Origin of the sequence: Cryobacterium sp. MDB2-A-1, assembly GCF_004402675.1 — a bacterium.
Classification (GTDB): Bacteria; Actinomycetota; Actinomycetes; order Actinomycetales; family Microbacteriaceae; genus Cryobacterium; species Cryobacterium glucosi.
Genome location: NZ_SOFK01000031.1, coordinates 57,392 through 115,062, shown reverse-complemented (window position 1 = coordinate 115,062; position 57,671 = coordinate 57,392). Strand labels below are relative to the sequence as shown.

Sequence of the window (57,671 nt, the reverse complement as noted above, 5' to 3'; positions counted from 1 at the left end):
TTGCCACCGAGCTTGACCGTGTCGATGCCGACGTGGATCAACACGTCCGCTCCATCCGCGTGCTGCAGCCCGATGGCATGCCCGGTCGGGAATGCGGCTACGACGAGAGCGTCGAACGGGGCGTAGACGGCGCCGACGCGGGGAATGATCGCAACACCCTTGCCGAGGTCGCCGCCGGCGAAGACGGCGTCGGGAACCTCGCTCAGTGCAACGGCGGTGCCGTCGAGCGGGCTCAGCACCTCGAGGTCGGTGCCGTCCACGACTGCGGCGGCATCGTTGGCCGGATCCTTGAATCCGAGGATCACGGTCAGGCCGAACGGCACGATGATGGCGACGAGAAGGCCCAGAATCAGCATCACGGTGTTTCCGGTACCGAACAGGGCTGGCAGCGCCAGCAGCGAGGGCAGCACGAAGGCGTTCGCGGCGACGCCGCCGGCCGAGATCAGGGCTCCACCGAGGACACCACCGACGACTCCTTAGACGAACGGCCGCTTGAGCGGCAGGTTCACGCCGTAGATGGCCGGCTCCGTGATACCGGCGAGGAAGCCCGACAGGGTGGCCGGGGCAGCGAGCGACTTCAGGTTCGAGTTGCGGGTGCGCACCCAGACCCCGGCGACGGCCGCAGCCTGTGCCAGCACCGCGGCGAAGAGCGGCGCGGTGATGTAGATCAACCCGGTGCTCTGCAGTTCGGCGGTCATCAGCGGGACGAAGCCCCAGTGCAGGCCGAAGATGACGAAGACCTGCCAGAGGCCGCCCATGATGGCTCCACCGAGCCAGGGCACGACCGTGAAGACCCAGCCGATACCGCCGGCCAGTCCCGTGCTGATCAGGTTGGAGAGCGGGCCGATCACCAGGAAGGTGAGCGGTACCAGGATGATCACCATGATCATGGGTGTCACGAATCGGCGGATCGCGGCCGGCAGTGCGGCGTACAGGAACCGCTCTCCGTGACTCTGCAACCACACGATGACGATGATCGGGATGACGCTCGAGACGTAGCTGACCATCGTCACCGGGATACCGAAGAAGGTGATGTCCGGCACGCCGTTGAGCGCGACGATCGAGGGGTACACGAAGGAACCGGCGATGGCGAGCGACGTGAACTGGCTCGCGTTGAAGTACTTCGCCGCGGTGATCGCGAGCGCCAGCGGCAGGAAGTTGATGAAGGCATCCGAGAGTGCGTTCAGGATCGTGTACGTCGTCGTCGTGTTGTCGATCCAGGCGAACGTGACCGCTGCCGCCAGGAAGGCCTTCAGGAGGCCGGTGCCCGCGAGCGCCCACACCAGCGGGGTGAAGATCGCCGAGATCATCGCGATGAAGCGGTTGACGAGGTTGCCCTTCGGGCCGTCCTGGGCGGCCTGGCCGCCGGAGGAGGAGGCGCCGCCGAGCTTCGAGATCTTCGTGATCTCGGCGAAGACCTCGGGTACCTCATTGCCGATGACGACCTGGTACTGACCGCCGGCCTCGGCCGTCGCGATGACGCCGGAGGTGGCCTTGACCGCCGCCTTGTCGACCTTCGCGTCGTCCTTGATGACGAATCTCAGCCGCGTCGCGCAATGCACGAGCGACTGGACGTTTTCTTCGCCGCCCACACCCTTGAGGACCGCAGCTGCGGTCTTGGAGTAGTCCATCGGTCTCATTCACCTTCCGCCGCGACATCGCGACTTCCATGCTCAGGAAGCGATCAATCGGTGTTTTGGGCAAAAAAAAGACCTGAACTCATTCATCGCCGTACTGGCGATGAGAGTTCAGGTTTTGCCCGCTGATGCGGTAACAATCCGAAAATGCTTCCACAGAGCGTCGTCGCCCTGCGGTCTCAACGTAGCACACGATCAGGTGGCGGCGCCATCCACCATCTGGTTCGCCAGTCGCTCGACGTGCACGATCACGTACAGGAGCTCTTCGTCGGTGAGGTCGGAGCCGGTGGCGGCACTGACGTACGACTTGACGTCGGCGGCGATGGCGTAGGAGCGGGGGTAGCTGTGTTTGGCGAATTCGAAGAAGGACGTGTCCGAGCCGCGCAACATCGACTTCGCCACCAGCCGCTGCAGGAGGAATTGGATGTGCAGGATGAACCGCGCGTAGTCCGGGCTCGCCGTGTCCAGGTGCACGCCGAGGCCGCCCTCGACCGTCGTCACCACGTGCTGCACCCGACGGAAGAGCAGTGCCGCGGTTCCATTGGGCTCGTCCCTGGTCGCGTTGAGGAGATGCATGGTGAGGAACACCGCTTCCTCGTCCGGGAGGGCGGTGTCCAGGCTGGCGCTGACCGATCGGGCCATTGCCGTCGCGGCGTCGAACTCCTGCGGATGCAGGACGCGTAATTCGGGCATCGACGTCGTCGGGATGCGGATGCCTTTCTGCATCCGTTCGAGCACGAATTGGATGTGGTCGATGATGGCGAGCGGCAATCGGCGACCGAGGCTTCGGCCCAGGGTCCGTTCCGCCTCGTCGACCGCCCGCGTGACCGCTTCGATGACCGGGTACGGCACGGACGCGAGGAGTTGGCGGGCATGGTCGGCTTCACTGCCCTGATCGAGGACGAAGGTCTTCTCGACCTTGGCGGGATCGATCGTGTCGCTGGGAAGCAGTTGGAATCCCAGCCCGCGTCCCATCAGCACGCGTTCCTGACCGGACTCGTCGATCGAGATGACGACGTTGTTGTTGAGCACCTTGTGCACCACCTTGTCCGGTGTGCGTGCTGCCCCGTCTTGCCTCGCCATAACGCTAGTTTAGGGCGCTCGCCTTTTCGCGGCCGCCCTGCTCGACGGACACGGGCGCTAACCAACCGTGCGGGCCGAGAGCACGCAGAATTCATTGCCCTCCGGGTCCGCCAGGACCACCCATGGGACGTCTCGCTGGCCCACATCGGCACGGGTCGCCCCGAGGCCGAGCAGGCGCCCGACCTCGGCGGCCTGGTCGTCGGGGACGAAGTCGAGGTGGAGCCGGTTCTTCACGGTCTTTCCCTCGGGGACAGCGCCGAACAGCAGGGTCGGGTGCGCACCCTCGGCCGCGGCGAGTTCGAGCTCGTCGTCGCTCTCGCCGACCACGATCCAGCCGAGAGCCTCCTGCCACCATCGCCCGAGCCCCTTCGGGTCGCGACAATCGACGACGACTTCTTCCCAGAACAGCGACATGCCGGACACACTACGCCGGGCCGCGACCCCAGGTCCAGACGCAGGGCATTCCGGGTGCAGCCATAGCGGTACCGCGCTCGGCTCAGGCGGCCAGGTGAAACGTGCTCGCGAAGCGACCGAGGAGGGCACGGCGACCACGCAGCACCTCGACGACCCCGGTCTCGATCGCGCGCTCCGGGCCGAGCTCACCGGAAATGAGCCGGCGGATGCCCGGACCAGCGGCGAAGGCGAGGTCGACGGGCCCATCACCGCGCGTCACATCGAGGGTGGAGCCGTCAACCCGGATCAGAAGCTCGGCATGACCGAACCGCGCTGCGTACGCGGTCGCCGGGAGCTGCTCCGCGACCTGCGGACGAAACGCGGTCCGGAGGTCCATCGTCATGGCGTCAGGGGTGATGACCTGCTCCTCCCGCGGATCGCCCAGGGATTTGAATCCCCACGCCCCGAGTGCGAGCACCACGGGCTCGAGCTCGCGGCCGTACGGCGTCAGCTCGTAGACGATGACGCGCGAATGAGGCACCCGTCGGATGATGCCCGCCGCCTGCAGCTCCTTCAGCCGTGCGGCCAGGATGTTGCTCGGGATCCGAGCGAGTCCCCCGGCGAGTTCGCCGTAGCGCCGCGGCCCGACGAGCAGGTCGCGGACGATGAGCAGGGCCCAGCGCTCTCCCACAAGCTCCAGGCCTCGCGTGACGCCACCGTATTGACCATAGTCGCGTGCGGCCATCGACCTCAGTCCTGCTGATTCGCGAAGGCTTCGGGGCCCTGAGCGGCTGCTACCGGGTCCATCCAGCCGAACTCGAGGAAGTTGCCGTCGGGGTCGTTCAGCTGGCGCTGGTACATGAAGCCGTAGTCCGAGGCCGGTTTGGGCTCAGAGCCTCCAGCGGCGACGCCGTCGGTGACGGCCTTGTCGACCGCCTCGCGACTGTCCAGGAAGATCGCGGTCGACACGGAGGGGTTCACGGCCGGATCTCCGATCGGAAGGTCGGTGAAGGTCTGAAAGTACTCGCGGACAAGGATCATAAAGTAGCTGTGGTCTTCTTCGACGACGACGCAGGCCGCGTTGTGGTCCGAGAAGGCCGGGTTGATGGTGAATCCGAGCGCCGTGTAGAACGCCTTTGCGCGCTCCAGGTCGGTCACCGGCAGGTTGACGAACATCGCGGTCATCGTGTCTCCTTGTAGAGGTTCCCATGTGGACTGACGTCATACTTGCAAAAAACAAGTGTGCTGTCAAGGCCTCTGTCGTGCCCTTCCGGACGCGAGCGCTCAGCCCGCCCCAGCGCACCCCGGTCTACCGGGGTGGCGGCGTCGTGTCGTAACGTAGGCGATATGACGATCTCGCCCGGATTTCAGATTCCTGATTTCACCCATCCGGGCGTCGTCGGGTCGCTGCCGCCACATCATGACTGACACCACCATCCAGGCCGTCGTGCCCACGAGTCACCCGATCCGACGCCTCCTCGCCGACTGGACCGTCACCGCGCTCGACGGCCCTGTCCCCCGGGCCGTGCGCCAGCACACAATTCCGGCAAGCGTTCCCGGGTCGGTGCACACCGACCTCCTCGCCGCGGGCCTCATCCCCGACCCGTACCTCGACGGCAATGAGCAGTTGCTCGGCTGGATCGGACTCACCGACTGGCGATACACGACGACCTTCGTCTGGCAGCCGAACAGCAGCACCCAGAGCGAGATCGTCTTCGACGGTCTCGACACGATCGCGACGGTTGAACTCAACGGCCACCGGATCGGCGTGACCAGGAATATGCACCGCCGTTACCGATTCGACCTGCGCACCCATCTGCGCGCCGGCCTGAACGAGCTCGCCGTCACGTTCTCCTCTCCGATCCGGGCCGCGGATGCCGCCAGCCTCGAACTCGGCTATCGCCCGCACGTGAACCACCACCCGTACAACGCGATCCGCAAGATGGCCTGCAGCTTCGGCTGGGACTGGGGCATCGACACGAGCACATCGGGCATCTGGCGCCCGGTCGCCCTCGAATGCTGGGCGACGGCGCGGATCGAGTCCGTGCGCCCGATCGCCACCGTGGACACCCTTGTCCGGGCAGACGGGACGGCCCGGCACTCGGGCACGGTCGCCGTGCACGTCGAGGTCGCCCGGGCGAGCGACGCAGATCTCATCGTGACGGCATCCGTCGGAGGCGTGACCGGCTCGGCCACTCTGAACGCGGGCCAGACGAGCGCGGTCGTGACGCTGCAGGTTGCCGAGGTGTCGCGGTGGTGGCCGCGGGGCTACGGCGAGCAGCCGCTCTATGCCGTCGACGTGACGTTGCACGATTCGGGCGCGGACGACGCCGAAGCACTCGAACTCGATTCGGCACACCGGCGCGTGGGCTTCCGTACCGTGTCGTTCGACACCGAGCCGGATGCCACAGGGACACCGTTCACGATCGCCGTCAACGGGCACCCGGTCTTCGTTCGCGGGGCCAACTGGATCCCCGACGACTCCTTTCCGCACCGGGTCGACCGGGACCGGTACCGGGACCGCATCGAGCAGGCCGAATTCGCCAACATCAACCTGCTCCGGGTCTGGGGCGGCGGCATCTTCGAGGCCGACGACTTCTTCGAGCTCTGCGACGACCGCGGCATGCTCACGTGGCAGGACTTCCTTCTCGCCTGCGCCGCCTACTCCGAAGAGGCGCCCCTGTTCGGCGAGATCGAAGCGGAGGCCCGCGACAACGTGGCCAGGCTGGCGTCGCACCCATCGCTGATCGTGCTCAACGGCAACAACGAGAACCTCTGGGGCCACGAGGAGTGGAACTGGAAGAAGCGTCTGGATGGCAAGACCTGGGGCGCGGGCTACTACTACGAGCTCTTCCCGCGCATCGTGGCCGAACTGGCGCCGCACATCGGGTACACGCCGGGAAGCCCGTTCACCCCGGGCGGCATCGACGGTCTCGGCCGTGACGGAACACTCACGCCGAACGATGCGAACAACGGCACGATGCACATCTGGGACCTGTGGAACCAGCGCGACTACCCCGCCTACCGTGAGTACACGCCCCGCTTCGTAGCGGAATTCGGCTGGCAGGGCCCACCGACCTGGTCGACCATGCGCGCATCGATCAGCGACTCCCCGCTCACTCCCGAGTCCCCCGGCATGCTGGTGCACCAGAAGGCGATGGAGGGCAACGTGAAGCTCACCGACGGCCTGCTCGCCCACTACCCGTTGCCCGACGACATCGACGACTGGCACTGGGCGATGTCGCTCAACCAGGCCAACGCCATCGGCACCGCCATCGAACACTTCCGTTCCCTGCAACCGCACTGCATGGGCAGCGTCGTCTGGCAGCTCAACGACTGCTGGCCGGTCACGTCCTGGGCGGCCGTCGACGGCTATGGGCGGCCCAAGCCGCTGCTCTACGCGATCCGCCACGCCTACGCCGACAGACTGGTGACCATTCAACCGCGCGCGGGGGGAACGCTGGCCGCGGTCGTCGTCAACGACGAGGCTTCACCCTGGTCGGGCGAGCTCATCGTCCGACGCCTCACAGACGCGGGAATCGTGCTGGCCGAGCACGCGGAACGGGTCACCCTGCCCGCGCGGTCCACGGTGACCGTGCCTCTGCCCGTATCCGTGTCCGCGACAACGGATGCGGCAGCGGAACTCCTCCGGGCCGAGCTCACCGGGGTGCGTGGCCACTGGTTCTTCGCCGAGCCCCGCGATACCCGGCTCGGTGCGCCGTGCCTGTCCTCGTCGCTCGAACGGGTTGTGGACGGCTACCTGCTCACGGTGACGGCCACAACGCTCACCCGTGATCTTGCCGTACTGGTGGACAAGGTGGACCCGTCCGCCCGGGTCGACGACATGCTGATCACGATGCTCCCGGGTGAAAGTGCGGTGTTCAGCATCCGCTCCACTGTCGAGCTGGACCGTGCGACCCTGACGGCACCGACGGTGCTGCGCAGCGCGAACCAGCTTGTGCGGCCGTGATCCCGCCGACGAGGAGGACTGCCGCCGTGCAGGAATCCGGTCTGAGTGAGCCCGTCTGCGGGATGACCTGGGCAACACTCGCCTAAGCGCCAGTGCGCACAGGAGCCCCGAGCGGACCCTCCAGACGACGAACGTCCGCGGAATCAGGCGGACGTCCAGTGCCGGATGATGGTGCCCCCGCTGGGACTCGAACCCAGACTGTGACGATTTTAAGTCGTCTGCCTCTGCCATTGGGCTACGGGGGCGCGTCCGAGTACATCCGGGCTGAGCGAACTCAGTCCGAACAGACTCCGACGCTTCAAGCGTAGGTGCTGCCGGAGCAGCCGCTTACTTGACGGGCGTGGTCGCCTCGGTCGCGGCATCCGCTGCCACGATCGCCGGTGCGGCGGCGGGAGCCTTGACCGGCGTCTTGCGCGGCGCGCGGGGCGCCGTGACCTTGGCGGCGGGGGCTGCCGCGGCAGCCGCTGCCGGCACGGTGACCGGTGCCGGGGGCGTGACCGCAGCGGATGCGGCCTTCGCCGGCGCCGCGGCACCCGCGGCGGGCTTCGGGCGGGAGGCGAACTCGACGAACACGGCGCGCGGGGTCTCGACGGCGGCGAGGGACACGATGTCGCGACCGAGGAAGAAGTTGTTCACCCAGCCCCAGACGACGCGCAGCTTGCGCTCCCAGCTCGGCATGGCGAGGCCGTGGTAGCCGCGGTGCGCGATCCAGGCCAGCGGGCCCTTGATGGCCAGTTTGCCGGACTGGAAGACACCCTGTCCGACACCGAGACCGGCGACGGCGCCCAGGTTCTTGTGGATGTAGTCCTTGGGGCCCTCGCCGCGGAGGACGGCGACGATGTTCTTGGCCATGAGCTTGCCCTGACGCACGGCGTGCTGGGCGTTGGGAACGCAGAAGCCGCCCACTCCCCCGCCACTGAGGTCGGGGACGGCGGTGATGTCGCCGGCGCCCCAGGCGTCTTCGATGATCTCGTCTGCGGTGCCGACGCGGAGGTCGGGGCGCACCTGCAGGCGGCCGCGCTCCTCGATGGGGAGGTCGGTGTGACGCACGATGCCGGGGTTCGCCATCACGCCAGCAGTCCAGACGATCAGGTCGGTCTCGAACTTCTCGCCGGTGGAGAGCTCGACGACACCGTCGACGGCGCTCGTCAGCTGGGTGTTGAGGTGGATCTTCGCACCGCGCTTGTCGAGGTTGTCGATGACCCAGAGGCTCGTCGGCACGGACACCTCTGGCATGATCCGGCCCATCGCCTCGACGAGGTGGAACTGGATGTCGTCGAACCCGATCTGCGGGTAGGACTTGAGCAGCGAGGTCGCGAACGAGCGCAGTTCGGCGAAGACCTCGATGCCGGCGAAGCCGCCGCCGATGACGACGAAGGTGAGCAGGCGGTCGCGCTCGGGTCCGGCGGGGAGCAGGGAGGCCTTGTCGAAGTTGGTGAGCACGGTGTCGCGGATGGCGACGGCTTCCTCGATGGTCTTGAGTCCGAGCGCCTGGTCGGCGACCCCGGGGATCGGGAAGGTGCGCGAGACGGCTCCTGCGGTGACGACGACGATGTCGTAGTTGAACTCATACGGCTCGCCGACCGGCGGGGTGATCGTCGCGGTCTTCGACGCGTGGTCGATGTGGGTGACCTTCGCGGTGACGACGTTCGTCTTCGAGAGGTGGCGACGGTGCGCGACCACGGCGTGGCGGGCTTCGATCGAGCCGGCGGCAACCTCGGGGAGGAAGGGCTGGTAGGTCATGTACGGGAGGGGGTCGACCATGGTGACCTCGGCCTCGCCTTTTCGCAGCCACTTCTCAAGCTTCCAGGCGGTGTAGAAGCCCGCGTAGCCGCCACCGACAATGAGAATTTTTGGCACGATAAGGGTCCTCCTACATGATGGAATATGCGAAAACTTACCGATTCGATCGATTTCGCTTGAGCCGCCGAAGAGCACCTATGCCGAACAGCGTTACTAGGATAGCAAACCCCAACAGAACGAGAAGCGGAACGGTGATATAGGTCAGGGTCAGCTCGGTCGGCAGCCAGGGACTCGCGGCGGTGTCGGTCGGCAGCGGCGGGTCGCTGCTCGGCACGGCGCGGGCAACGGGTGCGGCCGTCGGCGCGGCTGTCGGGACGGTGTCGATGCGCCGGTGCAGGTGAATCCAGTCCTGGAGCAGGGCCGTCGGCGTCGGAGACGTCGAGGGCGCCACGGACGCGGTGACCGCGGCGGCCGCGTCGATCAGGCCGTTGCCGTAGACGGGGCTGGGGACGACGTGGCCGTTCGGGTTGGCGGTCGCGATCACCCGGTTCATCACCTCGGCGGCGTTGAGCTTCGGGTAGGCGGCGCGCACGAGGGCGACGAGGCCGGAGACGATCGGGGCGGAGGCGCTCGTGCCGCTCCACTGCACGTACCCGCCGTTCGGCACCACGCCGACGAGTTGTTCGCTCGGGGCGGCGACGGCGATCGTGATGCCCTGTGAGGAGGCGTCGAAGCTCGCGGTCTTGTTGCGATCGACGCCCCCGACGGTGAGCACGCCGGGGATCGTCGCCGGGGCGCCGACCTCCGTGGTGCCGCTCCCCCGGTTTCCGGCCGCGGCCACGACGACGACGTCATGCTGGAACGCGTACAGGAAGGCGTCGTCCCAGCTCGACGGCCAGTCCAGGGTGTTCCGGGTCAGCGACATGTTGATCACGTCGGCGCCGTGGTCGACGGCCCAGCGGATGCCTGCCGCGATCTGGTCGTCGTTGCTGAGCTTTGCGCCGCTGCTCCCGAACGCGACCGACACCGCGAGAATGGACGCCTCGGGTGCCACGCCGATGACTCCTGTCCCGTCCGCGGAACCGCGGCCAGCCATCAGGGAGGCGACCAGGGTGCCGTGCTCGCTGCCGTCCCCCACGGGGGTCTGGCCGTTACTCGAGCCCAGGCCCGAGACATCCGTGCCACCGACGACGGCGCCGGCGAGTTCGGGGACGCTCGTGCTCACCCCGGTGTCGATCACGGCGACCGTCACGCCGGCGCCCTTGGTCGTCGCCCAGGCCTGCGTGAAACCGTAGTCGTTGAGCCAGTATTCGAGGTCGCGCACCTGGTCGGCGTGCGCGGGTGCCGCGTCGCCGACGACGGAGGCGCCTCCCAGAACAATGGTCAGCGCCACCGCGAGCGCGGCGCCGAGGCGCCGCTGCAGCAGGGAACGGGTCACGCGTCCGCCGCGGAATAGTCGAGGCACTCGCAGACGGCCGGGGTCCAGGCTGCCCGCGCGAGCGCGAGGTCACCGATCGGGTTGACGCCCGGGCCTGCGGCGAGCGAGTGTGCGGCGAGGGCGTGCAGACACTTGACCCGGTCGGGCATGCCGCCGGAGGAGATGCCGGCGATCTCGGGTACGTCGCCGAGCATGGCGCGATCGGCGAGGAATCCCGCGTGGGCGCGGCGGTACTGGTCGTGGACGGCCTCATCGTCGGCGAGCAGCTGGTTGAACTCGTTCATCACCTGGGTCGCCTCGAGGAAGGAGAGCGCAGCGGTCGCGGCCGGGTGGGTCAGGTAGTAGAGAGTGGGGAACGGCGTGCCGTCGCTCAGCCGGGGTGCGGTGGCGACGACGGTGGGAGCTCCGCACACGCAGCGCGCCGCGATACCGACGGCGTCGCGGGCCGGGCGGCCGAGCTGTGCGCTGACGATCTTCAGGTCGTCGGCGGTGACGGGCGCGAACGGCGGCCGGGTCACTGGGTGGCCTGGGGGGCGAGGCCGGCGGTCATGACGGAAGCGAACATGGACGATACCCAATCGATGTCGGTGTTCTGGATGGCCGTGGTCGCGGCGGGCGCGGCTGCAGCGGCGGCCGGCAGCGGCAGGTCGTTGATCACGAGGAAGCTCACGTCGCCCGGCAGCACATAGGACAGCCGGGCGCGGGCCTGGGTCGTGACGTAGGTGCGGTCGTTCCAGCGCTCCCGCTCGGTCTTGAGCTGGTCGACGGTGGTCTGCTGGGCAGACACGTCGGCGGTGAGCCGGCTGATTTCCTGCTGCTGCTCACCGTAGGTGCGGAGGCCGGGGGCGAGCACGACGACCGCGAGGATGAGGATGCCCATCATCATGAGCGAGAACCCGGACAGGCGCAGGCCGCGAAGCCAGCCACTCATCGGGGTCTCGTCGAGGCCGAGCGCGACGGGCTGCCGTTCAGTGCGTTTCGCGGCCATGGCAACTCCTTTCGCCGGATCCTCGCCGGTTCTCACCGGATAAAAAACAGAGCTCTCGAAGCGCGGGATTCACCCCGCGCTTCGAGAGCTCCAGTCGAAACTAGGCCTTGAAACGGGGGAAGGCAGAGCGGCCCGCGTACACGGCGGCCTCGCCCAGCTCTTCTTCGATCCTCAGCAGCTGATTGTACTTGGCAACGCGCTCGGAGCGGGCAGGCGCTCCGGTCTTGATCTGGCCGGCATCCGTCGCGACCGCGAGGTCGGCGATGAAGGTGTCTTCGGTCTCACCGGAGCGGTGCGAGATGACGGTCGTGTAGCCGGCGCGCTGCGCGAGGGCAACGGCGTCGAGCGTCTCGGTGAGGGTACCGATCTGGTTGACCTTGACGAGGATCGAGTTGGCCGTGCCGAGGGCCAGGCCCTTGGCAAGACGCTCCGGGTTGGTCACGAACAGGTCGTCTCCGACGATCTGCACGAGGCCGCCGATTTCGGCGGTGAGGTGCACGTAGCCATCCCAGTCGTCTTCCTCGAGCGGGTCTTCGATCGACACGAGCGGGTAGGACTTGACGAGGTCGACGTAGTACGCGGACAGCTCCTGGGCAGAAAGTTCCTTGCCCTCGAAGTGGTAGACGCCGTCCTTGTAGAACTCGGACGCGGCGCAGTCGAGTGCCAGGCCGATGTCCTTGCCGGGCGTGTAGCCGGCGTTGGTGATGGCTTCGACGATGAGGTCGAGTGCCGCACGGTTGCTCGGGAGGTTCGGAGCGAATCCACCCTCGTCGCCGAGGCCGGTGGAGAGGCCCTTCGACTTGAGCAGGGCCTTCAGGGCGTGGTACGTCTCGGTGCCCCAGCGGAGGCCCTCGGCGAAGGACTCGGCACCGAGCGGGACAACCATGAATTCCTGGATGTCCACGTCGTTGTCGGCGTGCGAGCCACCGTTGATGATGTTCATCATCGGGACCGGAAGGGTGTGCGCGTTCGGGCCACCGAGGTAGCGGAACAGGGGCAGGCCGGCCGAGGTGGCTGCGGCCTTGGCGACGGCCAGGCTCACGCCGAGGATGGCGTTGGCGCCGACGCGGTGCTTGTTCTCGGTGCCGTCGGTTTCGATAAGTACGGCGTCGACGATGCGCTGGTCGGTGGCGTCGAGGTCCTCGACTGCCGGGCCGAGCTCGTCGATAACGGCGTCGACGGCCTTGAGGACGCCCTTGCCGAGGTAACGCGACTTGTCGCCGTCGTGAAGTTCATAAGCTTCGAACGCACCGGTGGATGCGCCCGACGGAACGGCGGCACGGCTTACGGAGCCGTCATCAAGCAATACCTCGACCTCGACGGTCGGGTTGCCTCTGGAGTCGAGAATCTCGCGCGCTACTACTGCCTCAATGAGAGCCACAGCTATCTCCTGTTTCCTGTTATTTCCTAATGGGTGGGGTGTTGGTATGGGGGGAACGTGCAGGAAGACGACACTGTGTTCCAATCATGTAACAGTCTAGCGACGGAGGCTCCGAGCGCGGGAATCAGCCCGCGAGCGGGCGGAAGTCGAGCGTCGCGGCATCCGCTGTTTCATCGGTGACGAAGGCGTACCGCCCATAGCCCGCCTCGGCGGCGCGACCGAGCAGGGCCTTGAGGTTCTTGGTGCGGTGCTCGAGCCGCACCCGCAGGCCCTCGGCGACGAGTGCGGTCTTCAGGGCGACGAGGCGGCCGGGAGCCGCGTCCTTCTCGTGAATGAGCACAACGGCGTTCTCGGCGGATGCGCCGGTGCCGCCGAGCAGGTCGACGATGCGTTCGAAGCCGATCGAGAAGCCGCACGCGGGAACGTCGACGCCGAGGAATCGGCCGATCATGCCGTCGTACCGGCCGCCGCCGCCGAGCGAGTAGCCGAGATCGGGGTGCGCGATCTCGAAGATCGTGCCGGTGTAGTAGCCCATGCCGCGCACGAGCGTCGGGTCGAAGACGAGGTCGGCGCCGGGGAGCGCGTCGCGGAGGGCGAGCAGGTCGGCGTATGCGACCGGGTCGAGCCAGGCGGGTGCTGCGGACGCATCGGGCTCGCCGGCCGAGCCGAGCAGGTCCCAGCCGGCGGAGGCGATCGAGCGGAGGGTCTCCGCGATGCCGTCGGTGGGGATGCCGAGGCCGTCGAGTTCGGTGACGACGCCGTCGACGCCGATCTTGTCGAGCTTGTCGATCGTGATCAGGGCCCGCTCGAACAGATCCGCAGGGACCTGCCAGTACGCGAGCAGGGCGGTGAGGATGCGGCGGTCGTTGATGCGCACCGAGCAGCCGGTGAGGCCGAGGGCGTCGAGGGCGGCCATCGTCGCCGTGATGAGTTCGATCTCGGCGAGCGGGCCCGCCTCGCCGATGATGTCGATGTCGCACTGCACGAACTGGCGGTACCGGCCCTTCTGCGGGCGTTCGGCCCGCCAGACCGGGGCGATCTGGATCGCCCGGAACACCGTGGGCAGGGCGGCGCGGTGCGTCGCGTAGAACCGGGCGAGCGGGACGGTGAGGTCGAAGCGGAGGCCGAGGTCGGCGAGGCCGAGCAGGTCGCCGGACTCCGCGGCGGCGAGGGCGTCGGCAGGGGCGAGGCCGCGCTTGAGCACCGCGAAGCCGAGCTTCTCGTTGTCGCCGCCGAGGCCGGAGTGCAGCCGGGCGGAGTCTTCCATGACCGGGGTCTCGATCTCGTCGAAGCCGTGCGCGGCGAAACTGCGCCGGATCACGCCGAGCGCGTGCTCGCGACCGGCCTTCTCAGCGGGGAGGAAGTCGCGCATGCCGCGCGGCGGGGTCACCTGTGTTGCCATGGAATCCATTGTCTCAGGTCGGGCCGGGCGGCCCGGCCCGGTGGCGGTCAGTCGTTGTCGGCGGGGAGGCCGATGATGCCGGCATCCGAGAAGTCGGTCGCGGCATCCGCTGCACCGTCGAGCCCCGCGCTGTCGAGCTCAGCGGAACGGATCTCGTCCTGGAGCCCACGCACGGCGGTGCGCAGGGCGCGTTCGGAGTCGAGGCCGCGAGCCTTCGCCGCGGAGACGATTGCGAGCAGCAGGGGGCCGAGCTCGTCCTCGCTCTCGAGCGGGAGCGGGAAGTCGGCGCCGTCCGCATCGAGCAGCCCGATCTTCTGGGCGCGCCCGAGCACCTTGTCAGCGAGGGCGAGAGCGGGCATGCCCTGCGGGATGCCGTCGAGCACGCTCGTGCGGCCGGGCTTCTCGGTGGCCTTGAAACCGTCCCAGGCCGCGGCGACGTCGTCCGCGGTCGCGAGGTCGAGGTCTCCGAAGACGTGCGGATGCCGGCCCTCGAGTTTCCGGGTGAGGCTCGCGGCGACATCCTGCAGGTCGAAGTCCTCGCCGGCGGTGTGCGCGGCGAGGTCGGCATGGAAGAGGACCTGGTAGAGCACGTCGCCGAGTTCCTCGAGGAGTTCCTCGCGGCCACCGGCCTCGATCGCCTCGACCAGCTCGTGGCTTTCCTCGAGCAGGTAGGGCACGAGGGAGGCGTGGGTCTGCTCCATGTCCCAGGGGCAGCCGCCGAGAGCGCGCAGCCGCGCGACCGTCCGGACGAGGACGTCGATCGGGGTATCGGTCCGCGGGTCGATCGGGGCGTCGATCGGGTTGGCGTCGGTCACGACTTCCTCCTGGGGTTGGGGTGCTGCGTGGTCGTCGGTGCGGCCTTGGGTGCGGCACCCGGCGCAGCGGGCTCCTCGACGGGACGGGGGAAGATCGCGGCGAGCAGGGAGCCGGCCCAGGCGATCAAGGCGGCGTCGCCGAGCGGTTCGTCGTTGATCCGCGGCATCGGCACCATGATGGCCCCGGTTGCGACGGTGTACCGCGAGCCGGGGTACATCCGCTTCAGGCGCACCTGCATCGAGTCGGCGAGGTCGGCAGAGGCGACCCGCAGGTTGGAGCCCATCGCGACGACCTCGCTCAGGCCGGCCTGCTGGGAGAGCCAGCGCAGCCGGGAGACCAGGATCAGGTTCTGCACCGACTGCGGGGGTTCGCCGTAGCGGTCGGTGAGTTCCTCGAGCACGAGGTCGATCTGGTCCCTGGCCGCGGTCGGCGAGCTCGCCGCGGAGAGCTTCTGGTAGGCCTCGAGGCGGAGGCGCTCGCTGTCGACGTAGTCCTCGGGGATGTGCGCGTCGACGGGCAGCTCGAGCCGGAGCTCGGTCTGGCCCTCTGCGACGTCGCCGCGGAAGGCGCTCACCGCCTCGCCGATCATCCGCAGGTAGAGGTCGAAACCGACCCCGGCGATGTGCCCGGCCTGTTCGCCGCCGAGCAGGTTGCCCGCCCCGCGGATCTCGAGGTCTTTCAGGGCGACCTGCATGCCGGCGCCGAGCTCGTTGTTCGCGGCGATCGTGGAGAGCCGGTCGTGGGCGATCTCGGTGAGCGGCTTGTTCTCGTCGTAGAGGAAGTATGCGTACGCGCGCTCCCGGCCGCGGCCGACCCGGCCGCGCAGCTGGTGCAGCTGGCTCAGCCCGAACTTGTCCGCCCTGTCGATGATGATGGTGTTCGCGTTGGCGATGTCGAGGCCGGTCTCGATGATCGTCGTCGAGACGAGCACGTCGAACTTGCGCTCCCAGAAGTCGACGACGACCTGTTCGAGCTGCGCCTCGGGCAGCTGCCCGTGTGCGACGGCGATCCGGGCCTCCGGTACGAGTTCGGCGATGTGAGCGGCGATCCTGTTGATGCTCGACACCCGGTTGTGCACGACGAAGATCTGGCCTTCGCGGAGCAGCTCGCGCCGGATGGCCGCGGCGACCTGCCGGTCGGAGTACGGCCCGACGAACGTGAGGATCGGGTGCCGGTCCTCCGGCGGGGTCGCGAGGGTCGACATCTCGCGGATGCCCGTGACCGCCATCTCGAGGGTGCGCGGGATCGGCGTCGCGCTCATGGCGAGAATGTCGACGTTGGTCTTGAGCTTCTTGAGGGCGTCCTTGTGCTCGACGCCGAACCGCTGCTCCTCATCGATGATGACGAGGCCGAGGTCCTTGAAGATGATCGACCCGGTCAGGAGCCGGTGGGTGCCGATCACCAGGTCGACCGTGCCGTCGAGGATGCCGGCGACGGTCTCCCGGGATTCCTTCTCGGTCTGGAACCGGCTCAGGGCGCGGATGTGCACGGGGAACCCGGCGAATCGCTCCTGGAAGGTCTCCATGTGCTGGCGCACCAGCAGGGTCGTCGGCACCAGGATCGCGACCTGCTTGCCGTCCTGGATCGCCTTGAATGCTGCGCGCACGGCGACCTCGGTCTTGCCGAAGCCGACGTCGCCGGAGAGGAGCCGGTCCATCGGGATGGGCCGTTCCATGTCGGCCTTGACCTCGTCGATCGTCGTGAGCTGGTCGGGGGTCTCCGCGAACGGGAACGCCTCCTCGAGCTCGCGCTGCCAGGGCGTGTCGGGCCCGAAGGCATGGCCCTTGCTCGCCATCCGTGCCGAGTAGAGCTTGACGAGCTCGACGGCGATGTCCCGCACCGCGTGCCGGGCCTTCGACTTCGCGCTCGACCAGTCGCTGCCGCCCATCTTGCTGAGCGCGGGCGCCTCACCGCCGATGTACCGGCTGACGAGGTCGAGCTGGTCGGTGGGCACGAAGAGCTTGTCGCCGGGGTGCCCGCGCTTGGACGGCGCGTACTCGAGCACGAGGTACTCGCGCTTGGTCTTGACCGGGTTGCGGCCGCCGCTCGACACCTCGCGCTGGGTCAGTTCGACGAACCGGCCGATGCCGTGGGTCTGGTGCACGACGTGGTCGCCGGTCTTGAGCTGCAGCGGGTCGACGACGTTCTTGCGCCGGCTCGCGAGCTTCTTCACCTGGCGGGCGTCGTAGCCGACCGTGCGGCCGTAGAACTCGGACTCGCTGACGAGGGTGAGCTTCGTCTCGGCGAGCTCGAAACCGTGGTCGACGGATGCCTTCAGCAGGTACGCGATGCCGGGTTCCGGTTCTGACGGCCATTCGGTCACGATCCGGGCGGGGAGTTCGTGCTCGGCGAGCACCGCGGCGGCTCGTTCGACGAGCCCGGCACCCTGGGCGAGCACGCCGACCGTCCAGCCGTCCTTCATCCGGCTGCTGAGGTGCCCGATGGCGCCCTCGACGCTGCCCTGGAAACTGGGGACCGCCTCGCCCTCGACCCTGAGGGTGAGGAGGTCGTCGATTTCGCGGTGCTCTGGCAGGACCGGGGCATCCGTCGGGGCGGCCTGGAAGGAACTGAAAGTCCACCAGACGTGCGCGGAGGCCGGCGCGCCGGGAGCGGTGTGCGTGACCGAGTCGCGCAGCCGGCCGAGGGTGAGGAAGTCGCCGGACTCGAGGTCGATCGGGGCGTCTGCACCCGCGGTCGCTGCGCTCCAGGCCGCCCCGAGGAACTCGCGGTTCGTCTCGGCGAGGCTGATCGCCCTGCTGGCGACGCGTTCGGGCGAGACCACGGCGACGGCGGCTTCGGCGGGGAGGTAGTGCGTGATCGGCACGAGCCGGTCGACGAGGGCGGGCGCGAGGCTCTCCATGCCCTCGACAGGGATACCCTCCGCGATCTTCGCGAGGAGGCCGGCGAGGCTGGGGAACTCGTGCTGCATCTCGCGGGCGCGCTGCCGCACGGCGGGGCTCAGCAGCAGCTCGCGGCTCGGCGGCAGACTCACCGAGGCGACCGGTTCTGGCAGGGAGCGCTGGTCGGCGACGGAGAAGGCGCGGATCTGTTCAACCTCGTCGCCGAAGAACTCGACGCGGGACGGATGCGGGGCGATCGAGGGGAACACGTCGAGGATGCCGCCGCGCACGGCGAACTCGCCGCGGCGGGTCACCATGTCGACGCGGGTGTACGCGAGTTCGACGAGCTGCACGGCGAGCGCGCCCAGGTCGTTGCCGCGGGCGCCGGCCGTGAGCACGATGGGCGCGAAGTCGGTGAGGTTGTCCGCGACGGGCTGCAGGGCTGCGCGCACGGATGCGATCACGATGAGCGGGCGGCGAAGGGCCGGGTCGGTCTCCTCCCACTCGCGCATCCGCCGCAGTGCGAAGAGCCGCTTGCCGACGATCTCGGCACTCGGGCTCAGCCGCTCGTGCGGGAGCGTCTCCCAGGCCGGGAAACCGATGATCTCGGCGTCTTCGGTGAAGCAGTCGAGGTTGTCGTGCAGGTATTCGGACTCACGCCCGGTGGCGGTGATGACCAGCAGGGCCGGGGCCTTGCCGAGCCGGGCGCGCTGTTCGAGGAGCGCGGCGAGCACGGGAGCCCTGAGGCCTTCGGTGAGCGAGAAGTCGGCGTCGCGGCCCGCGCACGCGAGGGCTCGGTCGAACGTGGAGGCGCGCGAAAGTGTGGCAATTACGCCGTGGAGGGTCACCCGGCAATTCTACGCAGCACCGCCGACAGTCGCCTTTCCGGTCGACAGTCGCCGCCACACCGGTGACTCTCGACCGGAACGGCGATTCTCGCGGTCGGGACGGTCACTGTCGCGGACGGTCACTGTCGCGGGCGGGTCAGGGCGCGTGGAACTTCTGCTGGGCGACGGTGACGCCCTCCGCCGCGATCAGCTGGATCGCATCCGCTGCGTCTTCGAGCAGGTTCGGCAGGGTCTCGCGCTCGACCTTGGAGAAGTCGTGCAACACGAAGTCGGCCGGTGCCTGGCGACCGGGCGGGCGGCCCAGGCCGAGGCGGATACGCACGAAGTCCTTCGTGCCGATGGCCGCGATGATGTCGCGGAGCCCGTTGTGGCCCCCGTGACCGCCGCCGACCTTGATCTTGAGCGTGTCGAACGGCAGGTCGAGCTCGTCGTGCACGACGATCAGGCGATCCGGTTCGAGCGAGTAGAACCGCAGCAGGGCGGCCACCGGTCCGCCGGACACGTTCATATAGGTGTTCGGCGTCGCGAGCACGAGCCCGGGGCCCCCGGGGAAACTGCGCCCGGAAGCAACCGTCGAGTTGGTCTTGTGGGTCTTGAAATTCGCCGACAGTCGGTCGGCGAGCACGGCGGTCACCATGTGGCCGACGTTGTGGCGGTTTCCGGCGTAGTCGGGCCCGGGGTTACCGAGCCCGACTACGAGCCAGAGATTCTCGTCCAGGGAAATCCTCCTTGTTCGACGAGATCAGGCAGAAAGCGTGAAGCGAATGCTACTCGGCGGGGGCTTCCTCGACAACGGCCTCGGCGTCGGCGTCGGCAACGGCCTCTTCCTCTTCCTCGGCCTCGGGTAGGTGCACGCTGATGACGACGGCGTCTGCATCGGAGATGAGCACGGCACCGTCGGGAAGGACGATCTCGCCGGCCTTGATCTGGGCACCCTCGTCGAGGCCATCGACGTTGACAACGATGTTCTGCGGGATGTTGGTCGCTTCGACCTCGAGCAGCAGGCTCTTGATGTCCAGGTCGATGACGTTTCCGGCGATGATCTCACCGGTCAGGTGCACGGCGACGTCAACCTGGACCTTTTCACCCTTGCGGATGACGATGAGGTCGAGGTGTTCGATGATCTGACGGACCGGGTCCTTCTGGACGTCCTTGACGAGGGTCAGGTGGGTCTCGCCGTTGACCTCGAGCTCGAGCACCGCGTTGGCGCGACGCAGGATCAGGCCGATCTGGTGGGACGGAAGTGCAACGTGCACCGGGTCGGTGCCGTGGCCGTAGATGACGGCCGGAATCTTGCCGAGCACGCGCAGCTTGCGGGCCGCACCCTTGCCGAACTTGGTGCGCAGGTCGGCATCGATCTTGTTGTCGATGACCTTTTTGTCCTTGGCCTCAGCCATGATGTGTCTCCTTGTCAGGCCTCTACGGCCCAGATCAGTTGCGCAGCCGATGACCGCGCGTATGGGTGCTGGTTCAACTCGAACGCGTGTCGCGTGAGGAAAGGCCGTGAAGCATTTCGCCGCGTCGATAACGGATGCCGAGCGTGCGTGACACGCCTGGCAGCCCTCGCCGAAGTTCAACTGCTAAGCCTAGCGGAGTGTGCGGGAACCGTGCACCAGCATCCGCCCGCCCCCGTCGGGCAGGTGCCCAGCCCGACCGACTAACCTTGAACATGGTTCTAGACCAACCATTTTGAAGGAGCGAACGTGACCGAAACCGGTACAGCACAGGCAAATATTGGCGTCGTCGGACTGGCGGTGATGGGCTCGAATCTCGCCCGCAACCTCGCCAGCCGGGAGGGGAACACCGTCGCGGTCTACAACCGCTCGTACGTGCGCACCCAGACCCTCATGACGGAACACCCCGAGGCCGGCTTCGTCGCCTCGGAGACCATCGAGGACTTCGTCGCGTCGCTGAGCCGCCCGCGCACCGCCATCATCATGGTCCAGGCCGGAAAGGGCACGGACGCGGTCATCAGCCAGCTCGCCGAGCTGTTCGAGCCCGGCGACATCATCGTCGACGGCGGCAACGCGGACTTCCACGACACCATCCGCCGCGAAAAGGCGATCAGCGCGACCGGCATCAACTTCGTCGGCGCCGGCATCTCCGGCGGCGAAGAGGGCGCGCTCAAGGGCCCGAGCATCATGCCCGGCGGCTCCGCGCTCGCCTACGAGACCCTCGGCCCGATCCTCGAGTCGATCGCCGCCGTCGTCGACGGCGTGCCGTGCGTCACCCACATCGGCACCGACGGCGCAGGCCACTTCGTCAAGATGGTGCACAACGGCATCGAATACGCCGACATGCAGCTCATCGCCGAGGCGTACGACCTGCTCCGTCATGTGACCGGCCACTCCCCCGCCGCCATCGCCGACGTGTTCACCGAGTGGAACAAGGGCGACCTCGAGAGCTACCTGATCGAGATCACCGCCGAGGTGCTCCGCCAGGTCGACGCCGAGACCGGACTGCCGTTCATCGACATCGTCCTCGACGAGGCCGGCTCCAAGGGAACCGGCGTCTGGACCGTGCAGAACGCGCTCGACCTCGGCGTGCCCGTCGCCGGAATCGCGGAGGCCGTGTTCGCCCGCGCCGTGTCGAGCCACCCCGAGCAGCGCGGACCGGTGCGCGCCTCGATCAGCGCCCGCCCCGAGATCGCCGTCGTCGGCCACACCTTCGTCGACGACGTGCGCCAGGCGCTCTACGCGTCGAAGGTCGTCGCGTACGCGCAGGGCTTCGACGAGATCATCGCCGGTGCCGCCAAGTACAACTGGAGCATCGACAAGGGCGCCGTCGCCACGATCTGGCGCGGCGGCTGCATCATCCGCGCCCAGTTCCTGAACCGCATCGTGGATGCCTACGCGAACGACCCGTCGATCCCGACGCTGCTCGTCGACCCGTTCTTCGCCGCGGCCGTCGCCGCCGGCGAGTCGGCCTGGCGTCGCGTCGTCTCGACCGCTGCGCTTTCGGGCATCCCGGTTCCCGGCTTCGCCTCGGCCCTGAGCTACTTCGACTCGCTCGCCGCGGAACGTCTGCCCGCCGCCCTCGTGCAGGGCCAGCGCGACTTCTTCGGAGCGCACACATACAAGCGCGTCGACAAGCCCGGCGTGTTCCACACCCTGTGGTCGGGCGACCGCACCGAAATCGCCACGGAGGCCTCCACTCACTAGTCGCGGCATCCACCTCTCTCCGCGAGAGCGTAAAAAGTGCCCCTTCCCGCTGCGGGAAGGGGCACTTTTTACGCTCTCGCGGAGAATGGGAGCGCAATTTGCGATACTGGACCCCACGATGAACGACGACGACGGTAGCGAGCAGCACGAGCACCCCGAGCTCGCCGGGTATGAGCCGCACGACAGCGCGCGGCCGCTGCGCAGCAGGCGGATGCTGCTGGTGATGCGCCTCGCCGTCGTACTCGGGCTCGTGGCGCTGATCGTGCCGGGGATCCTCACGTCGATGCAGATCGCATCCGTCACCGCCACGAACGGGTGCTCCGTTGCGGTCGCTCACTACTACCCGCTCGCGGAGGGGTCCACCGCGCGCTTCGACCTGGCCGGGCCCGGCGGGTTCGGCTGGCAGTGTTACGCGATCGACGTGCACGAGCGGGAGACCTGGGTGATCTCGCTCGGCCTGATCCCCCGCGCGCCGGGGTTCGGCCCACCGGTCGTGCCGGCCTAGGCATCCGCTGCCCGTGCGCGCCCCACAGGGTGTCGCGGCGGTTAACGACGGATGCCCCGCTCGGGTGAGCGGGGCATCCGTCGGTAGGGGCAGCGTGGGTTACGCGGCGCCCTCGAACATCGACGTGACGGATCCCTCGTCGAAGACCTCGTGGATCGCGCGGGCCAGAAGCGGGGCGATCGGCAGAACGGTCAGGGTCGGGAAGCGCTTCTCCGGGGGGATCGGCAGGGTGTCGGTGACGACGACCTCGGTGATCGCCGGGTTCTGCAGCAGCTCGAGCGCGGGGTGGCTGAACACGGCGTGGGTCGCGGCGACGACGACGCCGATCGCTCCGGCGGCACGCAGTGCCTCGGCGGCGAGGACGATGGTGCGTCCGGTGTCGATCATGTCGTCGACAAGCAGGCAGACGCGACCGGAGACCTGGCCGACGATCTCGTGCACGGAGACGCGGTTCGGCACCAGCGGGTCACGGCGCTTGTGGATGATCGCCAGGGGGGCGCCGAGCTTGTCGCTCCAGATGTCGGCGACGCGGACGCGGCCCATGTCGGGCGACACCACGGTCAGCGTTGCGGGGTCGAGCTTCTCCTGGAAGTGCTCGAGCAGCACCGGCATCGCGAAGAGGTGGTCGACGGGGCCGTCGAAGAAGCCCTGGATCTGGGCGGCGTGCAGGTCGATCGACATAATGCGGTCGGCGCCGGCGACCTTGAACAGGTCGGCGACGAGGCGGGCCGATACCGGCTCGCGGCCGCGGCCCTTCTTGTCCTGGCGGGCGTAAGGGTAGAACGGCGCAACAACCGTGATGCGCTTGGCGGAGGCCCGCTTGAGCGCGTCGACCATGATGAGCTGTTCCATCAGCCATTCATTGATCGGGTTGGTGTGCGACTGGATCACAAAGGTGTCACTGCCGCGCACGCTCTCGTCGAAACGGGCGTAGATCTCGCCGTTCGCGAAGGTACGTGCGTCGGTGTGCACGAGTTCGGTACCGAGCTCCTTGGCGATGTCCAGTGCCAGTTGCGGGTGTGCTCGCCCCGAAACCAATACAAGTCGTTTCTCGCCGCTGGCATTGATTCCAGGCACCTAGTCTCCGCTCTTAGCCGCGGCTTCCGCCGCGTCGGTTCCCGGGCGGTTGGTCTGAACCCAGCCGTCCATATTGCGTTGTGGGGCCACGGTGAGAGCCAAAGCTCCGGCCGGCACGTCCTTGCGGACGATGGTACCGGCACCGGTGTAAGCCCCGTCCCCAATCCTAACGGGCGCGACGAAGACGTTGTGCGACCCGGTGCGCACATGCGACCCCACGACGCTCGGCGATTTCGTCACGCCGTTGTAGTTCGCGAAGATCGTCCCCGCCCCGATGTTGGAGTGCACACCGACCGTCGCGTCGCCGACGTAGCTCAGGTGCGGCACCTTGCTGCCCTCGCCGATGACGGCGTTCTTGGTCTCGACAAAGGTGCCGATCTTGCCGTCCGCGCCGAGAATCGTGCCGGGCCGCAGGTACGAGAACGGGCCGACGGATGCGCCGGCACCGATCACCGCGAGGGTCGCGTCCGTGCGCTTCACCTCGGCGTTCGCGCCGATCTCGCAGTCCACGAGGGTCGTGTCCGGTCCGACGACGGCGCCGGTCTCGATGACCGTCGCCCCGAGGATCTGGGTGCCCGGCTTGATCGTGACGTCGGGCGCGATCGTGACGGCGAGGTCGATCCAGGTCGTCGCAGGGTCCTGCACGGTCACGCCGGCGAGCTGCCAGCCGCGCACGATGAGCGCATTGAGCTGCCGGGCGGACTCGGCGAGCTGGGCCCGGTCGTTGATGCCGGCCACGAGCCAGGCATCCGCTACCGGAACGGCGCGCACATCGGAGCCGGACTCGCGGAGCAGGCCGATCACGTCGGTGAGGTACTTCTCGCCCTGGACGTTCTCAGTCGTGATGCGGGCGAGCTGCGCACGCAGTTCGGTGATGCCGAAGACGTAGACGCCGGCGTTCGTCTCCGTGATCAGGCGTTCCTCGGGGCTGGCGTCCTTCTGTTCCACGATGCGGTCGAAGGCTCCGGCTTCGTCGCGCACGATGCGGCCGTAGCCGGTGGAGTCGTCGGGGAAGGCGGACAGCACGGTCGCCGCGACGGCGCGTTCGCGGTGCGCGGTGATGAAGCTCGCGAGGGTCGCCGCGTTCAGGAGGGGAACGTCGCCGCTGACGACGAGCACGTCGCCCTCGAAGTCGGCGGGCAGGGCCTCGATGGCCTGCTCGACGGCCCGGCCGGTTCCCGGGACCTCGTCCTGGTCGACGACGATGCTCTCGGGCAGGTCGGCCTCGACGATGTCGACGAGCCGGTCGCGTTCGTGGCGCACGACGGTCACGACGTGCGCGGCGTTCAACGCGGATGCCGTCGCGAGCACGTGGCTGAGGATGGGCAGCCCGGCGAGGGGGTGCAACAGCTTGGGAGTCGCGGATTTCATCCGGGTGCCCTGGCCTGCGGCCAGGACGACGATGGCGAGACGGGAATCGGTCACGGGGTCCTCGTGCTTCTGTGTTGCCGGCCGGGAAGACCGGGTGCGGGCGCCACTGGAATGCAGCACTGGTAATGATCTACGGCTCCGCCGCCAGGACTCGAACCTGGACCTAACAGCTCCAAAGGCTGTCGTGCTGCCATTACACCACGGCGGAATTCGCCGGCCGGAGCCGACCAACGCTGATAAGTCTGCCAGAAGTATCGGCTGCGGCGCGCAGCCGGGCGTACCGATGACCCGTGCTGTGCAGGCGGATGCCCCGGCTGGCTGGATAATAGGACGATGCCCGGCAATGACGAAGTAGACCGCATCGTGGATGCCTGGCTGCGCGAGCGGCCGGACCTCGATTTCGCCCCGTTGCAGGTGCTCAGCCGGGTCGGTCGCCTCGCCAAGCACCTTGACCGGGCCAGGCGCACCGCGTTCTCCCGCTCCGAACTGGAGTCGTGGGAGTTCGACGTGCTGTCGGCGCTCCGCCGCGAGGGCGCACCGTACGAACTCAGCCCCAAGGCGCTGCTGCAACAGACGCTCGTGTCGAGCGGAACCATGACGAACCGGATCGACCGGCTCGTCGAGCGCGGCCTCGTCACCCGGCGCACCGACCCCAACGACGGCCGCGGCATCTTCGTCGTGATGAACCCCGACGGGCTGATCCGGGTCGATGCCGCGATCACCCGCCTCGTCGACGCCGAGGCCGAGCTGCTCGCGACGCTCACGGCCAGCGAACGCGAACGCCTCGCCTCCCTGCTGCGCAAGCTCAGCCTCGACTTCGACTGAGCTCGCGCGCACCGCAAGAATCGCGGCGGAGCCCTGACCGGGGTCGACGGCGTCAGAGCACGGACTTGGGGAAGCTTTTCCACGCCGACCGGAACCGGCTCTCGAGGTGCGCACCCCGGAACTGTTCGGTCGCGTGGAGGCGGCCGTACGTGAACGAGTTCTCATTGTCGATGAAGGCGCGCATGCCGAGGGTGAGCAGCACCCCGCGGGCGACGACGCTGTCGTGGTGCTCGCCGAGGATGTCCTGGACCAGTCGGGCGGCGGCCACAAGCCTGGCCGCACGTTTCGGACTCAGGATGAGCGCAGACTCCGTCGTATACCGCAGGCGCTTGGCGATCTTGCGCACCTCGTGCAGGGCTGCGTCGTGATCGGGGCCCTGCGGCACGGCGCGAGCGTCGCGAACGGCCTTGCGCAGTCGGGCGCCATCACGCTTGACGAGACCAGGTACCACCGACTTGGCCGGCTTCTTCGCGAGCGCGGTGAACGGCGGCTCCGCGATGAGGGCGTCGAGTGCGTCGAGCAGCCGGAAGTAGCGTGGGCTGTCGAGCACGACATCCGCCGCCTGCTGCGCCGTGGCGAGGTCGGCCGCGAAGTGCGCGTCCAGGCGCTTCCTGACGTGCCCGACCACGAGCTTCGCCGGCTCGGACGAGAGCGACCTGGCGAGGTTGTGGTGCAGGACCTCGTTGTCGCGGGCGGCGCCGAGCACACGGGCGATCCACTGGAGTTCGTCCCCGAGGGTGTTGGCCAGCCCGTTCGGAAGCAGGTCGCGATAGGTGGCCAGCACCGAGCGCATCCGCCGGGTCGCGACCCGCATCTGGTGCACGGCTTCGGCGTCGTCGCGCCTCACGAGCGGGTCCTGGTTGACGAGTACCCGCATCTGGGCGTCGAGGTAGGCGAGCAGCAGGGCCCCCGTCGTACTCGACCGGGTCGGCGTCGCCGGTGGGGCCGGCGGGGCTGCGGGAATGCGGTCGCCGAGGGCACGGCCGAGCTTCGAGGGGTAGCCTGCGCGACGGACTCCCCCGGCGGCGAAGGCCTCCGCGACGGCGTCGAGCAGCTCGGGGGCGCCGTCGACGAGTTCGATCTCCCATTCCCGCCACTCCTGGCGGAGCGGGTCGGCACCGAGGCGGTCGGCCAGGACGCTGTCGTCGCAGACCTCGGCGAGCACGGCGCCGTTGTCCCCGCGCAGCACGTGCACGATCCGGTGGTTGCGGAGCCGCACGACGGGCACGAGCACCCGGTCGCGCACGAGGACGCGAACCCGCTGCTGGAGGCCGGCCGGCACGAGCTCGGGGTCGCTGCCGAGGGGTTCGTGCACCTCGCGGCGTTCGTCGGGGCCGCGACCGTCGACGCCGGACGGGAGCTTGAGGTGCCAGCCGGCGTCGTCCCCGCCGGTGCGGCGCCGCAGTGTGATCCGGTGCGCGGCAAGGGTGAGGTCGGCCGTGTCGAAGTAGACGGCGTCGAGCGACTGGTCGACAGGGGCATCCACCCAGGTCACGCCGGGGAGCTCATGCAGCGGCGGGAGAACGGATGCCGCGTCGACGTCGTATTTGCGCTCAACCTCGGAAAAATCCACGGCATTCATGCCCGACAGTGTACGCCCGGGCGCCTCCCGGCCCGCGCCACACGCGGCTAGACGGAGGGCTTGACCGCCTTGACGATGGCGCCGTGCATGTCGGGGGCGACCTCGTGGGTGTAGTCGACGCTGATCCCGGTGAATCCCGCCCCGGCCAGGGTGTCTAGGTATTCCCGGTGGGAGAGCGCGCCGGCAATACAGCCGGCGTAGCTGCCGCGCTCGATGCGGTCCTGCTCGCTGAGGTGGTCCTCCGCGACGACGTCGGAGATCCCGAGCCGCCCGCTGGGCTTGAGGACCCGGAACATCTCCGTGATGACGGCGGTCTTGTCGGCGGAGAGGTTGATCACACAATTGGAGATGATGACGTCGACGGATGCGTCGGGCAGCGGGATCTGCTCGATCCGGCCCTTGATGAATTCGACGTTCGTGGCGCCGGCCTTGTCCGCGTTGGCCCGGGCGAGGGACAGCATCTCGTCGGTCATGTCGAGGCCGTATGCAAAACCGGTGGGGCCGACCCGCCGCGCGGAGAGGAGCACGTCGATGCCGCCTCCGGAGCCGAGGTCGAGCACGGTTTCCCCGGCGCGCAGGTCGGCGACCGCCGTGGGGTTGCCGCAGCCGAGGCTCGCCAGCAGCGCTTCCTCGGGGACTTCGGACCCCTCCCCGCCCGTATAGAGGACCGATCCGAAGACGTCGCCGTTCCCGAGGTCGGTGGGAACGCAGCACGCGCCGGATGCAGCCGACACGTCGGTGAGCTGCAGCGCCGCGGCGGCGTAGCGTTCGCGGACGAGCTCGGTGATGTCTGTCTTTTCAGTCATGGGTGGTTCCTTCCTTCGGACGATCGCTGCGAGGTCATGCGCTGGTCAGCAGCCGCGCGACCGAGTCGAGCGCGCCGGGTACGAGCGCAAAATGGGCCCAGTTGCCGCGCTGGGTGCGGCTGAGGAATCCGGCGTCGGTCAGGACTTTGAGGTGGTGGGACACAGTGGGCTGGCTCAGCCCGACCGGTGCCGTCAGGTCGCAGGCGCAGGCTTCCTGACCTTCGGATGCGGCCACGATCGAGATCAGGCGCAGCCGGGTCGGATCCGCGAGGGCCTTGAGCGAGCGCGCGAGGTCAACGGCATCCGCCGCGGCGAGCGTCTCGCGCGTCAGCGGCGCGCAGCACGCGCCACGCGAGGCGATGGGGAGCAGGGAGGTGATCGACATGGGCCCAGCATAGCCGCGTATTGACACTTGTCGATATAGAGGGCCATACTGGGGGTATCGACGGATGTCGATATAGTGAATTGAGGAGTACGAGATGGCTGCCATTCGAATCTACGAGCCGGCCCTGTGTTGCGAGTCCGGGGTCTGCGGAACCGACACCGACGCATCCCTGGTCACCGTGACCGCCGACGTGCGCCGGCTCAAGGACCTGGGCGCCGACATCGAACGCCACAACCTCGCCACCGACCCGACCGCCTTCACCACCGACGAGACGGTCCGCGGCTTCATGCACACCGTGGGCTCGAAGGGCCTCCCCCTGACCGTCGTCGACGGCGTCACCGTCGCGACCGGCACCTATCCGAGCCGCGACGAACTGCTCGGCTTCGCCGGCCTCGGTGACTCGTCCAACGTCGCGTCGAAGGTCGCGTCGACGGTCGCGTCGCAGGTCGAGCCGGCCCGGTCCGAGCTGGGCCTCACCGCAAAATCGGGCGGATGCTGCGGCGGCGCCTCCGGCTGCTGCTAAGCCGCCCCGATGCGATTCCTTGAGGACCCGCCCCGCTTCCTGTTCTTCACCGGCAAGGGCGGCGTCGGAAAGACCTCGGTCGCCTGCGCCACCGCCCTCGACCTCGCCGGCCGGGGCAGGAAGGTGCTGCTGGTCAGCACCGACCCCGCCTCCAACGTCGGCCAGGTATTCGGCCTGACGATCGGCAACACGGTCACTCCCCTCGCGAGTGTGCCCGGCCTCTCCGCCCTCGAGATCGACCCGGAACAGGCCGCAGCGGCCTACCGGGAGCGCATCGTCGCGCCCGTGCGCGGCCTGCTTCCGGAGGACGAACTCGCCGGCATCATCGAGGGCCTGTCCGGTTCCTGCACGACCGAGATCGCGTCCTTCGACGAATTCACCGGCCTGCTCGCCGACGAAGCCGTCTTCGGGCAGTACGACCACATCGTCTTCGACACGGCACCGACCGGGCACACCATCCGCCTGCTGCAGCTGCCGGGCTCCTGGACCGACTTTCTCGAGGCCGGCAAAGGCGACCCGTCCTGCCTCGGCCCGCTCTCGGGGCTCGACAAGCACCGTTCGATGTACGCCGCCGCTGTCGCCGCGCTGACCGACCCGGCGCGTACGCGACTGGTCCTCGTCGCCCGGGCGCAGGCATCCTCGCTGGCCGAAATCGAACGCACCTACTTCGAGCTGAATCAGATCGGCATCGGCGGCGGTTTCGTCGTCGTCAACGGACTGCTGCCCGCTGCCGCCGGCGACGAGGACCTCACCCGGGCCGTCCGCGCCCGCGAGGGAGCCGCGCTGGCCGCCATGCCCGCCGCTCTCTCCCGCCTCCCGCTGGACGTGCTCGAGCTCAAGGCCGCCAACATGGTCGGCATCCCGGCGCTGCAGTCTCTCTTCTCGGCGAGCGCCGGGACGGGCGAATCCGACGAGATCGTTGAGGCCGGGGAACCCCTCCCCGACGCCCCGCTCGCGGCCCTCGTGGATGCGATCGAACGGGACGACCACGGCCTGGTGCTCTGCATGGGGAAGGGCGGGGTGGGCAAGACCACGATCGCCGCGGCCATCGCGGTCGCACTCGCCGAACGCGGCCACGCCGTGCACCTCACCACCACCGACCCCGCCGCTCACCTCACCGAGACCCTGCACGGCAGCGTGCCCGGGCTCGCGGTGTCCCGTATCGACCCGGCCCTGGCCGTGCAGACGTATCGCGACCACGTGATGGCCACCAAGGGCACGGCCCTGGACGCGGAGGGTCGCGCGGCACTGGCCGAGGACCTCCTCTCCCCCTGCACCGAGGAAGTCGCCGTCTTCCAGCAGTTCTCCCGGGTCGTCCATGAGTCGCGCCGGAAATTCGTCGTCGTCGACACCGCCCCGACCGGGCACACGCTCCTCCTGCTGGATGCGACCGGTTCCTATCACCGCGAAATGGCGCGGCAGATCGGCGACTCGCTTCCGTTCACGACACCATTGATGCGTCTGCAGGACCCGGCCCTGACCAAGGTCATTCTGGTTACCCTCGCGGAGACGACCCCGGTGCTCGAGGCCGAAGGTCTGCAGGACGACCTCGAACGTGCCGGCATCCACCCGTGGGCCTGGGTCGTCAACGTCTCCCTGGCCGCGGCCCGCCCGGCGTCACCGTTCCTTCGAGCACGCGCTTCGAGCGAGGTCGAACAGATCGACCGGGTGCGTCTCCTCGCGGATCGGATGGCCATCGTCGCCCTCCTGCCGGCGGAGCCCATCGGACAGGAGAAGCTGGCGGCACTGACCGCACTCAGCCCCCAACCGGCACGGTGACCGTGAATCGACATTCGTCGATAGAGTGGGAACGCGTCATATCGACGTTCATCTATTCATTTTCTGATGGTGCGGAGCCCCATGCCCTTCCCTGAAACCCCGACCGTTCCCTCCGTCGCCACCCCGATCACCGCTCCGGCCCGTCTCGGGTTCACCGACCGGCTCCTCCCGGTCTGGATTCTCGCGGCGATGGGTTTCGGCCTCCTGCTCGCGGTCGCCGCCCCCGGCATCGGCACGCTGCTCGGCGCGTTCACGATCGGCTCGGTCAGCGTGCCGATCGCCATCGGCCTGCTCGTGATGATGTATCCGGTGCTCGCGAAGGTGCGGTATTCGGATGCCCGCGCCGTGGCCGGCGATAAGCGCCTTCTGGTCTCGTCGCTCGTGATGAACTGGCTCGTCGGGCCCGCGCTGATGTTCACGCTCGCCTGGATCTTCCTGCCCGACCTGCCCGAGTACCGCACCGGGCTGATCATCGTCGGCCTCGCCCGCTGCATCGCGATGGTGCTGATCTGGAACGAACTCGCCTGCGGGGACCGCGAGGCCGCCGCCTTCCTCGTCGCCATCAACTCCGTCTTCCAGGTCTTCGCCTTCGCGGCGCTCGGCTGGTTCTACCTGCAGATCCTTCCGGCCTGGCTCGGCCTGTCCACCACGAGCGCGGACTTCTCGATCTGGGCCATCACGGCGAGCGTGCTCGTGTTCCTCGGCATCCCGCTCCTGGCCGGATACCTGTCCCGCCGGGTGGGCGAGGCCACCCGCGGCCGGGACTGGTACGAAAGCCGGTTCCTCCCGCGCGTCGGCCCGTTCGCGCTCTACGGGTTGCTCTTCACGATCGTGCTTCTCTTCGCACTTCAGGGCCGGCAAGTGATCGACCACCCCCTGGACGTGGCCCGGATCGCCCTGCCGCTCCTGGTGTACTTCCTCGTGACGTTCCTCACCGGCTTCCTGCTCGGGAAGCTCATCGGCCTGCCGTACGAGCGCACCGCGACCCTCGCCTTCACTGCGGCGGGCAACAACTTCGAGCTCGCGATCGCGGTCGCGATCGGCACCTTCGGTGCCGGCAGCGGTCAGGCCCTCGCGGGCATCGTTGGCCCGTTGATCGAGGTCCCCGTCCTCGTCGCCCTCGTCTACGTGGCGCTCTGGCTCCGGCCCCGCCTGTTCCCGGCGCCGCGCAGCTAGCGCTCAACCACGACGAATCCCGCCAAGAGCGCAGGCCGAAGTGGCCACCCGAGCAGCGGCACCCGTCGTGGCCGTCGGCTTAGACGCTCGCGGGCAGGAGCTCGGCGAGGAGGGCCTCGACGCGCGCCTTGATGTCGTCGCGGATCGGGCGCACCTCGTCGATGCTCTTGCCCTTGGGGTCGACGAGCTCCCAGTCCTCGTAATGCTTGCCGGGGAAGATCGGGCAGACGTCGCCGCAGCCCATGGTGATGACGACGTCGGACTCGCGCACCTGCTCGGTGGTCATCAGCTGCGGAACGGCCTGGGAGATGTCGATGCCCTCTTCGCTCATGGCCTGGATCGCCATCGGATTGATCTGGTCACCCGGCTCCGAGCCGCCGGAGCGCACCTCGACGGCGCCGCCGGACAGGGCGCGCATATAGCCGGCGGCCATCTGCGAGCGACCGGCATTGTGGATGCAGACGAACAGGACGGTGGGCTTCTCAGACACGGGGGTTCCTCACTCTCGATGTCCTCAAAGTATAGACGTTTGTCTATGCTTTGAGAATCCCCCATCGTTTCTTTACCCGGCCGGGGCTAGCCGAAACGGCCGTTGACGTAGTCGGCGGTGCGGCTGTCGATCGGGTTGCCGAACATGGCGTCGGTCGGCCCGTGCTCCACGATGCCGCCGGGCGTGCCCTGGGCGGCGAGGAAGAACGCGCAGTTCTGCGACACGCGCTGTGCCTGCTGCATGTTGTGCGTCACGATCACGATCGTGACCTCGTGGGCGAGCTCGAGCATGGTCTCCTCGATCACCCGCGTGGAAGTCGGGTCGAGGGCCGAGCACGGTTCGTCCATCAAGAGGATGCGCGGGGTCACCGCGAGCGACCGCGCGATGCACAGACGCTGCTGCTGCCCTCCGGAGAGTCCGGAACCGGGCGCGCGCAACCGGTCGCGCACCTCCTTCCAGAGCCCGGCCTTGGTCAGGCAGCTCTCGACGAGGAAGTCTTTCTCATCGTTGGAGGCACGCTTGCCGGTGAGGGTGAGCCCGGCGATGACGTTGTCGTAGATCGACATGGCCGGGAACGGGTTGGGCTTCTGGAACACCATGCCGATGCTCTTGCGGGCGTCGACGAGCTTGCGTTCGGGGTCGTAGATGTCCTCACCGTCGAGGAGGACTTCACCGGCGAGGCTCGCGGACGGCACGAGCTCGTGCATCCGGTTCAGGATGCGCAGGAACGTGGACTTGCCGCAGCCGGACGGGCCGATCAGGGAGGTGATGATGCCGGCCGGCATGGTGAGGTTGACCCGGTCGAGCACCTGGCGTTCGCCGAACCAGGCCGAGACGTTGCGGCCCTCGAGGGTTGCGAGTGGTGCGATCTCGCGCACCGGCGGGCTGAAGCTCGCGTAGACCCCGGCATCCGCGGCAGACGGCCGCTTCAGCCAGGGCGCGCTGAAGCCTCCGAGCCGGGGAGCCTTGACCGGCGCGTCGGCCACGACCTCGGGCCGGGCCTCGGTCCTCGCCTGCGCGCGCTGCTTGCGGTCACGCCGGACCGGTCCCTTCACCGGCGGCAGCACCTGGGTGAGCTCGTCGTTCTGCACATTGTCGGTCATGACACTCGTTTCATTGGTCTACAGCAGTTTCGGGACTGAAGCAGGTTCGGGACTACAGCAGGTTCGGGAGGAGGCGCACGAGTTGGTCGGCCACGAAGAGCCCCCCGACAGTGACAACCGGAAGGAAGACGATCCAGGTCTTGCGGAGGCCGACCCGGCGGAACGCCCAGACGGCGGCGAGTTCGATGACCAGCAGGAACTGCAGGGCGAAGACGAGGGCCCACACCGTTGTGGTGTCGGTCGCGAGTTCCTTGTCCTGCAGGGGCAGGGTCGCGAAGGTGGTCTGGCGCTTGCCGGCGGGCTTCGTCTCGGAGACGAGTTCGGCATCCACGCGCACGACGCCGCTCGGCACGTAGGCCGGCCCGCGGGCGCTCTCGAGGATCAGTCGGCTCTTGCCTGCACCGAGGCTTGCGGGTGCGGGGTCGCCGGCGTAGCGCAGGCCGAGCACCGAGAACGTCTGCTCGCCCTGGCCGGTGATCACGGTGAACTGCTGGCCGGGGCGCAGTTCCTGCAGCCGGGCGAACGGACCACCGTAGGCGGCGGCGCGGCCCATGAGCACGCTGATGCCGGACTGGCCGGGCAGCGGCGTGTCGCGGCGATGGCCGGGGCCGGCGCGCAGGGTGCCGGAGTCTGTGCCCTCGACGACGATCTCGTGCACGTCGATCGAGGGGATGTCGAGCACGGCCACCGGTGTGCCGGAGGTGAGCAGCACCTTGTCGACGGTGCCCTCGCTGACCGGGGCCGTTCCCTGGGCGAGCTCGTACCGGAAGGTGTTCGTGAGCTGCTGCTGGGACACGATGTGCTGCAGCTGGCCGAGCACGGTCAGGTTGGCGAGGAACCCGAAGATGAGGATGGCGAGAATCGCCAGGGTCGAGCGGATGACCTGATCGCGCTGGGTGAGCACGACCGGCGGCCGAGGGGGCGGCGGGCTGCGCCGCGGCGGCGTCGGGATCTTCGGTGGTTTCGGCGGCTTGCCCTGCCGGCCGCGCTCTGGCGGTGTGCCGGGGAGTCCGCCACCACCGCCCAGAGTGCCCGGGCCGGGCGGTGACCAGTCCCGGGGTCCCGCGGACTGTCCCGCGAGGGGGTGGACCGCCTGCATCTCGGAAACGCCGGGCGAAACCGGCGGGACCCAGCCTCGCGGCATTCTCGGCACCTTCGGCACCGTGGGGCGTTGGGGACGACGGGGCAGCCTGGCTGTCGTCATGACGCCACCTCTTCCGCGAGTTTGGGGGTGGGCCGCGGTACGAGGAGCACGAAGCGGAGGATCAGGGTCAGCGTGCCGGCGATCGCGAGCGCGATCAGGGAGAAGTAGGGCGGGATGATGCTGAACGAGTCCCGGGTGACGGGCGAGAGCGCCGTGCCGCCGATGTCCGCGGGAGGCGTCATGGTGACGTGACCCTTGAACCAGGCCCACTGGCCGACGTCCCGAATGGTGGCCGAGACAGTGCGGGTCTCATTGGGGGCGAGGCTGTCGATACTGACCTTGTCGACGATGGCGACGGGGAGGTCGACCGCGTTGTCGAGCCAGAAGCGCAGGCTCGAGGTGATCGGGGCATCCGTGATGTTGCGCATCGTGAAGTCGAGAACCATGGTGCCGCCGCCCGGCCCGGCCTCAGAATCGATGCGCGTCGTGAGGCCGCTCACGTAGAAGACGCCCGCGATCCTGGTCGGGTTCGCGCCGAGCGCCGAGGCCGCGGCGGCGGTGTCCTTGATCGTCGTTTGGGTCACCGCGGGCACGGCCACGGATTTCACCGGGTTCGTGACGGCCGGGGTCGTCGTCGCCCGGCTCGACGGCCCGACGACACCCACGCTGATGCCCACACCGTTCGGGTCATCCGTCGCCGCCTGTGCACTCATGGCGAGTCCGGCCAGGCCCGCCACCGGCGCGAACGCGATGAGGGCCACGACCAGAATCAGGCGCGCGTGAGCGGATGTGAGCACAGTCAAGTTAGTCCATTCGAGGTTTCGGCGAGCTGACGGGCGGGCAAACAAGAGGCAAACACAGCAGGAAACCGAGCCTCGCTCATTCCGTGCCGTACGAGCGCGACAGGATAGAGTCGGCGACCGGCCGGCTACTGGGAAACGAGGGTGAGGGAGAGGGTGGACCGGTAGGTGCCGACTGACTTCTCGGGCGGCGCGACGAAAGTGAGGCCGGCGTTGAGCACGGTCGTGCCCACGGTCTGGGCCGGGGCGGCCACGGCGAGGTTCATCGGATACGTCGCCGAACCCGCGGTCTGGGCGGTGACGAGGCTCACCCCGGTGGCGTCGGTGCTGACCAGCTGCGGCGCGAGCCCGAGCTGGGAAGCACCGATCACGCTGCCGTCCGCGGCGTTCACGAAGTCGGCGACATCGGCCGACAGGATCCAGCCTTCCTGGGTGAGCACCCGGGAGTCGCTGACCGCGAAGCTGCCCAGGACACCGGTGGTCGTCGACCGGTTCGAGACCAGCACCGGGGCATTGAACGCGGCGACGGCAGCGGCGGGCACGACGAGGCTGAGCACGCCGTTGGTGTCGCTCGTCGTTGCAGATCCGATTGTTCCGGCGTCCGTCACGGCGAAGGATGCCGCCACCTGGCTGAACGGGTCGTCCGCGGCCGTGGTGCCGATCACCTCGATGGTGTGTCCTCCGGCCCCGAGGTCGGGGGGAAGGGTGCCGCTGCCTGCGAAGTCACCGGCAGCGTCGGCGTTTCCGCTGATCAGCAGGAACGGAGTGGAGTGCACCCAGACCTCGACGTGCGAAAACGGCTTGAGCCCGTGGACGGTGACGAACACCGGCGCCGAATCGACCCGCGAGCCGACCGGGAGCACACAGTGGATCTCGACGGGCCCGTTCGGAAGCTTGTCGGCCACACTCACCGTGAGCGCGACCACCCCACTGTCATCGGCCTGCGCCACGGACGAGATGGAGACCGTCCCGACCAGAGCCAGCAGGGCGACCAGTGCGCCGGTGATGAGAGTCGAACGGATGGGCAGTTGGAACATGTGTTTCCCCGATGGATCCTGGTGCGGTGGAGCTGCGGTGCCTGGGTGAAACTGCAGGGCAGTGGAGCAAGGCGTGCGGAGGTGCAGTGGTTACGGTGTCGGGTTGTGCGCGGCGGCGCCGTCCGCGCTGGCGCCCACGAGGGCCTCTTCGCGAGCCTTGCGGCGCGCTTCCGCCTCGGTGTATTCGATCCACGCCGCAGCCCGGGCCGAGTCGCGCTTGCGGCTGAGCCTCACGATGAGCCAGGTCACGGCCGCGACGAGAAGGAGGAGCAGGAAGGCCCACGGCACCACGACGAGGCTCGAATCGCGTTCCGCGGTCGGCAGGGCTCCTGGGTTGAGTGCGTCGGGGTCGATCGTGCCGACGAGGGAGACATGCGGGTTGAGGTAGACCCAGGCGCCGACGCCGGAGACGGTCAGCGTCACGGTGCGGGAACTTCCCGGAAGCATCTCCGAGATCTCCTGGTCGGTCAGCCCGGACAGTGGGATGCCGAAGATGCCCTTGACCTGGGAGACCGTATTGGCCCCGAGGGACACGTTGCCGGTGTTGGTGAGGCTCACGCGGATCTTCGTGTCACCGGCGAAGGGGTTGAGGCTGCCCTCATAGGCGGATTCAATGCTGCTGATCGTCAGCGCCGGCTGCAGGAGACCCTTGACGCGCACATACAGGCGGATGGCGACGCGCCGGTCGACCGAGACCTGCCCGGCCGGGGAGAGGGCCGAGACGACGATGCCGCCGGCGTGGTCGCCGGGCTTCGCATCGGCCGGGGTCTTCATTGTGAAGGGGAGCACCTGCTGGGCGCCCGGTTCCAGGGTGACCGAGACACGGCCGGTACCGTTCTCGAAGGTGACCCAGCTGCCGGCATCCTTGGGGGCTTCACTGCCTTCGAGGAGGGCGAACGTGCCGTCCTCGGCGTTGTACGCGTCGGTGGCGTAGACGGTGACGGCCTGCGTGGTCGTACCGGTGTTCTCGACGAGGTATTCGTCGTTGATGACCTGGCCCGGATCGACCTGGTAGGTGAAACGCGATCGGTCCTGGTCCACGCCGCCGTTGGACGACGGGGCCCCGGCGATGCCGTCGGAACCGTCCGCGGCCCAGGCACCCGCGACTCCGAGGGTCAGGGTCAGTCCGAGGGTTACCAGCACTCCGGCGGCACCGAGGGCGACGCTGCGGGAGAGGGAGTGGCGGGGAATCACGATCGGCGTTCTCTTTTCTGCGGGCGGATCCGAAATCTTGGGGGTGGAGCGGAATGCGGGGTGGTGCGGTGGAAAGGGAGGGACGGCGCGGGCGCCGTCCCTCCCCCTCTACTCGGGTAGCGCTACTACTTCGAGACGACCGTGAGGGTCAGCGTCGACGTGTAGGTGCCGGCCGCCTTCTCCTGCGGTGCGACGAAGGTCAGGCCGGCGTTGAGAACGCTGTCGCCGACCGTGTTGGCTGCCGCGCCGGAGGCGAAGGCGGCCGGGTAGGACGCCGAACCGGCGACCTGGGCTGCGGCGGCGGTGACGCCGGTCGCGGAGGTGCCGGCAACGGTGACCGACGGGGCAAGGCCGAGCTGGATCTTGCTGATGGTGCTGGTCGCGTCAGTGGAGTTGACGAAGTTCGCAACGTTCGCGGACAGGTCCCAGCCGTTGCGGGAGACGACGCGGCCGTCGTTGACCGTGACGGCACCGAGGGTACCGACCGTGGTCGACTTGTTGTTCACGAGCGACGGAGCGGAGAACGTCGCCGCGGCGCCGGCCGGAACCGTGAGGGCGAGCGCACCGTTGGTGGCGTTCGCGGTGGTCGGCGCGAGAGCGACGGTACCGGTCGTGCCGGCCGGGGCGGTCGGGGTCGGGGTCGGGGTGGCGGTCGGCGTCGTGACGACGTCGGTCGTGGCGGAGGCCGTGAAGGCACCGGTCACCGGCGTGACCGAGATCGAACGGAAGAACGCGGAGGTGACCGCAACACCGTTCAGGTTGGTGCAGGCAATGCCGAGGCTGTAGTTTCCACCGGCGGCCTTAGCGGCGCCCTGGGCGCCGTTGTACAGCGAAACCGGGGTGATGAACGGGTTCAGCACGTTGAGGGTGGCACCGTTGAAGCCGAGGGGGGCGTATGCCTTCCAGGTGCCAGGGACCGTCTCGGTGCCGGGGGCCGAGAGGAACGCGAAGATTCCGGTGGTGCCGACGGGGCAGGCGAACTCTCCGCTGGGGTCGTTGTTGACCGAGGAACCGATCATGTCATCGCCCCACCCCAGGCTGGCGCCGTCGACAAGCGGAATGCCGTTGCCGTCGTAGAGGTAGAGGGGTGCTGCGGAGCCGTTGGTCTGGGTGGTGGCCGAGGCGACCATGGAGGCGCCGGCAACGAGGGCGAGGGAGACGACGCCGACGGCGGCGAAGCGGAGCTTGTTGTTGAGCTTCATGAGATTCAATTACCTTTTCTGGAAGTAGGTCGGGCTACTTGGAGATACGGACAGCAGTGGTGGTGGAGGGGGCCAGGATGCCGAACTTCTTCTTCAGCGAACCGGCCTTGGAGGCGAGGGAGGTCTGCGAGTTGGTCAGGCTGGTGCTCTTGGTCGGGTCAAGCAGGCCGGCCAGTGTGGCGTCGTAAGAGGCGTTGGTCGGGTCGACGCGGGCGTACTGCACGACCAGGTAGGTGTCGCGACCCCAGACGGAGTCAGCATAGTAAGTGGCGTTCGGGACCATCGAGGTGCCGGTGCCGGTGACGGGGGTGGTGCCGGCAACGAGCGAGCCGAGAACCGTGGTGTCCTTCTTCTTGGGGTAGCTGGCACCGGTGTTCATGGCGACCCAGCGTGAGACCGACATCGGCATGATCTGGTTGATGCCGAGGTTGGACGCGTCGTGCTCCTGGCCGGTCTGGACACAGGAACCGAGAGTGGCGTCGGTGACGCCGATCTTGGACATGAAGTCCTTGCGGGTGCCGGAACCGGCCTGCGGGATGATCGGGGTGACCGTGACGCCGCCGAGGGTGGTGACGCTGCAGGTGTAGAGGCTCGTCATGGTCGCGGTGTCGATCGTGTCGATGCCGGTCGCGGTAGAGCCATTGTCGTAGGCGTAGGCGATGGCGTCACGGCCGAAGGGAACCTGGATCAGGCTTCCGGCGGCGTCGACGGTGCCGGAGCCCGAGGAACGCGCGATGTCAACCTGACCGCTGATCACGACAGCGGCAGGCGCGCCGACCGTACCAGACGTGTATGCCGCGCCATCGATGGAGCGGAGGAGCGCCGTGCGACCGTCACCCGACCCGTTCGGGCGTCCAAAGCGCACGCCTGAGGATTTCGTGGTGATGTAGGCCGTGCCGGTCGCGTCGAACGATCCGATGGTCGCGCCACCTGCGGTCGTCGAGCGAACCGAAGATCCGGAGAGCGAGGATCCGTTGGCCAGGGCGCTGACCACGTCTTCCAGGGTGTCCGAGCCGACGGCGACGTAGCTGTTGGAAACGGGCTCGGCGTTGGCCGGCGTCGCGATGGCGAAACCGGTGAGGGCGACGCCGACGGTCGCGCAGAGCGCAATTGCCTTCTTCGAAATCACTGTGATGATGCCTTTCGGGTGTACTGCATGAGACGAACCCGGGCGGGAACGTCTTTCCTGATGTCTGGTCCCAAGCCGAAACCCGGAATCTGGACGTCAAGCTGTGCGCGCATCAGGATCGTCTCCGGACACGCGAAATCAGGGGGACTCCACCGGCTGCGAGCAGCCCGGAGAGGAATCCGACAGGGATGGCTGCCGGAATGGGGCCGATGACCGGATCGGAAGGCGTCGGCTTGCCGACGAGGGGTCCGGCCGACGCGCCGGTCGCCGCAGGGTCGGTCGCGGTCGCGGTCCCGGCGACGGCGGCGGCGACGGCCGCGACCGCTGCCGTTCCACTGCCTGCGTTCGGGTTGACGTAGGCCGCCGCAGGGGCGGCGGCAGTGGCCGCGACGGTCGGTGAGGGAGTGGGTGTCGGAGTCGCCGAGACGATCGGGCTGATGCCCTTTTCGATGGCTGTCGCGGCTGCGAGGGCCTGGGCGACCCAGCTGGCCGGAATCGACGCGTACCCCTCGGGGAGCTGGCCGATCGCACTGCCGGGAACCTGACCGGCGGCAACGGCGTAGCGGATCATGTTGGCGTAAATGGCGCGGGCGGAGGCATCCGTCTGCAGTGGGTTGAGCGCCGCGTAGACCGGCATGGTCATCGGGTAGGCCGACGCCGCCGCCCTGGCGCTCGCGCTCGTGGGGTTGTATTCGAGCACGGCCGCGTTCTCGGTGGTCGGGGTCATCGCCGCGGCCGCGGCCAGCAGGGATGCGGAGTTCGCGGCAACGAAAGTGCCCGCCGAGTTTCGCAGTGACGCCGTCACCGTCTGGTACCGGGCTGCTGCCGCCGTTGTCGTGAGTCCGAGCACCCGCTGGGTGCCGACGAGGTTGCGAACGCTCTTGCCCCATTTCGGCGGAACCGTGTTCGGGCTCCAGTCGCCGAGCTCCTGGCCGTCACCGCGCAGGGTGAGGTAGGCGCCGTTCTCGAAGTCGCTCGCGTACGGGCGCCAGGTGACGAGGTTGACTTCGGTCTGGCCGTCGGCCGTGGCCACCCGGGCGATTGGGTCAGCCTTGGGGAAGTTGGTGCGGGGCACGGTCATTTTTGTGCCGGAGGAGTTGACGGCGTCCTTTGTTGCGTACCAGGGGTTGACCTTCATGCCCCACTTGTCGGCTTCGCCGTTGAGGAAAGCCACGGCATCCGGATCTGAGAGCACGTAGCGCCACAGCTGTAGGGCCTCGTCGGAGCGCCCCGAGGGCAGGAGCATGTCGCCGAGGGACGGACCCGTCAGGTCCTGGTACTGCCATTCCGCGTCGTTCACGGCGAGGAAGTCGGGGTCAACGGTCAGGTTCCTCGCGTTGTGGTTGACCTTCTCGGGGTTATCGACGAAGAACGCGAGCGATTTGGAGGTAGCGGGGGCCCCCGTCGGCAAGGAGTCCAGATATGAGTTCGTCAACAGCTTCGCGATCAGGCGCGGGGTGAGGTTCATCGAGGTGAAGGACTCGGTGTTCTTGTCCTTGTATTCCTGAGGCACGGCGCCGACGGGTTTCACCCTCCGGTCGATCGAGAAGGACACGGCGAGTCCGGAGAGTGCGATCGGCGCGTACTGCACGGGATCCGCCTTCGTCGTCTGTAGGGCACGCGATGTCAGGGCGAGAGGACTCGGGGTCTTCTGGCTTGCGGAGAGCAGAGAGTCTTCCTCGTTGCCGGTGCTGAGCACGAAGGAGGATCCGGTCGAGCCGGTGCAGAGGTTGGGCTGCCAGGACGCGACGGCCGCCGAGGCGAGTTCGCTTCCGGAGAGTTGCTTCTCGGCCGAGCCGATGGAGCAGCGCAGACCGATCGGCTTGAAGTCGAGCTTGACGGCCACACTGTGCTGCCAGGCGTCCCAGAACAGGCCGGACTTGGTGATGTACGACTCGCCGACGTCGTTGGTGCCGCGCGGGATGACGACGAGCCAGCAGGACTTGCCCGTGACCGTGCCGTCCGTGGCCGTGACCGGCATACCGCAGCCGAGGCCGGGAGACTGCATCGCGGTCTGGACCTCGAACTTGACGGAGCCAGCGCCAGTGTCACTCGACCCCACCCACGGCACCTCGTTGGTCGTGTACTGCGTGTAGAACTCGTTCGTGGCGAGGTCGACGCCCACGATCGGGGAGGGCAGGGTCACGCCAGTGGCAGCCGGCGTGCCGTTCGCGGTCTGAACAAGCCCTGTCAGGGGATCGAGGATGTAATGGGTGAGGACGCCGGCGCCATTCTTGAAGACGGACGAGATCGTTCCGCCCGTCGAGGCACGGTACGGGATCGCCGTGACCGCCGGGATCGTGAAGCCGTTCGAGGGCGAGGTGTATTGGGTGTCCTTGGCGTTGACGAATTCGTCAGAAACCGAGGTGTCGCGCGTGGACGCGGCCTTGCCGGGAAAACCGCCGTACTGGCAGGTGGTGCGGTCGGGATGCCCGGGGTTCAGCGGGTCCTCACCCCAGCACTGCGCGATCTGCAGGAAGTTCTGGCCGCCCGAGCTGGCGTCAGGCCGGACCGACTTCGCGCCCGAGCCGGTCCAGTTGACGACGATTCCCTGCGAGACGAGGTCCTTCGTCTGAGAAACCGTCACCTTGAGGTCGGGGAACGGTGCCGTCGAGATGTCGAGGTCATAGCCCTTGGCGGCCACCGTGACGGCGCTCGAGGTGTCCGCGGATGCCGCGGGCGGGGTAATGGAGGCCAGCATGGACACTCCGATGCCGACGACAACGCCCACGACGATGCCGCTTGCGCCGGCGCGGGTCCACATCGAGTCCGTGGACAGGATCAGGCGCTTCACTTGGTGCCCGCCTTCGGACCGCGTGGCTTGAGCCGGCGCCAGAGCACCGGGGGCAGCACGGCAGAGCCGATGAGCAACACGCCGGCGAACAGCATGATCGACTGCTGCGCACCCCAGCCGTTGTCGGCGAGGGTGAAGGGCGACGCCACCGCGGACCCGGCCACTCCGGTCGAGGCCGTGCCACCGGTGCCGCCGGAGACGAGAGCACCGTTCTCGTCGTAGACCGCGGCCGCGGCATCGCCCGTGCCCGCTGCCCCGGCGTTTGCCGTCGTCGCCGCTGCTCCGGCCCCTGCTCCTGCGGCGGCCGCTGCCGCCGCGGCCGTGTCGGCCGTGGCTGCGGAGCCGCCGGTACCGGTTCCGGTCGTCGCCGTGTCATCGGGCGCCCCTCCTGTTCCGGTGACACACTGGCTCGTGCCGACCTTGTCACAGTCGGCGGGCTTGAGCGCGTTGGTCGCGAGCAGGTTGCTCGATGGGGAGTCGCCGGCCTTGAAGGTCGGGTTGTTGCAGTTGTTGATGTCGACGCCCGAGACATCCGCTCCCGGCACTCGTTTGATCTGGTCGAACCCGGCGAGCACAAGGTTCATCGGGAGCGGCGAGTAGCCCAGGGCCGCCGCTTGCTGCTGGCCCTCGCAGAGCATGTAGTTCGCGAACGCGCCGAGGGTGAGGCCCTTCTTCGCGGTGAAGACACCGCCGACCTCGGTCGGCACGATCATGTAGGAGTAGCTCGACAGCGGGTACGTGCGCGGGTCGGGGTTGTTGTAGACGCCGTCGAGGATCTGGGTGAGGTAGTCGGGGCTCGAGACCGGGACATCCGTCTTGATCTTTGCCTGCAGCAGGGCAACGGCGACGGAGTTCGCGGTCGGCTCGACGTAGTATCCGGCGGTGTTCAGGACCTTGGCGACCGGGAAGCCGGCCTTGAGCGCGTAGGAATACTCGACGTACGTGATGGCACCTTCGCCATAGTCCTGGGCGACATACCCGGCGACGCCCGCCGAACCGCTCTGGGCCTTCGCGTTGCCGTAGGTCGGGTACTGCGAGGTGAGGCCGCAGGAGGCCGGTTTGCCGACCTTGACGCAGAACTGCCCCCAGAGGGAGTTGTACTGCTTGGACATCCAGAGGCTGAACTGGGCGGTCGAGCCCGAGCCGTCCGACCGCACGACAGGGACGATGCCCTTGTCCGGCATCTTCAGTCCGGGGTTGTCCGTCTGGATCGCCGGGTCGTTCCACTTGGTGATGACGCCGGTGAAGATCTTGGTGACGACCTCGCCACTCAGGCGCAGGTTGGAGACGCGGGCACCGTTGATCTTGAGGTTGTACATGAACGAGGTGCCACCGGCGACGATCGGCATGTACGCGTAGCCGCGACTCGGAACCTCGGGCGCTGAACCGTCTTCGGGAGCGGTCTGGAACGGGATCTCGCTGACGGCGAAGTCGACGTTTCCGGCCACGAAGTCCCGGCGGCCCGCGGAGGAGCCGACACCGGAATAGTTGACGGTCATGCCGTAGTTCGAGGCCACGTTCTTGCGCCACTGGTCGAGGGCGTTCTGGGACCAGGTCGAGCCGGTTCCTGTGATGGGGTCGTAGGAAACGGCCTGGGCAGACAGCGTTCCGGACAGACCGAGAATCACCACGACGGCGAGGGCGAAGAGGGCGCGGATCGCACGGATCCAACGGGGCTGCGGCGTCACGAGGACGGCTCCTTTGTGCTGAGGTCGATCGTCGGCGCTGGGCTGCTGTGGTGGTTCGGTGGTGCCGTCGGCGGCGGCCAGGCCCCCGACGTGTTCGCCTCGAGGAGGATGCGGCGGTCGGCGGCAACGGTGATCCGCTTGAGGTCGCGCCCGGAGGCCGCGACGACCCGCTGCTGCTGGGCGCGGGACAGGTCGCCCGGCCCCTTGCCGCCGATGAGGCGGGCGATCGCGAACAGGGTGAGCACGAGGAGGATCAGCACGGCCGCCGCCCCGAAGCCACGGGCGATCATGTTCGGTTCCGGCGACTTGACGAAGTCGAAGACCTGCAGCGGCAACGAGATCATCGGTCCCTCGAAGGGGTTGAGGTTGACGACGGCGGTGACGCCGGACGTGAGCAGCACGGGACTGGTCTCGCCGATGCCGCGGGCGGTGCCGAGGATGACGGCGGTCGCGAGCCCGGGGCGGGCGGTCGGCAGCACGACGTGCCAGACCGTGCGCCAGCGCGTGGACCCGAGCGCGTACGCGGCTTCACGAAGGTTTCCCGCGACGAGACGGAGGACGATGTCGGAGGCGCGGATCACGATCGGGAGCATCATCACCGTGATGGCCATCGAGGCGGCGAACCCGCTGCGCTGGTGGGTGATCAGCACGATGATCGCGGAGTAGACGAAGAGGCCGGCGACGATCGAGGGCAGCGCCGTCATCGCGTCCGAGATGGTGCGCACGAAGCGGGCGAACTTTCCGCCGACCTCGTTGAGGAACAGGGCCGTGAGGATGCCGAGCGGAACGGTGACAATGAGCGCCATCGTGATCTGCATCAGGGTACCGAGGATGGCGTGGAAGATTCCGCCGAGTTCGAGGCCGTCGAGCGGGCCGGCGAGCTCCATGCTGTCGGTGAAGAAGTTGAGGTGCGGGAGGGCTTCCTGGCCGCGCACGAGGGTGTACGCGACGACGAAGACGAGGGCGCCGAAGAGCAGCACGCCGGCGCTCGAAAGGACAACCGACATGACCCGGTCCTTGACCTCCTGCCAGTCGCTCTTCAGGCTGACGAGCAGGGCGTAGAAGCCGATGAAGGCGATGAACGCGACGATCACGAAGCCGACATAGCCGGAGAGCGGTCCGAACCAGCCGAACAGCAGCACGGCGACGGCCACGCCGGCCGCTGCAGCACCGAGGATGTTGAACTGGTCGTCGACCCTGGCGGCGCGCATCCGCCGGCGCGGGCCGATCTCGATGCCGACCGAGGAGGGGATGTTCGTGGTGTGCCGGACTGCTGCGGCCTGGAGTTCGAGCTCGGCCTCGAGCTCGACGGCGGTCTCGGTCATCACGAGGGTCGAGGGGCCGGCGGATGCCGCGGGATCCGTCGCCTGGGTGCTGTGTGCGCTGGTCATCAGTCGCTCTCCGCCCCGGAGCGGGACCGCGCCACGATCGACGAGGCCGTGAAGTTGATCACGAGGGTGATCAGGAAGAGCACGAGGCCGGCGGCCATCAGTGCGGAGAGGCCGAAGGAGCTCGACTCGCCGTAGCGGAGCGCGATGAGCGCGGACACCGAGTTCGTGCCGGTCTTGAGCACCTCCCAGTTGATCGTGAAGATCGGGGAGATGATCATGTAGACGGCGATGGTCTCGCCGAGGGCCCGGCCGAGGCCGAGCATGGTGCCGCCGATGATGCCGCCGCGGCCGAACGGGAGCACCACGGACGTGATCATTCCCCACCGGGTCGACCCGAGGGCGAAGGCCGCCTCGCGTTCACCGATCGGCGCCTGGGAGAAGGCTTCGCGCATCACCGAGGTCTGGGTGGGCACGACCATGAGGCCCACCACGATTCCGGCGATGAAGGCCGAGGAGGTGAAGGCGCTCGCCTCGGTGAGGGCCTGGCCCGTCGCATCCGTCACGCTGAAGAACGGGATCCAGCCGAAGTAGGTGGAGATCCAGGTGGCGACCGGGATGACATTCGCCTGGAGGAAGAACACGCCCCAGAGGCCGAACACCACGCTGGGAACGGCGGCCATCAGGTCGACGAGGGTGACGAGCGTGGACTTGAGCCGCCCCTGGGCGACCTCGGAGATGAGGAGCGCCGTGCCGAGGGCGAGGGGCACCGCGACGCACATTGCGATGACGGCGATCGTGATGGTGCCGAAGAGAACGGATGCGATGCCGAACTTCTTCGTTTCCGGCGACCAGTCCTGCTCGAAGAGGAAGTTGAACCCAGCGACCCCGAGGGCGTCGCCGGCGCGCAGCGAGAGGAAGACACCGACCGCGAGCATGATCAGCACGGTGATCGTGCCCGCGCTGAACGCGACCGAGCGGAACACCGAGTCGGAGATCGACGGGCGGGAGACCAGGGAGCGCCGCGGCCGGGAGTCGGGGTTCGACGGGTCGAAAACGGCCGGGTCTGTCCCGAAGGCGTCGCCCAGGGGCGAGTCGCCCAGGGGCGGCGAGACGAGGCTCGAAATCGGCATGGCTGTCCTTGGAAAAGACTCGGGAGGGGGTGAACGCACGGGTGGGGGTAACGCGTCCGAAACATATGTTCGGGGCGGTTGGTGAACGATTGGCGTCGATTTCTCAACCGAGATGTGGACGCCGCGTGGAGAGTTGTGGCGGTCGATTCGGGAGCCGTCAGCCCGTGGGCGCCTGCGTCGGAGCGGGGGTCTGTGTCGGGCCCGGCGGGGGCGTCGACGTGGCTGTGGGGGCGGTAGACGGCTCGGGCGCCGTGGCCAGGGTGAGGGTGATGGAGGTGCCGAGACGCAGGGTCTTCTGACCGGACGGGGCGACCGCGATCACGGTTCCCGGCGTCGCGGCGGCGTCGGGCCTCGAGTCGGTGAGGACCAGGAATCCCGCGTTTTCGAGGGCGGCGATCGCCTCCGCCTTGCTGAGACCGACGGTGTCCGGCACCGTGTTCGAGCCGGAGGCCACGGTGAGGTCGACCGGGTCTCCGGGGTCCAGGAAGGTACCGGCCGCCGGGCTGACGCCGAGCACCGTGTCGAGGGGGCGCCCCGAGTCCTGGAGGGTGAGCGCGCCGAGGCGGAGCCCGAGGGCGGCGAGCGCGGCCCGTGCCCCGTCGAGGGTCATCACGGAGACCTCCGGCACCCGGATGGTCTTCGGCGCCGCCGTGGCGTGGGCGGTGATCATCGGCTCGGGGGTGGCGCTCGCGGGCGCGGGCGTGCTGCTCGTGACGGCCACCGACGTCGGCGCCGCGCCGCCGGCAGCGAGGACCCAGGCGAATGCTCCCCCGATCACGAGGATCATCGAGACGGCCCAGAGCCCGCCGCCGCGACGGCGGCTGCGGCCGCTCCGCACCCAGGCCGGGTTGTCCGGCGGGACGACGACCGCGGCGGATGCCGTTCCCGCGCGTGCGTTTCCGGTCGCGTGCACGATCGTGGCCGGGGCGGGATGGGCGGTCGGGATCGGGTGCGGAACAGGCACAGGATCCGGTACCGGTACCGGTACCGGTACCGGTACCGCACCGAGCACCATCGTGCGCTCAGCGAGCTCCGCGAGGTCGCCCGGCCGGAACAGTCCCGTGGTGTCGTCCGCGGGCAAGACGCGACCGCCGCCGGGCAGGGCCCCCTCTGGCGGGGCCGCGGCGCGACCCGGCACTCCCCCGGCCCCGATGCGGTCCAGGGCCGCGTCGACGGCCGCGCCCATCGCCGCGGCGGAGGGGAACCGGGCGTCCGGGTCTTTGAGGAGCGCCTTGACGACGAGCCGGTCGACACTCCGCGGGATGCCGGAGTGCTGCACCGACGGCACCGGCGGCGGAGACTGCACGTGGGCGCGCATCACCGCGGCGACGGAATCCCGGACGAACGGCGCCCGTGCGGTGAGCGCGAAGTACAACACCCCGCCGAGTTGGTACACGTCGCCGCGTTCGTCGACGGCGTCGCCCCGCGCCTGCTCCGGCGACATGTAGTTCACGCTCCCGAGCACGCTCTGCACGACCGGGATTTCCTGCGTTGTCGCATCGGGTGCGCTGCGGAGGACGTCGGTGCCGAGGGCGGGGCGACCGGCGGCATCCGCGAGGCCGAAGTCGAGCAGGCGCACTCCGTCGATACCGACGTTACCGGCCGGGTCCGGGTCGACCATGATGTTGGCCGGGGAGACGTCGCGGTGGACCAGGCCGATGTCGTGCGCGGCCTCGAGGGCGCGCAGCACCGCGGACGCGACGGTGAGCGCCTGCCCGACGGGCAGCGCCCCGCGATGCTCGACGTATTCGGCGAGGCTGATCCCCGGCGCGCGGTCGAGCGCGATCCAGGCCTGCGGCTCCTCGGCGTTCGCACCGGTGCCTGTGCCGGTGCGGGGCTCGGTCCCGGCGCCGATCCCCGGGCCGTGACCGGTGTGGTGCACGCCGACGCCGAGCACCGCGACGATGTTCGGGTGCCGCAACACGGCCGCGGCCCTGGCCTCCGCAAAGAACGCTTCCCTGGCCCGGTCGGAGCGGGACAGGTGCGGGTGCAGGATCTTGAGGGCGATCTCTCTGACTGCGCCCTCCCCTGCCTGCGTGTCCACGGCGGAGAAGACGGATGCCGACCCGCCCGTCCCCAGGAGTTCGCCGAGCCGGTAGCGGCCCGAGATCAGCCCTTCGCCAGCGCCGACCGTGCGCCGGCCTGCCGGTGCACCGGAGGCAGCCGTCGTCTCGGCGGGATCGATCGTGCCTGTCACAGAGGGCTACTTCGCCCGGGCGGCGTAGGTGTTCGCGTAACCGGCGACGGCGGTGACATAGGAGTCGACGTGGTTGTACGCGAAGACGGCCGCGCGCCAGCGGTCGGGCAGCGCGAGGTCGCCGTAGTTGCACAGGTAGCGCCCGGCTGCGAGGGCGGCGTCGTCGATCTGCTGCGGGTCGTCGACACCGTCCCGGTTGCCGTCGGCGCCCCAGCGCTGCCAGGTCGCGGGGATGAACTGCAGCGGGCCGACCGCACGGTCCCACGCCGCACTGCCGTCCCAGGCGCCGCCGTCGGTGTCGCTCATCGCTGCGAAATCAGAGCCGTCGAGGGCCGGACCGAAGATGCCGGGCCGGGCGGTACCGTCGGTACCGAGCACCGAGCCCGCGTGGGTGCCGTGCCCGGACTCGATGTTGCCGAGGCCGGCGAGGGTGCTCCAGCCGAGTCGGCAACCGGGCTGTTCGGCGGCGAGGGCGAGCGAGGCACCCGCATAGCCGAGCATGGCCCGCCGCGGGATGCCGGTGGCCGCGGCCACGCGGGCAGCCCAGTCCGCGTCCACGAGCGCAGCGTTCCCGGTGAGCAGCGCGGTTTCCCCTGTCGACGCGAGGGACGAGCCGGCGGCGGACTGGTCGGCCGCCGGAGCGGGAGTCGCCGGCGTCACGGTCACGGTCGCTGCGGCATCCGCTGCCGTGGGAACGGAGGGAACAGCGTCGGCGGCCACGGCCGCCACGCTCGCCCGGATGCCCTCCGGTGCGGTGAAGCCGGGTACGAGCCAGCCGAAGACGACCCAGCAGAGCAGCCCGGCGGTCGCTGCGGCACCGATCCAGCCGCGCAGGCCGCGGAGCCGTGTGCCGCTCACCACGCCTGGGCCCGTTCGGCCTCGCTGAGCACCCGGCTGCCCCGGCGGCCGGCCTCGGTCGCGTGGCGGGCGTCTTCGGCGACGAGCGCGACGCGGAAGGCTTCGATCGTGCCGGCGGCGGCTTCCCGGCTCGCGGAGGCGGCGCCGTACCAGCGTCCCGCTGTCATCACGATGCGTTCGCCGATGGTGACCACCCAGCCATGGGTGCCTGCCGACGGCCCGGTGACGACGGTCGCGACCATCGCGTCGCACTGGTCCTTGAGTTCGAGGACATGAGCCCGCGCGCCGGCGAACGAGCCGTAGACCGAGGAGCTGCGGCCGAGCTCGCGGCTGTTCGAGGCGAGCAGCCGCCAGATGCCGGAGTGGCCGGAGTCGGCGACGGTGGCGAGGCCACGGGAGCGATCCCGGCCCTCGGCCACCCGGTCGGTCGTTCCGGTACGGGCAAGTTCTCCCGTGCGGGCGAGTTCGCCGGCGCGTGCGAGTCCGCTGACGCGGGCGACGTCGCCGCCGCGGGCACCGGACTGAACGCTCTCCCGGAAGGCGACCCAGCCCTGCAGGCGCGGGTCCGCGTTGGAACGGAAGGCCGAGAAGACCACACTTGGGCGGGGCGACACAGCGACTCCAACGGCCTGAACCAAACAGCGACGGGTGCAGTCGAGACTGTGTGCCGGCTCGGGTGGGCCAGCCCCGGCAATACTGTGCTGGCCTCAGGTGTCCGGCCCGGGAGTGTCACCTTGCCGGGGGGTGAACGGAAGCTGTCCGGCCCGGCAACAGTTTCGAGAACGCCTAGCGGCGGAACGCCTTTCGCGCCAGCGTGTTCCCGAGGTACTGCACCAACTGGACGAGCACGATGATCAGCAGCACGGCAGCCCAGGTCACGATCGGGTTGAACTGGCGGTACCCGTAGAGCAGGGCGAAGTTACCGAGGCCGCCGCCACCGACGTAGCCGGCGACCGCCGACATGTCGACGAGCGCGACGAAGATGAACGTGTAGCCGAGGATCAGCGGACCGAGCGCCTCGGGCAGGAGCACGGTGAAGATGATCCGGGCCGTTCCGGCGCCCACGCTGCGGGCGGCCTCGATCACGCCGGGCGTCACGGTGAGCAGGTTCTGCTCGACGATACGGCCCATCGCGAAGGATGCCGCGAGCGAGATCGTGAAGATGATCGCGTTATTGCCGATTCCGGTTCCGACCACGAGCCGGGCGAGCGGCTGCGCGGCGGCGAGGAAGATGATGAACGGGATGGGCCGCACGAAGTTGACCAGCAGGTTCAGCACCACGAACACGGGTTTGTTGGCGAGCAGGCTGCCGCCGCGGGTCAGGTACAGGCCGAGGCCGACGATCAGGCCGCCGAGGCCCCCGAAGAACAGGGTGAGGCCGACGATGTAGAGCGTCTCCCCTGCGGCCTTCCAGAGCTGGGGCAGCAGTTCGATGAGGGATTCCATCAGCGCACCTCCGTGACGGTCGTGAGTGTTCTGATCCGATCGAGGACCGCATCGATGCGGTCGTCGGCGCTGCCGGCAGACGCTGTGCGGGCATCCGCCGCCGTGGCGTCGCTGAGCGCGAGGGTGAGATGCCCGAAGGAGCGACCCTGCACTTCGTTGATGCCGCCGAAGACGACCTCGAATGCGACGCCGGCGCGAGCCAGTTCGCCGAAGACACGAGCCTGGTCGACCGTGTTGTCGCGGAAGGCGAGGGACACGATCCGCCCGGGGTGGCGTCTGCGCAGCACGGCGAGCTCGTCGGCGCTCGGGATGCCCTTGACGACGGTCGAGACGAACCGGGCGGATGCCGGCTGCTGCGGGTTCGAGAACACATCGAACACGTCACCGCGTTCGATGACCCGGCCCTGGTCCATCACCGCGACCTTGCTCGCGATCGTCTGGATCACGTCCATCTCGTGCGTGATCACGATGATCGTCACACCGAATTCCCGGTTGACCCGGGTCAGCAGGTCGAGCACTTCGTGGGTCGTCTCGGGGTCGAGGGCGCTCGTGGCCTCGTCGGCGAGGAGGATGGCGGGCTGGCTCGCGAGGGCGCGGGCGATGCCGACGCGCTGCTTCTGGCCGCCGGAGAGCTGGTCGGGGTACGCGCGGGCCTTGTCGGCGAGGCCGACGAAGTCGAGCATCTCGGCGACCCGCTTGGCGCGTTCGGCCTTGGGCCGGTGCGCCACCTCGAGCGGATAGGACACGTTGGCCGCGACGCTGCGCGAGCCGAGCAGGTTGAACTGCTGGAAGATCATGCCGATGCCGAGACGCACGCTGCGCAGTTCGCGCTCTGCCAGGCCGGCGATGTCCCGTCCGTTGATCAGGATCTCTCCGGACGTTGACCGTTCGAGCGCGTTCACGAGGCGCACGAGGGTGCTCTTGCCGGCTCCCGAGTAGCCGATGATCCCGTAGACGTCGCCGGCCTCGACGGCCAGGCTGACGTCGTCGATCGCGACGACGTCCCTGCCGCCCTTTTCGTGGGGTGGGTAGATCTTGCTGACACCGCGCAATTCGACGATCGGCATTCAACTCTCCTGGAATTCTCTGGTTTCACACCGGATGCCCGCCTCGCGAGTGCGAAGCGGGCATCCGGGCAACCCGGGGCGACTACTTCTTATTGGCCTTGGTGTCCGCGACGACCGTGGCGAGCGAGGAGACCAGGTCGGCGACCGGGGTCTTCACGAGAACACCGGAGCCGCCGGAGACGGCGAGCACGCCGTCCTGCACGGCCTGGGTGTCCTGATAGATCTGGACGAGCTTCTGGTAGGTCGCGTTGTCCTTGTCCGCGGCGCGGGCGACGAACACGTTGACGTAGGGGATGGCGGTCGGGTCGGCCGGGTCATCCTTGGCGAGGGCGTCGGTGAACTTCAGTCCGGCCTTCTCGACGAAGTCGTTGTTGATGATCGCGCCGGCGACGTCAGGAAGCGAAGTCGCGGTGAGGGAGGCCTCGAGCGCGGTGACGGTGACCTTGGAGGCCGACGTGTCGATGTCGTCGAGGGTCGAGAAGATCGAGCCGCCGTCCTTCAGCGTGATGAGCTTGGCCGACTGCAGCACGAGGAGCGCGCGGGCCAGGTTGCTCGCGTCGTTCGGCACCGCGATGGTGTCGCCCTTCTGGATCTCGCTGACCTTCTTGTACTTCGTCGAGTACAGGCCGAGCGGGTAGATCGCCGTCGAGCCGATCGGGGTGAGGTCCGCGTTGCTCGCCGTGTTGTACTGCGCGAGGTAGACGAGGTGCTGGAACTGGTTGAGGTCGATCTCACCGGCGGTCAGCGCGGGGTTCGGCTGGTCGTATGCGGAGAAGTCGACGATCTCGACCTTGATTCCCGCATCGGCGGCGGCCTTCGTGTAGACGGCCCAGTACGGGTCGCTCGCGCCGACGACGCCGATCTTGACGGTCTTGTCGCTGCCGGCATCCGCCGTGCCGCCGGCGCACCCGGCGAGCAGGGCGAGGAGCGGGACGGTCGCGAGAGCCGCGAGCAAGCGCTTGGACAGAGTTGACTTTTTCACGTGGTGAATCCCCTTGGGTGTGCTGCGGGTGAGAGCCGCGAGTGCTGTCTCGTGGACGAGCCTCGGCAATCAAGGGCACAGCAAAGCCACGGCACGAAGGGGTGGGAGTCTGTGCCGCTGCATCGCGAGGCACACCTTCAGGTTAACAAAGGATGCTGCGCCGCGCACGCCGCTGCGTAACACGCGGTCACAGCATCCGCGGTTTTAACCCTCGATCAGCGTCGAAAGTTCGAGCCAGCGAGTTTCGAAGCTCGAGATGGAGGATTCGAGACCCTGCAGCTCGGTGCCGAGCTCGCCGAGGCCTGCGTAGTCGTTCTGGTCGTGGCTGACCATGTTCTGGTTCAACACCACGATCCGGGACTTCTGCTTGGCGACCTTGCGCTCGATGGAGGCGAGTTCCTTCTGCGCGTTGCGGAGCTCTGCGCCGCCGATGGCCAGGTTCCTGGCCGGCTTGCCGCCGGAGGTGTTCGAGGCGTTCGCCTCTGCGGGCTTGTCGGAGTCGTTGATCTGCTGCTTGCGCATCTCGAGGTACTGGTCGACGCCGCCGGGCAGGTGGCGGAAGCCGCCCTCGGTGACCGCGTACTGGTTGTCGGTGACGCGTTCGATCAGGTACCGGTCGTGCGAGACGACGAGCAGGGTGCCGGGGAAGGAGTCGAGCAGGTCCTCCATGGCCGCGAGCATGTCGGTGTCCAGGTCGTTGGTGGGCTCGTCGAGGATGAGCACGTTCGGCTCGTCGAGCACGATCAGCAGCAGCTGCAGGCGGCGCTTCTGGCCACCGGAGAGGTCCTTGACCTGGGTGACGAGCTGGGCGCTCATGAAGCCCATCCGCTCGAGCATCTGGCCGGGGGTGATCTCCTTGCCTCCGGCGATGTAGCTCGTCTTCTGGCGGCCGATGACCTCGCTGACCCGGTCGTTCTGGATGCCCTCGAGCTCGAAGAGCTGCTGGGTGAGCACGGCGACCTTGATGGTTTTACCGCGCTTGACGTGGCCGCTCGTCGGCTGGAGGGTACCGGCGACGAGGTTCAGCAGCGTGGACTTGCCCGCGCCGTTGACGCCCATGATGCCGGTGCGTTCCCCGGGGGCGATCCGCCAGGTGATGTCCTTCAGCACGTGCTTGTCCTCGAAGTCCACCGAGACGTCGATGAGGTCGACGACGTCCTTGCCGAGGCGCTGCATCGCCATCGACTGCATCGTGACGGTGTCGCGGGGCGGCGGCTCGTTCTCGATGAGCTCGTTGGCCGCGTCGATGCGGAACTTGGGCTTGGCGGTGCGGGCGGGGGCGCCGCGGCGGAGCCAGGCGAGCTCCTTCTTCATCAGGTTCTGGCGCTTCGACTCTGTCGCGGCGCTCATCCGGTCGCGCTCGACGCGCTGCAGGATGTACGCGGCGTAGCCGCCCTCGAAGGGTTCGATCAGACGGTCGTGCACCTCCCAGGTCTGGTTGCAGACCTCGTCGAGGAACCACCGGTCGTGGGTCACGACCACGAGGCCGCCGGAGTTCGTCGCCCAGCGGTTGCGCAGGTGCCCGGCGAGCCAGGTGATGCCCTCGACGTCGAGGTGGTTGGTGGGCTCATCGAGGAAGATCACGTCGTGGTCGCCGATCAGCACGGCGGCGAGGGCGACCCGGCGGCGCTGGCCACCGGAAAGGTCGTCGACAAGGGCGTCCCAGGGGATGTCGCGCACGAGTCCGCCGATGACGTCGCGGACCTTGGCGTCCCCTGCCCAGAGGTGCTCGTCCATGGTGCCGACGACGGTGTGGCCGACGGTCTGGCCTGAGGCGAGCGCATCGGACTGGTCGAGCACGCCGATCGTGACGCCGCGGCGGCGGGTGACGCGGCCGGAGTCGGGTTCGATGCGTCCGGCGAGGAGGCTCAGCAGGGTGGACTTGCCGTCACCGTTGCGCCCCACGACTCCGATGCGGTCGCCCTCGTTGAGTCCGACGGTGACGGAGTCGAAGATGACGCGGGTGGGGTATTCAAGGTGCAGGGACTCGGCCCCGAGCAAATGTGCCATAGCTTACAACTTTACCGTGCGCGGCTGGGAGCCCGGCGCGCGGGTCGGGGCAGGCGGATGCCGCGGCTCAGTCGTGGACGAGACGGGCGCCGTGGACCGGGCCCGTCGCCCGCACCACGTGCAGGCGGGAGGCGCTCAGCGCGACCTGGAGCTCGAGCGCGCTGTCGGCATCCGCCACGAGGAACGCGACCGTTGGGCCGGACCCGGAGACGATGCCGGCGAGGGCGCCGTTCTCCTCGCCGAGCTCGATGACCTTGCCGAGGCCGGGGGCGAGGTGCAGCGCCGGGGCCTGGAGGTCGTTGTGCAGGGACTCGGCGAGCATCCGGGCATCGCCGGCGCGCAGGGCCTGGAGCACGTTGGCGTCGACGGTCGGCTGCGCCTGAGCCGGGAAGATGTCCTGGGCATGGCGCTCACGGTGGCGGTCGAGTTCCTGGTACACGCCGGGGGTGGACATGCCGAAGTCGGCCAGGGCGAGCACCCAGTGGAACTGGCCCTTGGCGAGCGCGGGGCTCAACTGGTCGCCGCGGCCGGTGCCGACGGCGGTGCCGCCCGTGAACGCGAAGGGGACGTCGGCGCCGAGCGTCGCGGCGATGGCGAGCAGTTCCTCGCGGGTCGCCTCGGTGCCCCAGAGGGCGTCGCACGCGAGCAGGGTTGCGGCGGCGTCGGCCGATCCGCCGCCCATTCCCCCGGCGATCGGCACGTTCTTCTCGAGTTTGAGATGCACGCCGCCGCGGTAGCCGGACCGGCGGGCGAGGGCGCGAGCGGCCCGGATCGCGAGGTTGCTGCCGTCGGTCGCAAGGCCGGAGGTGTCGATCGAGCCGGTGAATTCGCAGGAGAAGTCGTCGGCGGGATAGGCGCGCACGTCTTCGCTGAGCGACACGGCCTGGTAGGCGGTCGCGACTTCGTGGTAGCCGTCTTCGAGCACGGCACCGACCTTCAGGAAGACGTTGATCTTGCCCGGCGCCCGCGCGTGCACAACGTGAGATGTGGCCGCGTTGGTCATGGTTCTAACCTAGCTCAGCCGCACAGCCCCCTCGTGCGCGGGGTCAGGACGGGTCGGCGGCGGTCCAGGACCTGGCGATGGCGAGGAAGGCGTCGACGGTGAGCTGTTCGCCGCGCTCGGTGGGGTCGATGCCGGCAGCTTCGAGGATCGCGGTCGCCGTTGCCGAGTCGCCGAGCACGGTCGAGAGAGACTGGCGGAGCATCTTGCGGCGCTGCTGGAAGGCGCCGTCGACGAGCGCGAACGTCGCGAGGCGCAGGTCCTCGCTCTCGAGCGGGCTCTCGCGGCGCTGGAACGCGATCAGGATCGAGTCGACGTTCGGCACCGGCCAGAACACCTGGCGGCTGACCTTGCCCGCGGTGCGGAAGGCCCCGTACCAGGCGGCCTTGACGCTTGGGCTGCCGTAGACCTTCGAGCCGGGGGGCGCGGCGAGCCGTTCGCCGACCTCGGCCTGCACCATCACGACGCCGGCGCGGATCGACGGGAAGTGCTCGAGCATGTGCAGCAGGACCGGCACCGAGACGTTGTACGGCAGGTTGGCGACGAGCCGGGTCGGCTCCCCCGGCAGGTCGGTGATCTTGAGTGCGTCGGCGCGGAGCACGACGAGCGGCGCGTCCGGGTGCATCAGCTCGACGGTGAGCGGGAGCTGCTCGGCGAGGCGGTCGTCGATCTCGACGGCGACGACGCGCGCACCGGTCTCGAGGAGCCCGAGGGTGAGCGAGCCGAGGCCGGGTCCGACCTCGACGACGGTGTCCTCTGGGGTGATCGCGGCGACCTTGACGATGCGGCGGACGGTGTTGCCGTCGATCACGAAGTTCTGGCCGAGCTTCTTGGTCGGGTTCACGCCGAGCATCTCGGCGAGGTCGCGGATCTCGGCCGGCCCGAGCAGTGAACGGGCAACGGGCGCGGCGGATGCCGTGGGCTCGGCGGGCAGGGCGGCATCCGTGGCCGGGGTCACCGGAGTGTTCTCGGCGTCGCTCACTGGAGACCCCCGAGGCTGACGGTCGGCGCGGACGGCGCCGGCACGACGGGTTCGGCGTCCCAGCGCCCGTAGACGCGTTCGGTGGTGGTGGAGATCTGGGCGGCCAGCATGGCGACATCCGTTTCGAGGTGGTTGGCCATCGCGCGCAGGGTGTGCGGCAGCAGGTACGGCGCGTTCGGGCGGCCGCGGAAGGGCATGGGGGTGAGGAAGGGGGCGTCCGTCTCGACGAGCAGCAGCTCGCGGGGAGCAGCGGCGAGGGCCGCGCGGAGCATGCCGGCGTTCTTGAACGTGACGTTGCCGGCGAAGGAGAGGTACCAGCCGTGTTCTGCACAGATCGCGGCCATCTCGGCGTCCCCGG

At 68.6% G+C, this 57,671-nt stretch carries 50 protein-coding genes and 2 tRNA genes (2 of these 52 running past the window's edge); 7 read left to right on the top strand and 45 right to left on the bottom strand.

The window, feature by feature from the left end; genetic code table 11:
• The 6 genes from E3O39_RS19530 to E3O39_RS13125 all read right to left on the bottom strand — a co-directional run.
• A protein-coding gene (locus tag E3O39_RS19530) for a PTS glucose transporter subunit IIA (protein WP_241985073.1) crosses the window boundary here: on the bottom strand, positions 1–410 show its 5' portion. The gene continues 229 nt to the left of window position 1, outside the view; 410 of the gene's 639 nt are visible here — the first part of the coding sequence; its start codon is at positions 408–410; its stop codon lies off the left edge, out of view.
• Between the two features lie 66 nt (positions 411–476).
• On the bottom strand, positions 477–1,631 hold the full coding sequence (locus E3O39_RS19525; RefSeq protein ID WP_241985072.1) for a PTS transporter subunit EIIC: 1,155 nt from the start codon (positions 1,629–1,631) through the stop codon (positions 477–479).
• Between the two features lie 201 nt (positions 1,632–1,832).
• Positions 1,833–2,720, bottom strand: coding sequence for a PRD domain-containing protein (locus E3O39_RS13140; protein WP_134448283.1), 888 nt, complete (start codon positions 2,718–2,720; stop codon positions 1,833–1,835).
• 57 nt (positions 2,721–2,777) lie between these two features.
• Positions 2,778–3,134 carry a VOC family protein gene (locus E3O39_RS13135; protein WP_134448281.1) on the bottom strand — a complete coding sequence of 119 codons (357 nt, stop codon included), beginning with the start codon at positions 3,132–3,134 and terminating at the stop codon, positions 2,778–2,780.
• 82 nt (positions 3,135–3,216) lie between these two features.
• Positions 3,217–3,858, bottom strand: coding sequence for a helix-turn-helix domain-containing protein (locus E3O39_RS13130; RefSeq protein WP_134448280.1), 642 nt, complete (start codon positions 3,856–3,858; stop codon positions 3,217–3,219).
• 5 nt (positions 3,859–3,863) lie between these two features.
• Positions 3,864–4,298 (bottom strand): VOC family protein, encoded by a 435-nt coding sequence (locus E3O39_RS13125; protein ID WP_134448278.1) that lies wholly within the window; start codon positions 4,296–4,298, stop codon positions 3,864–3,866.
• Positions 4,299–4,533: 235 nt separating this feature from the next.
• On the opposite strand from E3O39_RS13125, the gene E3O39_RS13120 reads away from it, so the two are divergent.
• Positions 4,534–7,083 (top strand): glycoside hydrolase family 2 protein, encoded by a 2,550-nt coding sequence (locus E3O39_RS13120; protein ID WP_134448276.1) that lies wholly within the window; start codon positions 4,534–4,536, stop codon positions 7,081–7,083.
• Positions 7,084–7,252: 169 nt separating this feature from the next.
• On the opposite strand, the gene E3O39_RS13115 is transcribed toward E3O39_RS13120, so the two are convergent.
• From E3O39_RS13115 to E3O39_RS13065, 11 genes are all read right to left on the bottom strand, one after another.
• Positions 7,253–7,328 (bottom strand) — tRNA-Leu (locus E3O39_RS13115).
• 82 nt (positions 7,329–7,410) lie between these two features.
• Positions 7,411–8,943, bottom strand: coding sequence for an NAD(P)/FAD-dependent oxidoreductase (locus E3O39_RS13110; RefSeq protein WP_134448274.1), 1,533 nt, complete (start codon positions 8,941–8,943; stop codon positions 7,411–7,413).
• A 37-nt stretch (positions 8,944–8,980) separates the two neighbouring features.
• Positions 8,981–10,264, bottom strand: coding sequence for a S8 family serine peptidase (locus E3O39_RS13105; protein WP_241975209.1), 1,284 nt, complete (start codon positions 10,262–10,264; stop codon positions 8,981–8,983).
• Entirely contained in the window at positions 10,261–10,782 is a 522-nt protein-coding gene (locus E3O39_RS13100) for a DUF501 domain-containing protein (protein ID WP_134448272.1), read from the bottom strand. The genes E3O39_RS13105 and E3O39_RS13100 overlap by 4 nt, the downstream gene beginning before the upstream one ends.
• Positions 10,779–11,252 carry a septum formation initiator family protein gene (locus E3O39_RS13095; protein WP_134448270.1) on the bottom strand — a complete coding sequence of 158 codons (474 nt, stop codon included), beginning with the start codon at positions 11,250–11,252 and terminating at the stop codon, positions 10,779–10,781. The genes E3O39_RS13100 and E3O39_RS13095 overlap by 4 nt, the downstream gene beginning before the upstream one ends.
• 100 nt (positions 11,253–11,352) lie before the next feature.
• Entirely contained in the window at positions 11,353–12,633 is a 1,281-nt protein-coding gene (gene eno / locus E3O39_RS13090; RefSeq protein WP_134448268.1) for a phosphopyruvate hydratase, read from the bottom strand.
• A 124-nt stretch (positions 12,634–12,757) separates the two neighbouring features.
• Positions 12,758–14,035, bottom strand: a complete 1,278-nt coding sequence (gene hisS / locus E3O39_RS13085; protein ID WP_134448266.1) for a histidine--tRNA ligase — start codon at positions 14,033–14,035, stop codon at positions 12,758–12,760.
• 47 nt (positions 14,036–14,082) lie between these two features.
• Positions 14,083–14,850 (bottom strand): MazG family protein, encoded by a 768-nt coding sequence (locus tag E3O39_RS13080; RefSeq protein ID WP_241985071.1) that lies wholly within the window; start codon positions 14,848–14,850, stop codon positions 14,083–14,085.
• Positions 14,847–18,539: a transcription-repair coupling factor gene (gene mfd, locus E3O39_RS13075; RefSeq protein ID WP_134448264.1), complete on the bottom strand. Its 3,693-nt coding sequence runs from the start codon at positions 18,537–18,539 to the stop codon at positions 14,847–14,849. The genes E3O39_RS13080 and mfd overlap by 4 nt, the downstream gene beginning before the upstream one ends.
• A gap of 136 nt (positions 18,540–18,675) precedes the next feature.
• Positions 18,676–19,257: an aminoacyl-tRNA hydrolase gene (pth, locus tag E3O39_RS13070; RefSeq protein WP_134448262.1), complete on the bottom strand. Its 582-nt coding sequence runs from the start codon at positions 19,255–19,257 to the stop codon at positions 18,676–18,678.
• Between the two features lie 49 nt (positions 19,258–19,306).
• Positions 19,307–19,936 (bottom strand): 50S ribosomal protein L25/general stress protein Ctc, encoded by a 630-nt coding sequence (locus E3O39_RS13065; RefSeq protein WP_134448261.1) that lies wholly within the window; start codon positions 19,934–19,936, stop codon positions 19,307–19,309.
• 360 nt (positions 19,937–20,296) lie between these two features.
• Here E3O39_RS13065 and gndA point away from each other — a divergent pair, with 360 nt between their 5' ends.
• Entirely contained in the window at positions 20,297–21,700 is a 1,404-nt protein-coding gene (gene gndA, locus E3O39_RS13060) for an NADP-dependent phosphogluconate dehydrogenase (RefSeq protein ID WP_241975212.1), read from the top strand.
• A 118-nt stretch (positions 21,701–21,818) separates the two neighbouring features.
• On the top strand, positions 21,819–22,205 hold the full coding sequence (locus tag E3O39_RS13055) for a hypothetical protein (protein WP_134448257.1): 387 nt from the start codon (positions 21,819–21,821) through the stop codon (positions 22,203–22,205).
• A 99-nt stretch (positions 22,206–22,304) separates the two neighbouring features.
• Here the strand turns inward: E3O39_RS13055 and E3O39_RS13050 are convergent, their stop codons facing one another.
• The 3 genes from E3O39_RS13050 to E3O39_RS13040 form a co-directional block, all read right to left on the bottom strand.
• Positions 22,305–23,282, bottom strand: a complete 978-nt coding sequence (locus E3O39_RS13050; protein WP_134448255.1) for a ribose-phosphate diphosphokinase — start codon at positions 23,280–23,282, stop codon at positions 22,305–22,307.
• Complete coding sequence (glmU, locus tag E3O39_RS13045) at positions 23,283–24,707, bottom strand: bifunctional UDP-N-acetylglucosamine diphosphorylase/glucosamine-1-phosphate N-acetyltransferase GlmU (protein ID WP_134448253.1); 1,425 nt, start codon at positions 24,705–24,707, stop codon at positions 23,283–23,285.
• A gap of 82 nt (positions 24,708–24,789) precedes the next feature.
• Positions 24,790–24,861 (bottom strand) — tRNA-Gln (locus tag E3O39_RS13040).
• A 125-nt stretch (positions 24,862–24,986) separates the two neighbouring features.
• On the opposite strand from E3O39_RS13040, the gene E3O39_RS13035 reads away from it, so the two are divergent.
• Complete coding sequence (locus tag E3O39_RS13035) at positions 24,987–25,478, top strand: MarR family winged helix-turn-helix transcriptional regulator (RefSeq protein WP_134448251.1); 492 nt, start codon at positions 24,987–24,989, stop codon at positions 25,476–25,478.
• Between the two features lie 52 nt (positions 25,479–25,530).
• Here the strand turns inward: E3O39_RS13035 and E3O39_RS13030 are convergent, their stop codons facing one another.
• Genes E3O39_RS13030 through E3O39_RS13020 form a run of 3 tightly spaced genes read right to left on the bottom strand, consistent with a single transcriptional unit; the run spans position 25,531 to position 28,251 of the window.
• On the bottom strand, positions 25,531–27,060 hold the full coding sequence (locus tag E3O39_RS13030) for a CYTH and CHAD domain-containing protein (protein WP_134448249.1): 1,530 nt from the start codon (positions 27,058–27,060) through the stop codon (positions 25,531–25,533).
• A gap of 47 nt (positions 27,061–27,107) precedes the next feature.
• Positions 27,108–27,866 (bottom strand): arsenite methyltransferase, encoded by a 759-nt coding sequence (gene arsM, locus E3O39_RS13025; protein ID WP_134448247.1) that lies wholly within the window; start codon positions 27,864–27,866, stop codon positions 27,108–27,110.
• Positions 27,867–27,900: 34 nt separating this feature from the next.
• Entirely contained in the window at positions 27,901–28,251 is a 351-nt protein-coding gene (locus E3O39_RS13020) for a metalloregulator ArsR/SmtB family transcription factor (RefSeq protein WP_134448245.1), read from the bottom strand.
• A gap of 94 nt (positions 28,252–28,345) precedes the next feature.
• Between E3O39_RS13020 and arsD the strand changes: the two genes are divergently transcribed.
• The 3 genes from arsD (at position 28,346) to arsB (ending at position 31,729) form a co-directional block, all read left to right on the top strand.
• Positions 28,346–28,774 (top strand): arsenite efflux transporter metallochaperone ArsD, encoded by a 429-nt coding sequence (arsD, locus tag E3O39_RS13015; protein ID WP_134448243.1) that lies wholly within the window; start codon positions 28,346–28,348, stop codon positions 28,772–28,774.
• Positions 28,775–28,783: 9 nt separating this feature from the next.
• Positions 28,784–30,553 (top strand): arsenical pump-driving ATPase, encoded by a 1,770-nt coding sequence (arsA, locus tag E3O39_RS13010; protein WP_134448241.1) that lies wholly within the window; start codon positions 28,784–28,786, stop codon positions 30,551–30,553.
• An 81-nt stretch (positions 30,554–30,634) separates the two neighbouring features.
• Positions 30,635–31,729: an ACR3 family arsenite efflux transporter gene (gene arsB, locus E3O39_RS13005; protein WP_134448239.1), complete on the top strand. Its 1,095-nt coding sequence runs from the start codon at positions 30,635–30,637 to the stop codon at positions 31,727–31,729.
• A gap of 79 nt (positions 31,730–31,808) precedes the next feature.
• Here the strand turns inward: arsB and E3O39_RS13000 are convergent, their stop codons facing one another.
• The 22 genes from E3O39_RS13000 to E3O39_RS12895 form a co-directional block, all read right to left on the bottom strand.
• Entirely contained in the window at positions 31,809–32,219 is a 411-nt protein-coding gene (locus tag E3O39_RS13000; protein WP_134448237.1) for an arsenate reductase ArsC, read from the bottom strand.
• A gap of 86 nt (positions 32,220–32,305) precedes the next feature.
• Positions 32,306–33,088: a phosphate ABC transporter ATP-binding protein gene (locus tag E3O39_RS12995; RefSeq protein ID WP_198413438.1), complete on the bottom strand. Its 783-nt coding sequence runs from the start codon at positions 33,086–33,088 to the stop codon at positions 32,306–32,308.
• A 286-nt stretch (positions 33,089–33,374) separates the two neighbouring features.
• Positions 33,375–34,526 carry a sortase gene (locus tag E3O39_RS12990; RefSeq protein WP_241975207.1) on the bottom strand — a complete coding sequence of 384 codons (1,152 nt, stop codon included), beginning with the start codon at positions 34,524–34,526 and terminating at the stop codon, positions 33,375–33,377.
• A complete protein-coding gene (locus E3O39_RS12985) occupies positions 34,523–35,269 on the bottom strand; it encodes a hypothetical protein (protein ID WP_134542323.1) in 747 nt (248 codons plus the stop codon). The genes E3O39_RS12990 and E3O39_RS12985 overlap by 4 nt, the downstream gene beginning before the upstream one ends.
• A 125-nt stretch (positions 35,270–35,394) precedes the next feature.
• Positions 35,395–36,303 carry a hypothetical protein gene (locus tag E3O39_RS12980; RefSeq protein WP_134448233.1) on the bottom strand — a complete coding sequence of 303 codons (909 nt, stop codon included), beginning with the start codon at positions 36,301–36,303 and terminating at the stop codon, positions 35,395–35,397.
• Between the two features lie 90 nt (positions 36,304–36,393).
• Positions 36,394–37,497, bottom strand: coding sequence for a WxL protein peptidoglycan domain-containing protein (locus tag E3O39_RS12975; protein ID WP_166787334.1), 1,104 nt, complete (start codon positions 37,495–37,497; stop codon positions 36,394–36,396).
• A gap of 125 nt (positions 37,498–37,622) precedes the next feature.
• Positions 37,623–38,708 (bottom strand): hypothetical protein, encoded by a 1,086-nt coding sequence (locus E3O39_RS19015; protein WP_166787333.1) that lies wholly within the window; start codon positions 38,706–38,708, stop codon positions 37,623–37,625.
• A gap of 25 nt (positions 38,709–38,733) precedes the next feature.
• Complete coding sequence (locus E3O39_RS12965; protein WP_134448229.1) at positions 38,734–39,828, bottom strand: hypothetical protein; 1,095 nt, start codon at positions 39,826–39,828, stop codon at positions 38,734–38,736.
• A 112-nt stretch (positions 39,829–39,940) separates the two neighbouring features.
• Complete coding sequence (locus tag E3O39_RS12960; protein WP_134448227.1) at positions 39,941–42,622, bottom strand: hypothetical protein; 2,682 nt, start codon at positions 42,620–42,622, stop codon at positions 39,941–39,943.
• Positions 42,619–44,310 carry a phosphate ABC transporter substrate-binding protein PstS gene (gene pstS, locus E3O39_RS12955; protein WP_241985070.1) on the bottom strand — a complete coding sequence of 564 codons (1,692 nt, stop codon included), beginning with the start codon at positions 44,308–44,310 and terminating at the stop codon, positions 42,619–42,621. The genes E3O39_RS12960 and pstS overlap by 4 nt, the downstream gene beginning before the upstream one ends.
• Positions 44,307–45,701 carry a phosphate ABC transporter permease PstA gene (pstA, locus tag E3O39_RS12950; protein ID WP_241985069.1) on the bottom strand — a complete coding sequence of 465 codons (1,395 nt, stop codon included), beginning with the start codon at positions 45,699–45,701 and terminating at the stop codon, positions 44,307–44,309. The genes pstS and pstA overlap by 4 nt, the downstream gene beginning before the upstream one ends.
• The gene (pstC, locus tag E3O39_RS12945; protein ID WP_134448225.1) at positions 45,701–46,771 is read right to left on the bottom strand and encodes a phosphate ABC transporter permease subunit PstC; all 1,071 of its coding nucleotides are present in this window, start codon (positions 46,769–46,771) and stop codon (positions 45,701–45,703) included. Before pstC ends, pstA begins: the two co-directional genes overlap by 1 nt.
• 157 nt (positions 46,772–46,928) lie before the next feature.
• The gene (locus tag E3O39_RS12940; RefSeq protein ID WP_134448223.1) at positions 46,929–48,968 is read right to left on the bottom strand and encodes a PASTA domain-containing protein; all 2,040 of its coding nucleotides are present in this window, start codon (positions 48,966–48,968) and stop codon (positions 46,929–46,931) included.
• A gap of 6 nt (positions 48,969–48,974) precedes the next feature.
• On the bottom strand, positions 48,975–49,826 hold the full coding sequence (locus E3O39_RS12935) for a lytic transglycosylase domain-containing protein (protein WP_134448221.1): 852 nt from the start codon (positions 49,824–49,826) through the stop codon (positions 48,975–48,977).
• Entirely contained in the window at positions 49,823–50,440 is a 618-nt protein-coding gene (locus E3O39_RS12930; RefSeq protein WP_134448219.1) for a hypothetical protein, read from the bottom strand. The genes E3O39_RS12935 and E3O39_RS12930 overlap by 4 nt, the downstream gene beginning before the upstream one ends.
• A gap of 172 nt (positions 50,441–50,612) precedes the next feature.
• On the bottom strand, positions 50,613–51,272 hold the full coding sequence (locus E3O39_RS12925; RefSeq protein WP_134448217.1) for a methionine ABC transporter permease: 660 nt from the start codon (positions 51,270–51,272) through the stop codon (positions 50,613–50,615).
• Positions 51,272–52,339, bottom strand: a complete 1,068-nt coding sequence (locus E3O39_RS12920) for a methionine ABC transporter ATP-binding protein (protein WP_134448215.1) — start codon at positions 52,337–52,339, stop codon at positions 51,272–51,274. Before E3O39_RS12920 ends, E3O39_RS12925 begins: the two co-directional genes overlap by 1 nt.
• Before the next feature lie 82 nt (positions 52,340–52,421).
• The gene (locus E3O39_RS12915; RefSeq protein ID WP_134448331.1) at positions 52,422–53,306 is read right to left on the bottom strand and encodes a MetQ/NlpA family ABC transporter substrate-binding protein; all 885 of its coding nucleotides are present in this window, start codon (positions 53,304–53,306) and stop codon (positions 52,422–52,424) included.
• A gap of 219 nt (positions 53,307–53,525) precedes the next feature.
• The gene (locus E3O39_RS12910) at positions 53,526–55,331 is read right to left on the bottom strand and encodes an ABC-F family ATP-binding cassette domain-containing protein (protein WP_134448213.1); all 1,806 of its coding nucleotides are present in this window, start codon (positions 55,329–55,331) and stop codon (positions 53,526–53,528) included.
• 67 nt (positions 55,332–55,398) lie between these two features.
• Complete coding sequence (locus E3O39_RS12905) at positions 55,399–56,334, bottom strand: 4-(cytidine 5'-diphospho)-2-C-methyl-D-erythritol kinase (RefSeq protein ID WP_134448211.1); 936 nt, start codon at positions 56,332–56,334, stop codon at positions 55,399–55,401.
• Positions 56,335–56,377: 43 nt separating this feature from the next.
• A complete protein-coding gene (rsmA, locus tag E3O39_RS12900; RefSeq protein WP_241975210.1) occupies positions 56,378–57,184 on the bottom strand; it encodes a 16S rRNA (adenine(1518)-N(6)/adenine(1519)-N(6))-dimethyltransferase RsmA in 807 nt (268 codons plus the stop codon).
• Between the two features lie 125 nt (positions 57,185–57,309).
• Positions 57,310–57,671: the 3' end of a TatD family hydrolase gene (locus E3O39_RS12895; RefSeq protein ID WP_134448209.1), read on the bottom strand. Its footprint extends 571 nt past the window's final position; 362 of the gene's 933 nt are visible here — the last part of the coding sequence; the start codon falls outside the window, past its right edge; the stop codon is at positions 57,310–57,312.

What these genes read in the sequence shown, in the direction of transcription:
- E3O39_RS13030 (WP_134448249.1), bottom strand. Translation starts at nt 27,060, where the DNA reads ATGAATGCCGTGGATTTTTCCGAGGTTGAGCGCAAATACGACGTCGAC.
- arsB (WP_134448239.1), top strand. Translation starts at nt 30,635, where the DNA reads ATGCCCTTCCCTGAAACCCCGACCGTTCCCTCCGTCGCCACCCCGATC.
- pstA (WP_241985069.1), bottom strand. Translation starts at nt 45,701, where the DNA reads ATGACCAGCGCACACAGCACCCAGGCGACGGATCCCGCGGCATCCGCC.
- E3O39_RS13020 (WP_134448245.1), bottom strand. Translation starts at nt 28,251, where the DNA reads ATGTCGATCACCTCCCTGCTCCCCATCGCCTCGCGTGGCGCGTGCTGC.
- rsmA (WP_241975210.1), bottom strand. Translation starts at nt 57,184, where the DNA reads ATGCTCGGCGTGAACCCGACCAAGAAGCTCGGCCAGAACTTCGTGATC.
- E3O39_RS19525 (WP_241985072.1), bottom strand. Translation starts at nt 1,631, where the DNA reads ATGGACTACTCCAAGACCGCAGCTGCGGTCCTCAAGGGTGTGGGCGGC.
- arsD (WP_134448243.1), top strand. Translation starts at nt 28,346, where the DNA reads ATGGCTGCCATTCGAATCTACGAGCCGGCCCTGTGTTGCGAGTCCGGG.
- E3O39_RS12925 (WP_134448217.1), bottom strand. Translation starts at nt 51,272, where the DNA reads ATGGAATCCCTCATCGAACTGCTGCCCCAGCTCTGGAAGGCCGCAGGG.
- E3O39_RS13120 (WP_134448276.1), top strand. Translation starts at nt 4,534, where the DNA reads ATGACTGACACCACCATCCAGGCCGTCGTGCCCACGAGTCACCCGATC.
- E3O39_RS13135 (WP_134448281.1), bottom strand. Translation starts at nt 3,134, where the DNA reads ATGTCGCTGTTCTGGGAAGAAGTCGTCGTCGATTGTCGCGACCCGAAG.
- E3O39_RS12980 (WP_134448233.1), bottom strand. Translation starts at nt 36,303, where the DNA reads ATGTTCCAACTGCCCATCCGTTCGACTCTCATCACCGGCGCACTGGTC.
- E3O39_RS12905 (WP_134448211.1), bottom strand. Translation starts at nt 56,334, where the DNA reads ATGACCAACGCGGCCACATCTCACGTTGTGCACGCGCGGGCGCCGGGC.
- arsM (WP_134448247.1), bottom strand. Translation starts at nt 27,866, where the DNA reads ATGACTGAAAAGACAGACATCACCGAGCTCGTCCGCGAACGCTACGCC.
- E3O39_RS12910 (WP_134448213.1), bottom strand. Translation starts at nt 55,331, where the DNA reads ATGGCACATTTGCTCGGGGCCGAGTCCCTGCACCTTGAATACCCCACC.
- E3O39_RS13055 (WP_134448257.1), top strand. Translation starts at nt 21,819, where the DNA reads ATGAACGACGACGACGGTAGCGAGCAGCACGAGCACCCCGAGCTCGCC.
- E3O39_RS13035 (WP_134448251.1), top strand. Translation starts at nt 24,987, where the DNA reads ATGCCCGGCAATGACGAAGTAGACCGCATCGTGGATGCCTGGCTGCGC.
- E3O39_RS13130 (WP_134448280.1), bottom strand. Translation starts at nt 3,858, where the DNA reads ATGGCCGCACGCGACTATGGTCAATACGGTGGCGTCACGCGAGGCCTG.
- pstC (WP_134448225.1), bottom strand. Translation starts at nt 46,771, where the DNA reads ATGCCGATTTCGAGCCTCGTCTCGCCGCCCCTGGGCGACTCGCCCCTG.
- E3O39_RS13125 (WP_134448278.1), bottom strand. Translation starts at nt 4,298, where the DNA reads ATGACCGCGATGTTCGTCAACCTGCCGGTGACCGACCTGGAGCGCGCA.
- hisS (WP_134448266.1), bottom strand. Translation starts at nt 14,035, where the DNA reads ATGGCAACACAGGTGACCCCGCCGCGCGGCATGCGCGACTTCCTCCCC.
- E3O39_RS13065 (WP_134448261.1), bottom strand. Translation starts at nt 19,936, where the DNA reads ATGGCTGAGGCCAAGGACAAAAAGGTCATCGACAACAAGATCGATGCC.
- E3O39_RS13140 (WP_134448283.1), bottom strand. Translation starts at nt 2,720, where the DNA reads ATGGCGAGGCAAGACGGGGCAGCACGCACACCGGACAAGGTGGTGCAC.
- E3O39_RS12920 (WP_134448215.1), bottom strand. Translation starts at nt 52,339, where the DNA reads ATGCCGATCGTCGAATTGCGCGGTGTCAGCAAGATCTACCCACCCCAC.
- E3O39_RS12990 (WP_241975207.1), bottom strand. Translation starts at nt 34,526, where the DNA reads ATGACGACAGCCAGGCTGCCCCGTCGTCCCCAACGCCCCACGGTGCCG.
- arsA (WP_134448241.1), top strand. Translation starts at nt 28,784, where the DNA reads ATGCGATTCCTTGAGGACCCGCCCCGCTTCCTGTTCTTCACCGGCAAG.
- E3O39_RS13095 (WP_134448270.1), bottom strand. Translation starts at nt 11,252, where the DNA reads ATGGCCGCGAAACGCACTGAACGGCAGCCCGTCGCGCTCGGCCTCGAC.
- gndA (WP_241975212.1), top strand. Translation starts at nt 20,297, where the DNA reads ATGGGCTCGAATCTCGCCCGCAACCTCGCCAGCCGGGAGGGGAACACC.